Genomic DNA, 54,035 nt, shown 5'->3' with positions numbered 1-54,035 from the left:
GAGGACCTGATGCACACGGTCTTCCCGCACCCGACCCTCTCCGAAACCATGCACGAGGCCGTGCTGGATTCGCAGAACCGCGTGGTGCACGCGTAAGCCGCGCTCCCCTTCTCCCTTCGCGGGAGAAGGTGTCGGGCTGAGCCTGACGGTTGAGGGGAACGAGCGCGGCGCTCTCCGTCCCCGGGGTCATCGTCGAGCGCGGAGCCATACCCCCTCATCCGACCGGCCTTCGGCCGGCCACCTTCTCCCGCGAGGGGAGAAGGGCGCAGCGCAGCGCGACGATCGGAAACCGTCATCGTGGTGGTGGCGGCGCGCGCCATCGCTTAAGTGAGGGGCAGGAGGAAATCCATGCTGGTGCTCGACCTGCTCAACAGCGACCCCCGGTCCAAGGCCGCCCCGCGTCCCGCGGAAGCGCCGCGCCACCCCGAGAAGGCGCATCGACCCGACCAGCCGATGCTGAAGAAGCCGGACTGGATCCGCGTCAAGGCGCCGGGCTCGGCGGGCTATCAGGCCACCCACGGCATCGTGAAGGAGCACGGGCTCGTCACGGTCTGCGAGGAGGCGGGCTGCCCCAACATCGGCGAGTGCTGGACCAAGAAGCACGCCACCTTCATGATCATGGGCGACACCTGCACGCGCGCCTGCGCGTTCTGCAACGTCCGCACCGGCCTGCCCGGCGCCCTCGATCCGCACGAGCCCGAGCACATCGGCGAGGCCGTGGCCAAGCTCGGCCTCGCCCACGTGGTGATCACCTCGGTCGACCGCGACGACCTCGCCGACGGCGGCGCCGAGCACTTCGCCCAGGTGATCCGCGCCATCCGCCGCCTCGCCCCAGGCACCACGATCGAGGTGCTGACGCCCGATTTCCTGCGCAAGCCCGGCGCGCTGGAGGTGGTAGTCGAGGCGCGGCCCGACGTGTTCAACCACAATCTCGAGACCGTGCCGTCGCTGTACCTGTCCGTGCGGCCCGGCGCCCGCTACTTCCACTCGCTGCGGCTGCTCCAGCGCGTGAAGGACCTCGATCCCTCGATCTTCACCAAGTCCGGCATCATGGTCGGGCTCGGCGAGGAGCGCACCGAGGTGCTGCAGGTGATGGACGACATGCGCTCGGCCGACATCGACTTCCTCACCATCGGCCAGTACCTCCAGCCGACGAAGAAGCATCACCCCGTGAAGAGCTTCGTCACGCCGGACGCGTTCAAGGCCTACGAGACGGTGGCGACCGCGAAGGGCTTCCTCGTGGTGTCAGCCTCACCGCTCACCCGCTCGTCGCACCACGCGGGCGAGGACTTCCAGCGGCTGCGCGCGGCGCGGCGGGAGCGGGCGGCGGCCTGAGCGGCCGAGCCCGCCCGCCGGGCATAGGGGCGCAGCGTCCCGCGGCGGCGCGGAGGAGCGAGCCGCCGGTCAACTCCTGGGTCCGGAAGGGCAGACCGCGACCCGCGCGCCGCCGATCCCGGCCGCAAGGACCGTCCGCCGAGTCCAGCGGCCGTGCATTCCCCAGGCGACGAACGCCGCCGACGGGCCGCGTCGAAGGCGGGGCCGCCCGGCGCCCGCTGCGCCTCAGGTCGGCCGGGCCGGCTCCCGCCCCAGCGCGAAGAACTCGTCGTTCGGCCGGAGGTCGCCCGCCCCCGCCAGCCGGTTCGACATGGCGAAGAAGCCCGCGATGGCCGCGATGTCCCAGCCGTCCTCGCGGCTGAGGCCGTGCCGCTCCAGCGCCGCATAGTCGCCCTCGCCGATCGCCTGGGCCTCGCCCGCGACCTTGAGCGCGAAATCCAGCATGGCGACCTGGCGCGCGGTCAGCCCCGCCTTGCGGTGGTCCACCGCGACCCGGTCCGCGATCCTCGGGTCCTTCGCCCGGACGCGCAGGATCGCGCCGTGGGCCACCACGCAGTAGAGGCAGCGGTTGGCGGCGCTGGTCGCCACCACGATCATCTCGCGCTCGGCCTTGGTCAGGACGCCGGGCCGGTCCATCAGCAGGTCGTGGTAGAGCAGGAAGGCGCGGAACTCGTCCGGCCGGCGCGCCAGCAGCAGGAACACATTGGGCACGAAGCCCGACTTCTCCTGCACGGCGAGGAGGCGCTCGCGGAGGTCCTCGGGCAGGTCGGCGAGGGCGGGCACGGGGAAACGCATCGGGGCTTCCGGCATCACGGCTGCTCGCCCGCATCGGGCCCGCGCGGCGGGCGATGCCGGATGGCGCCCGCGGAAGGGCGGGCCAGGGCGGCAGCGATGGCGCGCTTCGTCGGCTCGACATCGGCGAGCCGCCAGCGGCGTTCTGCTTCGTCGAGGCGACTCAAGAGCGGCCCTCCGATGGGCGCCGCGACGCGGCGACCCATTCAACGCAGCTTCGCGGCGGAAGTCGAGGGTCGCCGAACTCGGGGCCCTGCCGAGCCGGAGGTCCCGCTGCGGCCGATCCGATCGGCCGCGGCGTGCGCTACTCCGCCGCCGCGGCGGCCCGCATGTCTGCGGAGGGCAGGCGCGCCACGCGGTCGATCAGCTCGCGGTCGTTGAGCACCGCGGTGCGCTCCTTGCGGTTCAGCCAGGATTCCGCCTCCTCCACCGTCTCGGCTTCGGCGAGCTTGGCGCGGGCCATCACGGCGTCGTGGTCGATGGCGCCGCGCTTCTTCGGCTCGGGGGTGGGCAGGTAGGCCTCGTGCAGCACGCGCAGTTCGCGGCTCGCGTGCAGCGCCGAGATGCCGTCCGTCACGTCGTAGCCGGCCTGCGCGAGCTCGCCCGCCAGCACGTTGGCCCGGCGCGCGATCTCGGGCGGGCTCGTCTCCTCGGGCGTGCGCAGGAGGCCCATCCGCTTCAGGAACAGCCCGATCGAGCGCTGGCCGCTGGCCCAGGACAGCGGGATCGCCAGGATCAGGCCCGCGATGGTGGGCGACATCCAGGCCACCAGCGAGGGCGAGATCAGGAAGCCCGCCACCAGCGTGATGAAGCCCAGGATCACGTGCGAGCGGTGGCGGCGCACGATGTCGCCGAGCGGGATCGAGCCGTCGTCGCGCCGCTGCGGGTTCCAGCCCGTGTCGCGGCCGAGCAGGATCTGCATCACCGAGCCCGACTGGATCAGCATCATCACCGGCGCGAGCAGCGACGACATCACGATCTCGACCACCGTCGACAGCACGAGCCCGACCGCGCCGCCGCTGCCCCGCCGCGCGTCGCGCTGCCCGAGCGCGATCAGCAGCCCGAAGCCCTTCGGCGCCAGCAGCACCGCCATGGTGATGCCGAACAGGTCGAGCGCGCGCTGCGCGTCGAACCGCGGCCAGGCCGGGAACAGCGAGAAGTCCTGCGTGAAGTATTCGGGGCGGATGTAGGCCGATTGCAGCACCAGCACGATGCCGACGAGGAGCTGCGCCATCCACAGCGGGGACGCGAGGTAGCCCATGATGCCGGTGGCGAAGTGCTGACGCGACGCGAGGTGGAAGCCGTGCGCCCACATCACCCGCATGTGCTGCAGGTTGCCCTGGCACCAGCGCCGGTCGCGCGCCGCGAGGTCGATGAGCGAGGGCGGGCTTTCCTCGTAGGAGCCGCCGAGCACCGGCAGCATGTAGACGGCCCAGCCGGCGCGCCGGATCAGCGCCGCCTCGACGAAGTCGTGGCTGAGGATGTGGCCGCCGAGCGGTGGGCGGCCGCCTAGGTGCGGCAGGCCGCAATGGTCCGCGAAGGCCCGCGTCCGGATGATGGCGTTGTGGCCCCAATAGTTGCCGTCGCGCCCCGACCACACGGCGAGGCCGGCCGCGATCACCGGCCCGTGGATGCGCGCCGCGAACTGCTGCAGCCGCGCGAACAGCGTGTTGCGGTTGATGATGAGGGGCAGCGTCTGCACGATGCCGGCGTCGGGGTCGGCCTCCATGGCGGCGGCGAGGTTCACGATGGAATGCGCCGTCATCAGGCTGTCGGCGTCGAGCACCAGCATGTGCGGGTAGCTGCCGCCCCAGCGGGTGACGAAGTCGGCGATGTTGCCGGCCTTGCGGTTCGTGTTCTTGGGCCGGTGCCGGTAGAACACGCGCGCCTTGCCGCGCAGGCGGTCCCGCAGGGCGACCAGCGCGCGCTCCTCCGCCACCCACACGTCGGGGTCGGTCGTGTCGGACAGGAAGAACCAGTCGAAGTGGTCGCCGAGCCCCGTCGCGGCGACGTCCTCCGCCATGGCCTGCAGGGCGCCGAAGATGCGGCTCGGCGCCTCGTTGTAGATCGGCATCACCACGGCGGTCCTGGCCGACAGCGCGGCCGGCAGGGCCGGGCGCTTCGGGGCGAAGAACAGAAGCCAGGCGAAGCCCACGACGCTGCTCGCGAAGGACAGCGCGATCCAGGAGAAGTTGGCGACGAAGAGCGCCAGCAGGATCCACTTCAGCAGCGTCACCTCGCCGACGTCGATGACGCGCCACATCTCCTCGATGCCGAAGCCGAGCAGCGCCGCGCCGCCGCCGAACACGACGATCCGGGCCAGCCACGGCACCGAGCGGTGCAGGGGGTTGGCCCAGCCGCGCAGGCCCGCGCGGTCGTGGCGGCGCAGCGACTGCGTGGGCATGAGGATCGGGCTCTCGTCCGGCATGGCCGGCATGGCCAGGATGGAGTCTAGGTCGATCACCGCGCGGGATTCGCCCGCGGCCGGCTCATCGAAGGTCACGCGGTCCATCGGTACAGCCATGTCTCGCTCACCGGCTTGCCGCCGTTCTCCAGCACGAGCCGGAGCTCGGACAGGGCGTCGCCGCCGAAATCCACATCGAAGAGCACGCGGAACGTCTTGCGCTCGCGCGACACGAAGGTCTTCACGGTCCCCACCGTGCCGGCCGACACGGTCAGCATGGGCTTCACGTCGTGGCTCGCGACGGGGTCGACGAAGACGTCGCTGGTGAACTCCACGACGAAGCGCCGCTTCTTGGTGTTGCCGATCCGGCCGACGCGCGTGTCGCTCACGGTGGCGAGCGGCGGCCGGTCGGGCGGGGTCCAGCACCAGAACTGGCGGTAGGAGAAGGAGGCCTCGCCGGCGGGGTCGAGCACCGCCTTCGGCCGCCAGAAGCAGATGATGTTGTCGTTGTTCTCCGACTCGGTCGGGATCTCGACGAGCTCGACGCTGCCCTCGCCCCAGTCGGTGATGGGCTCGATCCAGAGCGAAGGGCGCAGCTCCCAGTGCTGCTCGTCGTCCTGGAGCTGCGAGAAGTCGCGCTGGCGCTGCAGCAGGCCGAAGCCCTTGGGGTTGGCGTCGACGAAGACCGACACCTGCAGGGTCGAGGGGTTCGACACCGGCCGCCACAGCCATTCGCCGTTGCCGTTGAGCACCTGCAGGCCGGACACGTCGTAGGCGCCGAGGCGCACGTCGTCGGCCGCATGGCGGCTCGTCGGGCCGAACAGGAACATGCCGGTCATGCCGCCGAGGCCGTAGAAGTCGGCCGGGCTGCGCGAGAACAGCGTGCATTCCGTGTCGATGATGGTGATCTCGCCGGGCCGCAGCGTGAAGCGGAAGGCGCCCGTCATGCTCTCCGAATCGACGAGCGCGCTGATCACCAGCGCGTCGGTGGCGAGGCTCGGCTTCTCGATCCACACCTCGCGGATGGCGGGGAACTCCTCGCCCTTGGGGTCCGCGGTGCGGATCATCAGGGCGCGGGCGGTCACGCCGAAGTTCTGCCCGTTGGCCAGCGCCCGGAAGAAGGACGCGCCCTGGAAGATCGCCGAATCGACGAGGCCCCTGCCGCTGCGCGCGTGCAGCACGCGGAAGCCCGAGAAGCCGATGTCGCCGAGGTCGGCCGGGGGCTGCACCTTGCCGAAGTCGAAGCCGCTCGCGGCGTAGGCGAGGCGCCGCACGGCGCCGTTCTCGACCACGTTGATCGCCATCGGGGCCGTGAACAGGAAGCCGCGGTGCAGCGGCTCGATGGCGAAGCCGACGTTGTCGCCGGCCCACAGCGCCGTGCCGGCCTTGGGGCGGATCGACACATATTGGTCGTAGGTCAGGTTCGAGAAGGCGCCCGGCAGCGGCACCGCGGGCGCCTCATAGCTCTTCTTGGCGAGGGCGCGGGCCTTGTCGACGACGGCCGACAGGTCGAAGGTGGCGGCCGGCGGCGCCGAGCCCTGCGGCGCCGGGGCCGGCGCCCCGGCGGGGGCCGGGGGCGCGTCGGCGGCCGCCGGGGTCAGGCCGGCGCCGAGCCCGGTGGCGGCCCATTTCAAGAGATCCCGGCGAAGCAGCATCGGCCATCTGGAACGAGAACACGGAAGGGCGGGCGCCGCCCGGTGCAGGTCTCCGCGGGGATGAGCGCTCCGCCGCGCCGGGCATCGTCGCTCGAAGCGAAGCACTCATCCCCGCGGGAGCCCGGTCCGGGCGCCGCCGGCCGCATCGCCTCGTATAGCCCATATCCGACGTGCGGCGAGGCGATTTTTGCACGCGCTGCACCGCCGCCGCGGGCCGGATGGGCCTTCGCCGCAATCTCCTGTTAAGGCGGCGCGTCGATGGGAAGGCGGACGCGCGGGAGTTCGGACGGGATGAGCGGATCGAGACGGTGCCTCGCCGTGGTGCTGGCGGCGGGCGAGGGGACGCGCATGCGCTCCGACACGCCCAAGGTCCTGCACCGCCTGGCCGGGCGCAGCATGCTGGGCCACGTGCTCGGCATCGTGGCGGAGGCCGGGGCCGAGGCCGTCGTCGTGGTGGTCGGCCCGGGGCGGGACGACGTCGCGGCCGAAGCGCGGCGCGCCTTCCCGGGGGCCGAGATCGCCGTGCAGGCGGAGCGGCTCGGCACCGCCCACGCGGTCCTGGCGGCGCGCGACGCCATCGCGCGCGGCTACGACGACCTTCTGGTGCTGTTCGCCGACGTGCCGCTGGTGGCGCCCGCGGCGCTCGCCGACATGCGGGCCGCGCTGGCCGCGGGGGCCGGCCTCGTGGCGCTCGGCTTCGAGGCCGCCGACCCGACCGGCTACGGCCGGCTGCTGACGGAGGACGGCGCGCTCGTCGCCATCCGCGAGCACAAGGACGCGACGGAAGCCGAGCGCGCCGTGAGGCTCTGCTTCGCCGGGCCGATGGCGCTCGACGGCCGCACCGCGCTCGACCTGCTCGGGCGCGTCGGCTGCGACAACGCCCAGAAGGAATATTACCTCACCGCGGCCGTGGAGCTGGCGCTGGCCGACGGGCGGCGCTGTGCCGCGATCTCCTGCCCGGAGGCCGACGCCATGGGGGTCAACGACCGCGCGCAGCTCGCGAGCGCCGAGGCCGCCGTGCAGGCGCGGCTGCGGCTCGCCGCGATGCGCGGCGGCACGACGCTGCAGGCGCCGGGCACGGTGTTCCTCAGCCACGACACGCGCTTCGGGCGCGACGTCGTGGTCGAGCCGCACGTGGTCTTCGGGCCCGGCGTGCGGGTCGAGGACGGCGCGGTCATCCACAGCTTCTCGCACCTCGAAGGCGCGCGGGTGGGCCCGAACGCCGACGTCGGGCCCTACGCGCGGCTGCGGCCGGGGGCGGCGCTCGGGCGCGCCGCCAAGGTCGGCAACTTCGTCGAGGTGAAGAGCGCCGACATCGGCGACGGCGCCAAGGTGAGCCACCTCACCTACATCGGCGACGCCAGCGTGGGCGCGGAGGCCAACATCGGCGCCGGCACGGTGACCTGCAACTACGACGGCTACGGCAAGTTCCGCACCGTGATCGGCGAGGGGGCCTTCATCGGCTCGAACTCGTCGCTGGTGGCGCCCGTCACGGTCGGGCGCGGCGCCTACGTGGCGTCGGGCTCCGCCGTCACCGAGGACGTGCCGGAGGACGCGCTGGCGATCGGCCGCGCCCGGCAGACCACGAAGGACGGCCGGGCGAAGCTGCTGCGCGCCGAGCGGGCCGCCGCCAAGGCGGCCCGCAAGGGATGAGCGGCCCTCGAGCCCGCGCCCCTACCGGTTCTTCCCCGGCACCCACAGCACGTCGCCGTCCTTGAGGTGGTTGCAGTGGCGCGAGGCCACGAACAGGAAGTCCGACAGGCGGTTGGCGTAGCCGACCGCCGCGGCGCTGACGGCCTCGCCGTGGCCGACCTTGAGGTCCACCATCAGCCGCTCGGCGCGCCGGCACACCGTGCGGGCGAGGTGGAGGTGGGCGGCGGCCGGCGTGCCGCCGGGCAGCACGAAGGAGCGCAGCGGCGACAGGTCGGCGTTGAGCTCGTCGATCTCGCGCTCCAGCCGGTCCACCTGGGCCTGCACCATGCGCAGGCGGGAGCCCTCCGCCTCGCCCTCGGCCGGCGGGGTCGCGAGGTCGGCGCCGAGGTCGAACAGGTCGTTCTGGATGCGCCCCAGCATGGCGTCGAGCTTCGGCGACTCGGCCGCCGCGTGGAGGCGCGCCATGCCGATGGCGGCGTTGCACTCGTCCACCGTGCCGTAGGCCGCGATCCGCACGTCCGACTTGCGGCGGCGCTCGCCCGAGCCCAGCGCCGTCGTCCCGTCGTCGCCGGTGCGCGTGTAGATGCGATTGAGGACCACCACGGCGTTCTACCCCCTGAGATACAGCACGGCCATGACCACCAGGATGGCCACGAACTGGAGCCCCACGCGCCAGCGCATCAGCCGCTGCGACGTGTTGGAACTGCCGCCGCGCACCATGTTGACCAGCCCGGCCATCAGCACGGCGAAGACGAGCCCGATCGCGACCAGGATCAGGCTGTTGGCGGCGGCGGCGGACATCGGCGGACCCGGTGCGGAAGCGGTCCGCCATCCTAAGTCATCGCGCGGCGGACCGGTAGGCGGAGCGGGGTCGCGGCTCTCATACGACATCCGTTGAATCCCTTCGGGATGCGGATGTCGGCTTCGCTCATGCGCCGCGCGGGCTGGCGATACGGCACATCGGCCGGATGCCGTATCAGCCGCGCGCCGTCCCCGCGTCGAGCGCGTGGGCGACGCGGTCGATGCGGGCCGCGGCCTCGCCGATCGCGCCGGCGGCCGCCTCGGCGAGGGCGTCGATGCGCGCGTCGGCACCGGCCTGCTCGGCCCGCAGGCGGTCGTTCTCGCCCTCCAGCGCGGCGATGTGGCGCTCGGCTTCCCCGAGCTGGTCCGCGATCGTCAGGGCCGCCATCACGGTGATGCGCGTGTCGCCGATCTCGCCGAAGCTGCCGCGCAGCTCGCCGATCTTGCCGTCGAGCCGGGCCGCGAGCCCCGCCAGGTGCTCCTCCTCGCCGTCCGCGCAGGCCATGCGGTAGACGCGGCCGCCGATCCTGACGTTGACCTGGGCCACGGCGGCCTCAGATCGGGCCGAGCGGGCGCGAGCCCGTCGGGTCGAGCTCGGCCAGGATGCCCCGCACGGTGGCGCCGGCGCGGTCGACCCGCGCCGCCACCTCGCCGGCCACGCGGTCGAGCGCGCGGGCCCTCGCCAGCGCGGCGTCGAGCTCGACGGCGAGGCGCGAGCGGTCGTCCTGCATCACGGCATACTCGACCTCGGCGTCGGCGCGGGCGGCGTCCGCCTCGGCGCGGCGCTCCGCGGCGGCGTCGAGCGCGTCGATGGCGCCGTTGAGGCGCTGGAGCGCGCGCTGCAGGGAGACGGGCAGGTCCATGGGGTTCCGCGGGATCGGGCGACGCCACGAGGGGGTGGACGGCCGCGCGGCGCAACCCTGGCGGCGAAAGCCGTCGAGGTCAAACCCGGCGCGGGCGTCGGATCAGAACAGGTCGCCCTGGCTCACGGGCGCCTTCGCGCTCCGGGCCGTCCTGGCGGGCGGGCGCGGGGCGCGGGGCGCCGCGGGTTTCCGCTTCGGCGCGTCCGGTACGGTCGGCGGGGTGCCCCCCGCGGGGCCGCCCAGCGCCTCGACGGCGAGGACGCCGTCCGCGAACTCCAGCCCGAGCCGGGCGCCGGGCGCGACCCCGGCGGCGGAGCGCAGCGGCTGGCCGGCGGCGTCGCGCACGAGGGCGTAGCCGCGGCCCAGCACCGACCTGTAGCCCAACGTGCCGAGGAGCTGCGCCAGGCGCTCGACGCGCTCGCGCCGCCGGTCGTTGGCCCGCGCGGCGGCGGGCTTCAGCCGGGCCGCCAGGGCGTCGAGCCGCTGGCGCGCCGCCGCGTTCTGCTGGCGGGCCAGGGCGGCGCGGCTCACCAGCGCCGCGCCGAGCCGCGCCGCGGCGGCGTCGAGCCGCCCGCGGCGGCGGTCGGCCAGCACGGCGGCCGAGCGGCCGAGCCGCGCGTCGAGGCCGCTCAGGCGCTCGGCCGCCCGCGCGAGGCGCGCGCCGGGCGACTGGGCGGCGAGGCGGGTGCCGACCCGCGCCACGGCGAGGCGGCGCGCGTCGGCGCCGCGGCGCAGCGCGGAGGGCAGGGCGGTCGCGGCGCGGTCGAGCCGCTGGCGCGGCAGCGCCAGGAGCTCCGCGCCGTCCGGCAGGGCGCGGGCGGCCGAGCGCAGCGCGTCGCGCGCGCCCTCCACCCGCCGCAGCATCGCGGCGCCGTGGCGGGCGCCGAGCCGGTCGAGCCCCACGGCGAGCTCGGCCCGCACCGGCACGCAGAGCTCGGCGGCGCCGGTGGGGGTTGGCGCACGGAGGTCGGCCACGTGGTCGAGCAGCGTCCAGTCGGTCTCGTGGCCGACGGCGGACACCAGCGGGATGCGGCATTCCGCGGCGGCGCGGATCACCACCTCGTCGTTGAAGCCCCACAGGTCCTCGAGCGAGCCGCCGCCGCGCGCCACGATCAGCACGTCCGGCCGCGGCAGCCGTCCGCCGGGCGGGAGCGCGTCGAAGCCCCGGATGGCGCGGGCCACCTCCTCGGCGCTGCCCTCGCCCTGCACCCGCACGGGCCACAGGATCACGCGGCGCGGGAAGCGGTCGGTGATGCGGTGGAGGATGTCGCGGATCACGGCGCCGGTCGGCGAGGTGACGACGCCCACCACGGCGGGCAGGAACGGCAGGGCGCGCTTGCGCGCCGGCTCGAACAGCCCTTCCGCCGCGAAGCGCCGGCGGCGCTCCTCCACCATGGCCATGAGGGCGCCGACGCCGGCCGGCTCCAGCGACTCGATGACGATCTGGTAGGCGGACTTGCCCGGGAAGGTGGTGATCTTGCCGGTGGCGACGACCTCCATGCCCTCTTCCGGCTTCACCCGCATGCGCGCGAAGCTGTGGCGCCACACGACGGCGTCGATGCGGGCGCCCTCGTCCTTCAGCGAGAAATAGGCGTGGCCGGAGGAGTGGGGGCCGCGGTAGTTCGACACCTCGCCCCGCACCCGCACGTGGCCGAAGCGCTCCTCGACGGTGCGCTTCAGCGCGCCCGACAGCTCGGTCACGCTGACCTCGGGCGTGTTGGACAGGCGCGAGCCCTCCGCCTCGTCGTTCGGTGCCGAGGCGGGCGCGTCGAAGATCGAGGCGGTCGCGGCCCTGCCGCGCGGGCTCGTGCGAGCCGAAGGTCTCATGGCCATGGCGCCGAGCCTACCACGGCCCGCGGGCGCCTGTCGCCCGGCCGGCCCGCGGGCCCGGATGCCGCATCGCCGGGCAGGCTGCCCGGATCGCGCGCCGTCCGGGATGGTGCGCCGCGGCGCGATCCCGGGCGGCGCCATGGCATGGCGGTTGCTTCCGTGAGCCGCGAGGGCCTCCGCGCCCACCCGTTCTCAGGAGGGCCGCCGCCATGGCCAGGACCGCCGCCCCGCTCTCCTGCCGCGCCGCCGGCCGCCGCGGCGCCGCGCGCGCCCGGCCCTGAGCCGCCGCGGCGCCCGCGAGCCGAGTCCCAGAGCTTCGATGACCGTTCAATCTTTCGCGCCGGCCGACACGCGGGAGGCCGATCCCCTGCCGGCCTCCGGCCTCGCCCCGGTCGACACCCACTGCCCCTATTGCGCGCTGCAATGCGGGATGACGCTGGTGCCCGACGCCGAGGGGCGCTTCTCCGTCGCGGCGCGGGACTTTCCCACCAACCGCGGCGGCCTGTGCCGCAAGGGCTGGACCGCCGCCTCGCTGCTCGCCTCGCCCGAGCGGCTGACCGCGCCGCTGGTCCGCGACCGCAAGGGCGGCGCGTTCAGGGAGGCCGGCTGGGACGAGGCGCTCGACCGCGTGGCCTCGCGCCTCTCGGAGGTTCGGGCCCGGCACGGCGCCGACGCCGTGGGCGTGTTCGGCGGCGGCGGCCTCACGAACGAGAAGGCCTACCTGCTCGGCAAGTTCGCGCGGCTGGCGCTCGGCACGGCCAACATCGACTACAACGGGCGCTACTGCATGTCCTCGGCCGCCGCCGCGGGCGGCCGCGCCTACGGGCTCGACCGCGGCCTGCCGTTCCCCATCGCCGACATCGCCGGGGCCGAGGCCGTGCTGATCGCCGGCAGCAACCCGGCGGAGACGATGCCGCCGCTGATGCAGTATTTCGACGAGCAGCGCGCCCGCGGGGGCCGGCTCGTCGTGGTCGACCCGCGCCGCAGCGCCACCGCCAAGCTCGCCACGCTGCACCTGCAGACGACGCCCGGCTCGGACGGCGCGCTGGCGACGGGCCTGCTCCACGTCGCCATCCGCGACCGGCTGATCGACGCGGATTTCATCGCCGAGCGCACCAGCGGCTTCGAGGCCGTGCGCCGCATCGCGGCCCAGCACTGGCCCGACCGCGTCGAGCGCGTCACCGGCGTGCCGGAGCGGCAGATCGTGGAGGCCGCCCACATCCTCGGCGAGGCCGCCACCGCCATGGTGCTGACGGGGCGGGGCCCCGAGCAGCAGAGCCAGGGCGTCGACAACGTGTCGGCATTCATCAACCTCGCGCTGGCGCTCGGCAAGGCCGGCCGGCCGTTCTGCGGCTGGGGCACGCTGACCGGCCAGGGCAACGGCCAGGGCGGGCGCGAGCACGGCCAGAAGGCCGACCAGCTCCCCGGCTACCGCAGGATCGCCGATCCGGCCCACCGCGCCGCCGTCGCCGCGGTGTGGGGCGTCGACCCCGACGCGCTGCCGGGCCCCGGCCTTTCCGCCGACGAGCTGCTCGACGCCACCGCGCCGGGCGGAAGCGTCAAGGCGCTGATGGTGCTGGCCTCCAACGTCGTCGTGTCGGCGCCGTCGGCGGGGCGCGTCAAGGCGAACCTCGCCGGGCTCGACTTCCTGGTCGTGTCCGACATCTTCCTGTCCGAGACGGCGGCGCTGGCCGACGTGGTGCTCCCCACCGCCCAATGGGCCGAGGAGGAGGGCACCATGACCAACCTCGAAGGCCGGGTGATCCGCCGCCGCCGCGCCGTGGCGCCGCCCGCTGGCGTGATGACGGACGCCGAGGTGATCGAGGCCCTGGCGGCGCGTCTCGGCTCCTCGGCCGCCTTCCCGGCCCGAGCCGAGCCCGGCTTCGAGGAGCTCGGGCGCGCGAGCCGGGGCGGCGTCGCCGACTATTCCGGCATCTCCTACGCCCGCATCGTGGCCGAGGACGGCGTGTTCTGGCCGTGCCCCGAGCCCGACCACCCCGGCACGCCGCGGCTGTTCCTCGACCGCTTCGCGACGCCGGACGGCCGCGCGCGCTTCCACGCGGTGGAGCACCGCCCCTCCGCCGAGGAGCCGGACGCGGACTACCCCTACTGGCTGACGACGGGCCGCGTGCTGGCGCAGTACCAGTCCGGCTCGCAGACGCGCCGCGTGCCGGAGCTCGCGAGCGCCGAGCCCGGCGCCTACGTCGAGATCCACCCGCAGACGGCGCGCGGCCTCGGCCTCGCCGAGGGCGACCTCGCCCGGCTGACGACGCGCCGCGGCACCATCGCGGTCAAGGCGCGGCTCGTGCCGACGATCCGCCTCGACACGCTGTTCGTGCCCTTCCACTGGGGCGACGGCCAGTCCGCCAACGTCCTCACCAACGCCGCCCTCGATCCCACCTCGCGCATGCCCGAGTTCAAGGTCTGCGCGGTGCGGGTCGAGCGGGCGGCGGCCTGACCGGAACCAGCGCCATGCAGTCGCGACCCAGGACCATCACGGGCGTGTTCCCCTTCGTGGGGGCGGGGCTGGAGCATCCGGCGCCGCTCGCCGCGGGCGTGAGCTACCGCGTGCCGCCCGACCGGCGCGCCCAGGTGATCTACCTGCGCGCCGGCAACTCCGCCGCGGCGCTCGCCTGCCTGACGGTGACGCGCGACGGCCGGGTGATGCGGCTCTTCCCCGTCGGCGCCGGGGCGGCGGTCCACGTGCCGCTCGCCGTGCTGGAGGACCTGGAGCCCGACACGCTCGTGGAGGTGCTGGTGTCGGCGCCCGAAGGCGCGGAGGGCCACATCGTGCTCGACCTCGGGCTGATGGAGGTGTGACTTCGGCTTCCAAAGGCCGTCGGCCTTCGGCGAGGTCCCGGCACGACACCTTCGGATCAGTTCGACGCCGCCCGCGTTCTCCGCCGTCATCGCGAGCGTAGCGACGCGATCCAGGACTGTCGGGCGCCGCGCCGCGAGGCAGTTCGACCCGGGAGCGGCCCTTTTGGAACGCGGGGGCTGGATCGCGTCGCTCCGCTCGCGATGACGATCGCAGCCGTCCGATGACGGGTGGGGCGGTCCGGAAACCCAGCCATGCGCGGACACGTCCCCGCGTGGCACGGATCTCGCGAGCTTGTCCGCCAAACCCGCAGGCAGGATCGCGACCTCGACATGAGCAAACGCAAGCTGGTGGTGATCGGCAACGGCATGGCCGGGGCCCGCGCGGTCGAGGAGATCCTCAAGCGCGGCGGCGCGGACCAGTTCGACGTCGTGATGTTCGGCGACGAGCCGCACGGCAACTACAACCGCATCATGCTGTCCGGCATCCTCGGTGGCACGAAGACGCTCGATGACATCCTGATCAACACGCCCGATTGGTATGCAGAGAACGGCATCGTCCTGCACAAGGGCGACCGCGTGGTGGAGATCGACCGCGCCGCCAAGGCGGTCCGCTCCGCGGGCGGGCGCGTCGAATCCTACGACGTCCTGCTGATCGCCACCGGCTCGAAGGCCTTCGTGCCGCCCTTCAAGGGCGCGTTCGCGTCCGACGGCACGCTCAAGCCGGGCGTCTTCGCCTACCGCACCTTCGCGGACTGCGTGGGCATCGCCGAGGCCGCCAAGGCGGCCCGCAAGGCGGTGACGATCGGCGGCGGGCTGCTCGGCCTCGAAGCCGCGCGGGCGCTCGGCGACCTCGGATGCGAGTCGCACGTCGTGCACCTCGCCGGGCACCTCCTGGAGCTGCAGCTCGACGCCACGGGCGGCGGCATGCTGCGCCGGGCCATGGAGGGCTTCGGCCTGCACGTCCACACCGGCAAGGCCACCACCGAGGTGCTGGGCGAGGACCGCGTCACCGGCCTCGCCTTCAAGGACGGCACGACGCTCGACTGCGACATGGTGGTGGTGGCGGCCGGCGTGCGCCCCAACTCGGAGATCGGTCTGCGCGCCGGGCTGACGGTGGAGCGCGCGATCGTGGTCAACGACCACATGCAGTCGATCGACGACCGCTCGGTCTACGCGGTGGGCGAATGCGCCCAGCACCGCGGCAAGGTCTACGGCCTCGTGGCGCCGCTGTGGGACCAGGCCAAGGTCTTCGCCGAGCACGTCACCGGCCGCGACGAGCGGGCCGCCTACCACGGCTCCAAGCTCGCGACGAAACTCAAGGTGATGGGCGTCGAGCTCGCGTCCATGGGCATCACCGAGCCGCACGACGACGGCGACGAGGTGGTGCAGTTCGCCGAGCCGAAGCGCGGCACCTACAAGAAGCTGATCGTGCGGAACGGCCGGCTCGTCGGCGGCATCCTGATGGGCGACATCTCCAAGGCCGCCTACCTGATGCAGGCCTTCGACCGCGACGCACCGCTGCCCGAGGAGCGGCTGGCGCTGCTGTTCGACATCGGCGCCCCGCCCCAGGCAGTGTCGCTGGAGGAGATGCCGGCCGAGATGCAGGTGTGCAACTGCAACGGCGTCACCAAGGGCGCGATCGGGGCCTGCGTGGCGGCCGGCAACCGCGACCTCAGGGCCGTGATGACGGCGACCCGCGCCGGCATGGGCTGCGGCTCCTGCAAGGGGCAGGTCGACGCGCTGACGACCTATTTCCTCGAGCAGGCGCCGGCGCCCGCCGCCGCGCTCGCGGCCGAGGAGCCGTCGCGGCTCGACGGCCACGTGCAGGCGCGCATCCTCGAGGACGGCACCTTCTCGATGATGCCGGACACGGAGGACGGCCACTGCACGCCCGCGCAGCTGCTGCGCATCGCCGAGGTGGCGGTGCGCTACAACGTCCCCGCGGTGAAGCTCGTGGGGCACGACCGCATCGACCTCGTCGGCCTGCCGAGGGACGAGGCTGCCAAAGTGTGGAACGAGCTCTACATGACGGCTGCCGAGTAGGGCGGAGCGCGCGCGGCCGCGGCTCCGGCGCGGGGCACGCCATGGCTTTCACGGGTGGGTGCCAGTGCGGCAGGATGCGCTACAGCGCCGAGGGCCCGCGCGACCGCTCAAGCGTGTGCTACTGCCGCATGTGCCAGAAGGCGGGCGGCGCGCCCTTCATGGCTTTCGTGCGCTTCCCCGCCGCGCGGGTGAGCTGGTCCGCCCCGCCGGCCACCTTCGCGAGTTCGGAGGCGGTCGAGCGCGGGTTCTGTTCCGCCTGCGGCACGCCGCTGAGCTACCGCGACACGCGGGGGACGGACGTCAGCCTGACGATCTACAGCCTCGACGATCCGGGCGCGGTGGACCTCGAATTCTGCTTCAGCCCCGAGCGGAAGCCGCCCTGGCTCGACGCGTTGGAGGACCTCCGGCCCGTCGACCTCCAGGACGGCCCGGCCCTCGCCAGCCTGCAGCATCCCGACCGCCCGGACTGAGGACGGAGCCCCAATCTCCTCGACCGCCTTCATCCTTCGACACGGGCGCTCCGCGCCCGGCTCAGGATGAGGGGAGGTGGCACGAGGTCAGGGCTTTTCGCTGTCGGTCCGAGGCGGGCGCTGGCGAGGGGGCGGACGCCGAACCGAAGGCCGCCCGCCGACGAAAAAAGAGCCGCTGCGCCTCGCGGCGAGCGGCCCAAGTCTAGGGAGGAAACGCCCAAGAAGGGCGGTGCCCGAAGGCGCAGCCCCGATATGGACCAGAGGGCCACCGGCCGGTAGCCGCGCCGGCGCATGGCTCTGTCCCACGTCGGAAGGGGAGGGGCGACGCCCGCGCCGGGCCGGGGTCACGCGAGCGCGGCGTCGGAGCTGATCGAGCCTTCCGGGGCGTCCCGCGCCGCGTCGCGCCGCCCGACATGCTGGGTGAAGAGCGGCGCGCCGCCGTCGAGCTCGCCGCGGCCGGCGGCCTCCAGCACGTCGCGATAGACGAGGTGGCTGGGGTAGAGGTCGGCCGGCGGCGCTTCGAACCAGCGCAGGTCGCCGGCTTCGGGTGCCCGATCGCCGGTGACGAGCCGCCGGCCGGGCACGCCCCGCAGCGTCGCGCGATGGCAGAGCGAGACGGAATGGCCCCGGTCGTCGAAGATCTGGACGATCGCCATCGCCCGGTCCGCCACGGCGACGTCGCAGCCGAACTCGTCGCGCGCGCAGGCTTCGAGTCGGTGGCCGACCTCCTCCCTGTGGCGGATGATGCTGCCGGGCACGTGCCAGCCGCGGCCGAACGGGTCGTCGCGCCAGGCGAGCAGCACGCGTCCCGCCGCGTCCTGGACCAGGAGGTCCACGTTGACGGTCGCCACGACCTCGTTGACGAAGCGGAACAGCGGCCAGGGAAGCTCCGCGCCGCGGCCGTCGAGCCTGGCCAGCAGGCCTTCCAGCGTTTTCAGCTCCTCGGCCGACAGCGCCTCATCGTGACCTGTCATGCTCGCCCCCGCCCACGGCGCCGCTCGACGGAGAAAAGTCGACTGCGGGACACGTGTTCCGCGATCGAAGGGCGCGATCCCGCGATCTCCGGCATGACAGGCCGGCGCTCTGATCGACGGACCTGATCCCCTGCGGACTGCTTCGCCCCCCGAACGGAAGCCGGCCTGGCCCGGCGCGCTGGATGCCGTGGAGCCCGTCGATCTCGACGACCGACCGGCGCTGGCGAGCCGCAGCGGGCCGAGTCGGCGACGCGGCGTCGTCCCCTCACCGCAACAAGCGCCCGTCGCGAATGTTGCCCCCCGTCCGACGGGCACAGGGAAGACATGGCGATGGCGGCAGACCGGCAACTCTTCGAGGACGGACTGCGCCTCCTCTACGGCGCACACCGGCAGGGGGCCGCGCAGGCGGCGCGCAATTGCGAAACATCCGCCCTGCCCAAGCTGAGGCGGATGTTGCGGGCAGGCTCGAAGCAGAACCTCGTCCAGGCGGAGCGGCTGGAGCGCGTCTTCGCGCTGGTCGGCGCCACGCCCTACGCCCGGCACGACGCCGGCATGCAGGGCATCTGCGACACCAACGAGGCGGAGGTGGCGAGGCACCCGGGCGCGGCCGAGCGCGACCTCGTCAACATCGCCTACGGACAGGTGGCGGCGCATTTCTACATCGCGCGATACGGCACGCTGCGCAGCGAAGCACGGGCGCTCGGGCACGCCGAGGCGGCCAAGCTTCTCGACCGCACGATCGTCGAGACCCGCGCGATCGACCGCGCCTTCACGCGGCTCTACGAGCACCTGCTGGCGCGCCGCGCCTCGGCGCCTTACCCGGGCGAGAGCGCGCTCGCCACCACGGCAGCCCTGCATCCGGCCCTGACCTCGATCGCCGCGCTGGGCGGCCTCGTGGCCGCGATCGCACTGATCGGCATCGGACGATCGCGAACCCGCTGAAGGGCGAGGCGGCGCAGGTCAGGGATATCCGCGACCCACGGGCAAAACTGAACATCAGATAGGAAATATGAGGGGCCAGGACGGCGTGGCGAGAGAGACGGGACTCGAACCCGCGACCTCCGGCGTGACAGGCCGGCGCTCTAACCAACTGAGCTACTCCCCCGCGGACCGGCGAGGCCGGAACGCAAGTCATATCATCTGACCGAACTGGCGAGAGAGACGGGGCTCGAACCCGCGACCTCCGGCGTGACAGGCCGGCGCTCTAACCAACTGAGCTACTCCCCCGCGAACCGCGCTGCGTGTCGTCGCAGCGGTCTCGCTCGGTGAGGCGTGTCTACGGGGGGCCCCCGAGGGTGTCAAGCGCGCCGGTGGCGAGGGGCGGATTTTGTGAGGCGCGGCGCGGCGCCCGCCGGGACGGGAGCGGACGAGCCGCCCCTCCCGCGAGGGATCGGCGGTCCGCGCCGGCTCAGTGCAGGCGCGGCGTGCCCACGCGCCAGCGGGCGATCTCCTTCGGGGTGAGGATGTGGATGGAGGTCGGGTCGACCTGCTCGGCTTCCGCGATGGCCTCGGGGTTGACGCCCATCATCTTGGTGTATGCGCTGAGCGCACTCACGAGTTCGGGCGTGCCCTTGGATCGCACCGTGTCGTCGCCCAGGCCGAAGAAGCTGTGGCTGTAGATCGCCATCTGGTGGATGCCGAGGTGGCTCGACGGCGGGATGATGCGCCGCTTGCCGCCGAAGAAGGCGTAGACGCAGGCCGACATGCAGGAACTCGACATGACGTGGAGGTCGTCCGACCCGTCCACGGCGCGGGCCCGGGCGACCAGCACGGTGGCGCCGACCTGGCGCAGCACGAGGCCGAGCTTCATCGCCCCCACCACCGTGCCGCCGGGCGAGCTGAGCAGCACCAGCGGCCGGAAGTCCGGATCGCCGCCGTGCGCCTGCACGAAGGACAGGAAGCTCGCCGCCGTGTCGTTGGTGATCTCGCCCTGGGCGCTGATCACGTCCGCCTTGATCTCGGCGTTCGAGCAGCGGCGTTTGGCGCAGGGCGCCGGCCCGGCGATGGTGAGGAGTTCGAAGGACATCGGCTCGGCCGCCAGGGCGACGCCGCCCGGCAGGACGGCCGCGGTGGCGGACAGCGCCACCGAGACGGCGAGGCCGATCCTGGCGATGAGGGCGGACATCCGGCGCGCGCGGGGCGCGGTGGGCGGTGACGGGCTCGAACCGCCGACATTCTCGGTGTAAACGAGACGCTCTACCGACTGAGCTAACCGCCCGACGCTCTGGGATGCCACGCTTCTCAGACCTTCCGCTCTTGATCGGGGCCGGTCTCGGCTCCTGATCGGCGGTGGCGGCCCCCGGAATAGCCGGCTCCCGCACCGCTGACAAGGTGAGATGAGCATGGACCCTACAACCCCGCAAGGTGCGGAGCGTCGCGCCGGCCCGCTGCTCAGATGGCCGCCCGGCCGCAAAAACACAAATCTGTCATGTCCTATTTCATAATTCTCGTATTTTCAGTGGGGAATTCTATATCCGCTTCGGAACCGGCGGCATCGGCCGTTGCAGCCACCGGGGCGGCGTGCGACACGGCTCGCCCGGAACGACACCGCGAGCGAGTTCGCCCATGATGGCCCAGATCGTCACCGCCAGTCGCCTCGCCGACGGGGCGGTCGTGTTCCTCGACGCCGGCGGCGGCTGGAGCGAGCGGCTGGACCGGGCCGCCCTCTATTCCGGCAAGGCCGAGAGCGCGGCGGGGCTGGAGCTCGGCCGCGCCGCCGAGGCGGCGAGCCTGGTCGTCGACGTCTACGCGGTCGACGTGTCGACGGCCGGCGGCTCGGTCGTGCCCACCAAGCTCCGCGAGGCGATCCGTGCCCGCGGCCCCACCATTCTTCCCGCGTTCACCAAGCCCGGATCGACCCCGGCCGCGGTGCAGGAGGACGACGATGTATCGGTATGACGAGTTCGACGCCCAGTTCGTGGCGGAGCGGGTCGCGCAGTTCCGCGACCAGACCGGGCGCCGCCTCGCGGGCGAGCTGACCGAGGACCAGTTCAAGCTGCACCGCCTGATGAACGGCGTGTACCTGCAGCTCCACGCCTACATGCTGCGCGTCGCGATCCCCTACGGCTCGCTGCGCTCGAAGCAGATGCGGATGCTGGCCCACATCGCGCGCCGCTATGACCGCGGCTACGGGCATTTCACCACGCGCCAGAACATCCAGTACAACTGGCCGGCGCTGCAGGACTGCCCGGACATCCTGGCCGAGCTCGCGACCGTCGAGATGCACGCCATCCAGACCTCGGGCAACTGCATCCGCAACGTCACGGCCGACCACTTCGCCGGCGCCGCCGCCGACGAGGTCGCGGACCCGCGCCCCTATGCCGAGATCCTTCGGCAGTGGTCCTCGCTCCACCCCGAGTATTCGTTCCTGCCGCGCAAGTTCAAGATCGCGGTGACGGGCTCGACGCGCGACCGCGCCGTGATCCAGGCCCACGACATCGGGCTCCAGGTCGTGAAGGACGCCGCGGGCGCGCTGGGCTTCAAGGTCTACGTGGGCGGCGGGCTCGGCCGCACGCCGATGATCGGTCATCCCATCCGCGACTTCCTGCCAGAGGCGGACCTACTCGCCTACGTGGACGCGATCGTGCGCGTCTACAACCTCGAAGGGCGCCGCGACAACAAGTACAAGGCGCGCATCAAGATCCTGGTGCACGAGAAGGGCGCCGAGCCGATGCGCGAGGCCGTGGAGGCCGAGTTCGCCAAGGGCCCGAAGGGCCTGACGCTGCCGGCCGACGACGTGGAGCGCATCCGCGCCTATTTCGCGCCCCCGGCCCACGCGCAGCGCCCGGCCGCTTCGGACGCGGTGGCGGCGCGCCGCGCCGCGGACCCGCGCTTCGCCGCCTTCGTGGACGTCAACGTGGCGGAGCACCGCGAGCCCGGCTACGGCATCGTGACGATCTCGCTGAAGCCCATCGGCGGCATCCCCGGCGACGCCTCGGCGGAGCAGATGGACGCGGTGGCCGACCTCGCCGACCGCTACTCCTTCGGCGAGGTGCGCGTGAGCCACGAGCAGAACCTCGTGCTGACCGACGTCGCGCTCGACGACCTGCCGGCGCTCTACGACGCGCTCGACGCCGCCAAGCTCGCGACCCCCAACGCCGGCCTCGTGACAGACATCATCGCGTGCCCGGGCCTGGATTACTGCGCGCTGGCGACCGCGCGCTCGATCCCCGTGGCGCAGCGCATCTCGGAGCGCTTCGGCGACGGGGCGCGGGCCAAGGACATCGGCGAGCTCAAGATCAAGATCTCGGGCTGCATCAACGCCTGCGGCCACCACCACGTCGGCCACATCGGCATCCTCGGCCTCGACCGGAAGGGCGAGGAAACCTACCAGATCACGCTCGGCGGCTCGGGCGACGAGACCGCCTCGCTGGGCGACCTCACCGGGCCGGGCTTCTCGACCGACGACGTCGTCGACGCCATCGAGACCGTGGTCGACACCTACCTCGGTCTGCGCGAGGGGGCCGACGAGGGCTTCCTCGCCGCCTACCGCCGCGTCGGCATGGCCCCGTTCAAGAAGGCGCTTTACGAGCGCGACGCCGGCCGGGAGATCTGAACCCGATGAGCGCTCATGACGTGACGTTGTTCGGCGACCAGGTCGCGGCATCGCGGCTGGGCGCTCGTTTCGCGGCCATGGGGTCCGGCGCGCTGCTGCGCCTGGCCATCCAGGACCTGTTTCCGGGCCGCATCGCGCTGGTGTCGAGCTTCGGCGCCGACTCGGCCGTGCTGCTCCACATGGTGGCGCAGGTCGAGAAGGCGACGCCGGTGGTCTTCGTGGACACGGGCTTCCTGTTCCCCGAGACGCTGGACTACCGCGACGAGTTGGTGAACCTGCTCGGCCTCACCGACGTGCGGGCCGTGCAGCCCTCCGAGGAGGACCTCGCCGCGCTCGACCCCGAGGGCTTCCTGTGGTCGAGCGACCCCGACCGCTGCTGCGACATCCGCAAGGTGAAGCCGCTGGCCCACGCCATCGAGGGCTACGACGCCTGGATCACCGGCCGGAAGCGGTTCCAAAGCTCCACCCGCGCCGCCCTGCCGCTGTTCGAGGCCGAGGGCGAGCGGGTGAAGATCAACCCGCTGGCGGGTTGGGACGCGTCCGACCTCCTGCGCTACCTCGACCGGCACGCGTTGCCCCGCCACCGCATGGTGGCGAAGGGCTATCCCTCGATCGGCTGCATCCCCTGCACGTCGCCGGTGAAGCCCGGCGAGGACGCCCGCGCCGGCCGCTGGCGCGGCAAGGGCAAGACGGAATGCGGCATCCACCTCGGCATCCTTTCGGCCGGACAGGACATCTGATGCGACTCTACAAGGACGGGGCCTTCGTCGACGACCCGTGGCACAGCCTGCCCGAGGGCGAGCAGCCGGGCCAAGGACCGAACACAGGGCCGACCGTGATGTCGCTCAAGCAGTGGTCGGCCCTCGGGGCCGAAGGCCGGCGCGGCAGCAACGCGCCGGTCGGCGTGAAGCTCGACGCGGGCGAGATGGTGGACGCGATCCTGCCCGACCTCGACCGGCTGAGCCTCGTGGCCCTGTCCTTCCCGAAGTTCGGCGACGGCCGCGCCTTCTCCAAGGCGTCGATCCTGCGCGGCCAGCACGGCTTCAAGGGCGAGATCCGCGCCGTCGGCGACGTGCTGTGGGACCAACTCCAACTCATGCGGCGCTGCGGCTTCGACGCCTTCCTGATCGAGGACGGGCCGACGCTGCGCGCGCTGGAGGGCGGCAAGGCGCCCGTGATGACGGACTTCTACCAGCCCGGCCACGGTGGCTCGGAGCAGCCGGCCGACCCGAGGCGGCCGTGGGCGTGGCGGAGCGCGGGCTGAACGGTATCGATTTCGATCTGAACAGTTCCATCGCCGCGTCGCTTCAGAGGATCTTGCCCCGATTCACGGAGCTGTTAGCCTGAAGCTATGGGAATACAGCTCGATCTCGACAGGCTCGTCGGCAAGGTTGCCACCACATCCTTGCCGGGGCACGATATCGCGAGCATTGCGACCGCACCGGATGTTGACGCGGACGGTCTGGAAGGCCTTCGGGTGACGGTCGTGCTGGTGGGCGACGACGCGAGCCTGAGCGGCGATGAGATGGCGAACGTCATCGTGGACCTGCGCCAAGCGCTGCAGGCGGTCGGAGACGACAGGTTTCCGTTTGTCGATTTCACAAACGAGAGCGAACTCGCAGCGGATGCCGATTCTCAACCCGGACCACCTGCTTGAGCAGGCGGAAAGGCTGGTCGCAGCACCGCTCGCCGGCCCGCCTCGGCAAGTCGACCTCCGCCGTGCGGTATCGAGCGCCTACTATGCTCTGTTCCACGCGACGTTGACAGCCCTCGCCGACGAGGTGGTCGGAGCATTTCATCAGAACACGCTTCGCTACGCTCTGGTCCATCGCAGCGTCGACCATCGCGCCATCAAGGAGCTCTGCCTCACACTGTCAAAGAGGGCGCCGCCAGCGAAATATGCTCCGTTCGCGCCGACGGGTTTCTTCGGGCGAGATTTCCTCATCTTCGCGGGCACGTTCGCCGCTTTGCAGGAGGAGCGTCACCGCGCCGACTACGATGTGGGCGCGCGTTACAGGATGTCGAATGCTCGGGCTGCGATCGCGCAGAGTCGAAGCGGGCTCGCGGCGTTCAGAAACCTACCCGCGCCGCAGAAAAAGATGTTTCTGACTCTGCTTCTCTGCCCACCACGCTGAGGCTTGGCTCTTCGAGCGGATGGGAAGTCGTTCGACCCAAGGTGCCTCTGAGGACCACGCCCATGATGTTCCGCAACACCCAACCCCAGCACCCCGACCAGCTTCCGCGGCCCGGCGAGGTCCCGACCGCCGACCGCCGCACCTTCCTGGTCGCCGCGCTCGGCACCGGCTTCGCGCTGGCGGCCGACCCCGTGATGGCGCAGGTCATCACCACGCCGGCGGACGGGCTCGTGGCCGGCGAGGTCAAGATCCCCACCGCCGACGGGCAGATCCCCGCCTATCGCGCCATGCCGGAGGGGGCGGGGCCGTTCCCGGTCATGGTGGTGATCGAGGAGATCTTCGGCGTCCACGAATACATCAAGGACATCTGCCGCCGTTACGCGAAGCTCGGCTACCTCGCGGTGGCGCCGGAGCTGTTCGCCCGCCAGGGCGACCCCGCCCACGCCGACGTGAGAACCATCGTCACCGACATCGTGCCCAAGGTGCCGGACGCACAGGCGATGGGCGACCTCGACGCCACGGTGGCCTATGCCACGACGAACGGCGGCAGGGGCGATCCCACGCGGGTCGGCGCCACCGGCTTCTGCTGGGGCGGCCGCATGATCTGGCTCTACGCCCGCCACGACCCGAAGCTGAAGGCGGCCGTGGCCTTCTACGGCATCCTCGGCGGCAAGGCCTCGCCGCCGACCGCGATAAAGCCGCAGAACCCGCTCGACTTCGGCCACGACGTGACCGTGCCGGTGCTGGGCCTCTACGGCGGCCACGACGACAACATCCCGCCGGACCTGATCACGGCCATGCAGGCCGAGTTGAAGGGCACGAGATCCGAGATCGTCGTCTACCCCGACGCGCCGCACGGCTTCTTCGCCGACTACCGCCCGAGCTACCGACCCGACGCCGCGCGCGACGCCTGGGGCAAGGCGCAGAGCTGGTTCAGGGACCACGGGCTGGCCTGATCCGGTCTCGCCCGGCTCGGCGGCGGCGAGCATGGCGTGATGCGGCATCCGCTCGATCGCTCCGCGACGCGGATGCCGGCCTCGCTCGAGCGCCGCCTGGGCTGCCGTCAAGGCATCCGGCCGGATCCCGGATCAGTCGTCGCGGTCGATGCGCCGCGTCCCGTGGTGATGGTTGCTCCGATGCGACACGCGCGGCTGCGTGGTGCCGGCCGTCGGCGCAGGGTCGACGGCCGGCGGCTCAGCCGTCTGGACCTCCGTTTTCCGAAGCTCCTCGATCGCCGAATCCGCCGAGGCCGGCATCGGCGCGATCACGATCGCCGACAGGGACGCAGCAACGAACGCTGCGCTCAAGAGTACACGCATGAGGACCTCCCGAATATGTTCTGGTCCTCAAACAAACCGCTCTCCGATGCGGTTCAGCAATCCCCGCTCAATAATCGGATGATTGCTGAAATTTTAGGATGTCCTCATCTCGGGTCAGATGCGGCGGAGATCTCTACAGGCGAAAGCCTGGCTTTGGATTTCGCCTCAAGCGCCCGTCTCGGCCTTGAGCCCGGCGGCTTCGATGCCGGCGACCGCGCAGATCTCGTCGTTGTCGCTGAGGTCGCCGGACACGCCGACGGCGCCCACCACCTCGCCCCCGTCGAGGATCAGCACGCCGCCCGGCGCCGGGACGAGCGAGCCGCCGACCGCGTGGGTCGCCGCCGCTACGAAGGTCGGGCGCTCGGCCGCCATCTTGGCGACCGCGCGCGAGCCGATGCCCATGGCGAGCGCGCCGTCGGCCTTGCCGCGGGCGATCTCGCCGCGCTTGAGGCTGGTGCCGTCCTGCGCCGCGAAGGCCTTGAGCGCCCCCCGCGCGTCGAGCACCACCACGGCGAGCGGCTTGAAGCCGTGCTCCGTGCCGGCCTTCAGCGCGGCGTCGAGGATGGTGCGGGCGTGGTCGAGGCTGAGGAGCGGCATGGCGGTCCGGTATCCGTGGAGTGTGGGGCGACCCTGCCGCGCGGCGGCGCGGGGTGCAAGGGGGCCGGCGGCGCGGCGGGTGGGCGCTAAGCGCTGTCGAGCGGCACGAGGTCGTCGGGCGAGAAATGCAGCGTCACGCGCTCGCCCGGGCTCGGCGGCGGCAGGCCGGGGCTGTTGAAGCGGTCGAGCACGATGCGGTCCTGGCCCAGCCCCACCTTGATCCGCACCACAGCGCCGAGGAAGGCCACGTCCTCCACTGTGCCGCCGAGGCGGTTGCAGCCGTGGCCCGGGTCCTGCAGCGACACGGCCTCGGGCCGCAGCGCCAGCGTGCAGTCGGCGCCCTCCGCGGCCGCGATCTGACGGCCGACGCGGGCCTCCTGCCCGTCGATGCGGATCGCGCCGGCCCCCGCGTCGACGACGCGCGCCTTCAGCACGTTCAGCGTGCCGATGAAGGAGGCCACGAAGCGCGTGCGCGGCCGGTTGTAGATCTCGAACGGCGTGCCGAGCTGCTCGACGCGGCCCTCGCTCATGACCACGATCCTGTCCGACATGGACAGGGCCTCCTCCTGGTCGTGGGTGACGAACACCGTGGTGATGCCGAGGTCCCGCTGAAGGGCCTTGAGCTCGTCGCGCAGCGCGACGCGCACCTTGGCGTCGAGCGCGCTCAAAGGCTCGTCGAGCAGCAGCAGCTTCGGCCGGGTGGCGAGCGCGCGGGCCAGCGCCACGCGCTGCTGCTGGCCGCCGGAGATCTGGTAGGGGTAGCGGTCGGCGAGGGCGCCGAGCTTCACGACGTCCAGCATGGCGGCGACGCGCTCGCGCGTCTCCGCGGCGGACGCCTTGGCGACCTTGAGCCCGAAGGCGACGTTGCCCGCCACCGTCATGTTGGGGAACAGCGCGTAGTTCTGGAACACCATGCCGACGCCCCGCGCGCTCGGCGGCAGGTGCGTGACGTCGCGCCCCGCGATGCGGATCGTGCCCGAACTCGCGCTCTCGAAGCCGGCGATCATGCGCAGCGTCGTGGTCTTGCCGCAGCCCGAGGGGCCGAGGAAGGTGATGAACTCGCCGGGCGCCACGTCGAGGTCGAAGCGCTGCACCACCTGATGGTCGCCGTAGCTCTTGGTCAGGCGGTCGATCGACAGGAAGCTCATGGTCACACCCTCACGGACCGGGCGGCGGGATCGCGGGCGAAGAGCTGGATCAGCCCCATGCAGGCCCAGGTGACCGCGAAGGCGATGAAGGCCAGGGCCGAGGGCTCGTAGGCCTTGTTGGCGCCGACGTTCTGCAGATACGGCCCGAAGGCCGGCCGGTCGAGCAGGCTCGCCAGCGTGAACTCGCCGATCACGATGGCGAAGGTCAGGAAGGCGCCGCTCAGCACGGCGGCGCGGACGTTGGGCAGGATCACGCGGAACAGGATCGTCGCGCGCCGCGCGCCCAGGCTCTCGGCCGCCTCGGTCAGGCTGCGCAGATCGATGGAGCGCAGGCCCGTGTCGACCGCGCGGTAGAGGTAGGGCAGCGCCAGCACGACGTAGCCGAAGACGAGCAGCACGTCCGTGCTCCAGGTCTGCCCCGTCAGCGGCAGCCAGGACGACGAGTTGTAGAGGCGCAGGTAGCCGAACACGAGCACGATGGCGGGCACGACGAGCGGCATGAGGGTGATGAACTCGACGACCGGCCGCAGGCGCGGCAGCTTCAGCCTGATCCAATAGGCGGTGGGCACCACCAGCAGCGTGCCGACCAGGATCGTCGCCACGGCGGCCGCGGCCGAGAAGCCGAAGGTCGACCAGAAGGCGGGGTCGCTCAGCACGTTGCTGTAGGCGCCGAGGCTGTAGCCGCCGCGGCGGATGCGCAGCGAGAACTCCACCGTGCCGACCAGCGGCACGAGGAAGTAGAGGACGCCGACCGCGAAGGCGGCCCAGGCCGCGATCCTGTGGCCCATGGTGCGGGAGCCGATCAACGCAGCCACCGCTCGGAGCGCGCGCGGAGGTAGATGTAGAGAGCGTTGGAAGCGCCGGTGATCGCCACCATGCCGAGCGCGAGCGCGTAGCCGAGGTGCGGGTCGTGCAGCACGTCGCCGCGGATCTGGGCGTAGAGCAGGATGGTGACGAGGTTCAGGGTCGAGCCCGTCAGCCCGTAGGCGGTCGCGATGGCGCCGAAGGAGTTGGCGAAGAGCAGGAGCGTCGTGCCGAGCAGGCTCGGCCACAGGATAGGGATGACCACCAGGCGCCAGTACGTGAAGGTGGAGGCGCCGAGGATGCTGGCCGCCTCGCCCCACTCGCGCTTCAGCCCGTCGAGCGCCGGGGTGAGGATCAGCACCATCAGGGGGATCTGGAAGTAGAGGTAGGTCAGCGTCAGCCCCGAGAAGCTCAGGATGTTGAAGCCCGTCCGGTAGAGGCTGAAGCCGAACAGGCTCTGCAGCAGCGTCGTGACGAGGCCGGTGCGGCCCAGCGTGGCGATGAAGGCGAAGGCCAGCGGCAGGCCGGCGAAGTTCGAGGCGACGCCCGAGAAGGTCATCAGCACGGGGCGGATCCAGCGCGGCAGACCGCCCAGCACCACCGCCCAGGCGAGGGCGAAGCCGCCGATGGCGCCGAGCAGGGCCGAGGCGGCGCTGACCTCCAGGCTGATCAGGTAGGCGCTGCGGATGCCGGGCTCCCACAGGCCCGCGAGGTTGGCGAGCGTGAAGTGCCCCTCGGCGTCCTGGAAGGCGCCGACCACGAGGTAGGCGGTGGGCAGAAGCAGGAACAGCGCCGCGAAGGAGAAGAACGGCACGACGCCGAGCCAGGCGGCCGACATCGGCGCCCGCGCCGGGGGAGCCGGCGTCGCCATCGCGACCGCGTCGACCTGGGCCATCGTGCCTCGTCTCGGGTTGGGGGCGGGGACGGGCGGCTCACCCGTCCCCGCGTTTCACAGGTCGGCTCAGATCACTTCACGTTGGCGCCGACGGTCTTGTCCCAACCCGTCGAGATCGTCGCCTTGGCGCTGTTCTGCTGGTCCAGCGTCGGAAACACCGCGTGGGCGTAGGCCTCGGCGGGCGGCAGCTTCTTCATGAGGTCGGCCGGCACCTTGTTGGCCGCCACGAGCGCCTGATAGCGGATCGGGTGGCAGTAGCCCTTGAGGTAGTTGAGCTGGCCCTCGTCGGAATAAACGTAGTCCATCCACAGCTTGGCGGCGTTGGGGTGGGGTGCGTAGGCCGAGATAGCCTGCACGTAGACGCCCGCCACCACGCCGGTCTTCGGCACCACGACGTCCACCTCCGGATTGCCCTTCAGCGTGTCGCGGTCGGCCAGCGCGTTGTAGTCCCAGCGCACGATCACGGGGGTCGCGCCCTGCGCCAGCGACGCCACCTTGCCGATGGTGGGCACGAAGTTGCCGTCCTTGTTCAGGGTGGCGAAGAAGTCGAGCCCGGCCTGGGCCGCCTTGGCGGCGTCGCCGCCCGACTTCGACAGGCCGGCGGCGTAGACCGCCAGGATCGCCTGGTTGGCGACGCGCGGGTCGCCCGCCAGGGCCACGCTGTTCTTGAGGTCGGGCCCGAGCAGGTCCGGCCAGTCGGCCGGCGCCGTCTTGACGATGTCCTTGTTCACCTCGAAGGCGAGCACGCCGTAATAGTCGCCGTACCAGGCGCCGTCCGCGGCCTTGTCGTCGGCCGGGATCGAGTCCCAGGTCGGCACCTTGTAGGGCATCAGCAGCCCCTCGGCCGCGGCCGTCGGGCCGAAGGACAGGCCGACGTCGATCACGTCGGGGGCCTGCGGGCCCTTGTTGCCCTTGTTGGCGCGGATGGCCTCGACCTCGTCGCCCGAGCCGGCGTCCGGGTTCAGCTCGTTCAGGGTCAGGCCGTATTTGGCCTTGAAGCCGTCGATCATGCCGCCGTAGCCGCACCAGTCGTGGGGCAGGGCGATGACGGAGAGCTGGCCCTCGGCCTTGGCGGCCTTGACGAGGTCGTCCGACGACTGGGCGAAGGCCGGCGACGCCGCCGCGACGGCCAGCACCGACAGCGAGGCCAGGAACCTGGAAGCAGTCTTCATCATCTAACCCCATGCGTGCGGGTGCCGCGCGGCGAGGCTGCCACGGGACGACGGCCCGCGCTAGCACGGGTTTCTGACAGTCCCGCGACGGCGCCCGCCCGAGACTGCGGCCCCCGCCCGGGCCCCGATCGTCCCGAAAGGACCCATGATGTTCGACAAACGCCGCGGCGCCACCGCCCTGCTGATCGGCCTGCTCCTGGCCGCCCCGGCCGCGGCCCAGGAGGTTTCCGCCGTGCCCCCGCCCGCCCCGCCCGCGGCCGCCGACAGGGGCATGACGACGCTGACGGTGTTCCTCCGCCACGACGAATCGCAGACGCTCGACGAGATCAACGCGCGCCTGAAGCGGCAGGGCTTCACCGAGAGCTTCCCGCCGCCCGGCGTCGAGGTCCTGTCCTGGCAGGTGCTGATGGGCGTCGGCCAGGTGGTGACGCTGCGCTTCCCGGCGGAGCGGCTGCGCGAGGTCAACCGCGCCCTGGAGCGCACGGCCTGGGGCGCCTACCGCACCGAGTTCTACCCGACCTACGACTACCGCCCGACGGCGCAGAAGGAGCGCGAAGGGCTGCCGAGCGCGTTCAAGTGACCTGCTTCGCCGTCAGGCGGGTCACGGCAGCCGACACCGGGCGAAGAGCGCAGGGTCGTCATGGAGCGCGGCCTCGGCCCTCCCTCGACGCCGGCCGGCCAGATGTGAAACACTCCCCCTCGATGCACGGGGAGACACCGGATGGCCTATTCCCACGCGGTCGGCCGGACCACCTGGGCCTTCGCCGACCTCAAGGACCTGATGGCCAAGGCGACGCCGCTCCGCTCGGGCGACCTGCTGGCCGGCATCGCGGCGGGCTCGGCCGAGGAGGGGCTGGCGGCGCGCCACTGCCTCGCCGACCTGCCGCTCAGGACCTTCCTGGCGCGGCCGGTGATCCCCTACGAGGAGGACGACGTCACCCGGCTCATCGTCGACACACACGACGAGGCCGCCTTCGCGCCGGTCTCCCACCTCACGGTGGGAGACTTCCGCGACTGGCTCCTGTCCGACCTCGCGAGCCCGGCCATGCTGGCGCGGGTCGCGCCGGGGGTGACGCCCGAGATGGCGGCGGCGGTGTCCAAGCTCATGCGCAACCAGGACCTCATCCTGGCGGCGAAGAAGTGCGGGGTCGTCACGCGCTTCCGCAACACGATCGGGCTGCCCGGCACCATGGCGGTGCGGCTGCAGCCGAACCACCCGACCGACGACCCGGACGGGATCGCGGCCGCGGTGGCGGAGGGTCTGCTCTACGGCTGCGGCGACGCCGTGATCGGCATCAACCCGGCCTCCGACGCGCCCGCCGTGCTGGCGCGCCTGTGCCACCTCCTCGACGACGTGATCGCGCGCCACGCCATCCCGACCCAGAGCTGCGTGCTGACCCACGCCACCACCACGATCGGGCTGATCGAGGCCGGCGCGCCGGTCGACCTCGTGTTCCAGTCGATCGCCGGCACCGAGGCCGCCAACGCCTCGTTCGGCGTGACGCTCGGGCTGCTGCGCGAAGCGCACGAGGCCGGGCTGAGCCTCAAGCGCGGCACGGTCGGGCGGAACGTGATGTATTTCGAGACCGGCCAGGGCTCGGCCCTGTCGGCCGGGGCGCATCACGGGGTCGACCAGCAGACCCTCGAGGCCCGCGCCTACGCGGTGGCGCGCGCCTTCGACCCGCTGCTCGTCAACACGGTGGTGGGCTTCATCGGGCCCGAATACCTCTACGACGGCAAGCAGATCACCCGCGCCGGGCTGGAGGACCACTTCTGCGGCAAGCTGATGGGCCTGCCGATGGGCTGCGACGTCTGCTACACCAACCACGCCGAGGCCGACGCGGACGACATGGACGCGCTGATGACGCTGCTGGCCGCCGCTGGCGTCACCTACATCATGGGCGTGCCGGGAGCCGATGACGTGATGCTGAACTACCAGTCGACGTCCTTCCACGACCAGCTCTACCTGCGCGACGCGCTGGGCGTGAAGCGCGCGCCGGAGTTCGAGGCCTGGCTGCTGCGCATGGGCATCACCGGGCCGGACGGGCGGCTCCGGGCGCCCACGGGCTCGCACCCCCTGCTCGCCCGACCGGAGGCCGCGTGAGCGCGCCGGCCGCCCGGCCGCCCGCGCCCGTCACGCCCGATCCTTGGGGCGAGCTCGCCGCCCTCACGCCGGCGCGGCTCGCGCTCGGCCGCTCCGGGGCGTCGCTGCCCACCCGCGAGATGCTCAAGCTCGGCCTCGCCCACGCGCGGGCGCGCGACGCCGTCCACGCGGCGGCGGACCTCGACGCGCTGCGGGCGGGGCTCCGGGCGCTCGGGCGCGAGGCCGTCGAGGTCGAGAGCGCCGCGCCCGACCGCGCCACCTACCTGCGCCGCCCCGACTTCGGCCGCCGCCTGTCGGCCCGCAGCCGGGCGCTGCTCGGGGGCATCGGTGCGTCGGACGCCGAGGTCTGCGTCGTGGTGGCGGACGGGCTGTCGGCCTCCGCGGTCGACGCCAACGCCCTGCCGCTGCTCGGCGCGCTGCTGCCGCGGCTGGCGCCGCGCCGCCTCGCCCCCGTCGTGCTGGCGCGGCAGGGGCGCGTGGCGCTCGGCGACGAGGTCGGCGCGATCCTCGGCGTCCGGCTCGTCGTGGTGCTGATCGGCGAGCGGCCGGGCCTGTCGGCGGCCGACAGCCTCGGCGCCTACCTCACCTTCGGCCCGCGGGTCGGCCTCACCGACGAGGCCCGCAACTGCGTGTCCAACATCCGCCCGTGCGGGCTCGCGCCGGAGGCCGCCGCGCACACGATCGCCTGGCTGGCCGACCAGGCCCTCGCGCTGTCGCTCACCGGCGTGGCGCTGAAGGACGGCAGCGGCGACGCCGCGCTGCCGGGGCCGAGCCGCGCGGAGCCGAGGATCGCGGGATAGCGGACCGCCGGTCCGTCCATCCCACGGATCGCGTCAGACCGAGGCCGGCCTCGCCGGCTCGGCGCTCCCGCTCCGCGGGGCGCCCTCCACCCCGCCGAGGCCGGCAGCGTCGCATGGGCCTGCGAACATGTCGTTGAACGGCAGGGCGGCGCCGAACAGGAATCCCTGGCCGGCGTCGCAGCCCGTGGCTCGGAGGAACGCGCAGGCCTCCTCCGTCTCGATCCCCTCCGCCACGACGCTGAGGCACAGGTTGTGGGCCAGGTCCACGACCGAGCGGACGATGGCGCGGTTTTGCGGCTTCGCGGCGAGGCCGAGCACGAAGGATTTGTCGAGCTTCAGGGTGTCGATGGGCAGGTCGCGCAGGTGCGACAGCGAGGCGAAGCCGGTGCCGAAATCGTCCAGGGCGATCGAGATCCCGGCCCGGTGCAGTTTGGCGAACAGCGGCTCCGTCGTCCTCGAGTCCGTCCCGAGCAGCACCGTTTCCACGATCTCGACCTCGATCGCGGAGGCCGGCAGATCGGCCTCGGCGAGGAGCGCCAGCAGGCGGTCCACATACCCGCCCTGCAGGCTCGCTTCCGAGACGTTGAGGCTGATCGGCCCGGGGCTCAGGCCCGCCGCGCGCCAGCGCGCGAGATCGCGGACCACGCCCTCCAGCACTCGCCCGTCCATGGTCCTCGCGGCCTCGGCGTCGTCGAAGGCCTGGGCGAAGTCGGCGGGGCCGCTGACGGTGCCGTCCGGGTTCGTGATGCGGACCAGCGCCTCGTGGCCGCAGGACGTCCGATCCGCGAGCCTGACCTTGGGCTGGTAGAACGGGACGATCCGGCCGTCGCGGGCGGCGCATCGCACCTTCTCGATCGCGGCGCGGCGCGCGTCGAAGACGGAATGGAGTTCGGAACTGAACCGGCCGAGCGCCCCGCGCCCGGAGCGCTTGACCTTGTAGAGCGCCATGTCGGCGCATTTGAACAGGTCGGTCGGCTGCTCCGCGTCGGCCGGGAAGCTCGCGGCGCCGATCGACACCGTCACGCTGGCGCGGTGCATCTCGTGAGGGATCGGCGCCCGCACCCGGTCCTGGATCTCCCCGGCGAGGCGCTCGACGCCGGCTCCGTCGCCCGTGGAGGACGGCAGCAGGATCGCGAACTCATCCCCGCCGAGCCGCGCGAAGAAGGCCTCGGCCGGCAGGAGATCGCGGATGCGCTGCGCGACCGTCCGGATGACCTGATCCCCGGCCTGATGGCCGAGCGTGTCGTTCACCTCCTTGAACCCGTCGAGGTCGAGCAGGAGCAGCGTCAACGCGGCCCTGTCGCGCTTGGCCCGGACGAGCGCCTCGACCTGCTCCCGCTGGAACCAGCTCCGGTTGGCGGCGCCGGACAGGTCGTCGATGTGGGCGCCGCGCCACAGGCGCTTCTGGTCTTCGTGCCGTTCCGTGACGTCCTGCAGGACGCCGACGAGGCGGCAGGGCTTCCCGCCTTCCTTCTCCAGCTCGGCCACGGCGTGGACCACGCGCCGACGCCCGCGGGCCGTCACCATCTCGACCTCGACGTCCAGCGGGCTCGCCGTCTCGACCGTGTGCCGGATGTCCGACGCGAGCCTGTCGCGCCAGGGACCGTCGAGCAGGGCCAGCAGCCCGTCGAGGTCGGGAGCGTCGCCGACCGGCCAGTCGTGCAGCGCGAACATCTGATCCGACCAGGTGAGGCGGCGCGTGGACAGGTCCAGCGTCCACGCGCCGATCCCGGCCATGGTCTCCACCTGGCGCAGCCAGCAAATGCGGGTCTGGGCGGCGGCCCGCATGGCGGCCAGCTCGCGCTCGTAGAGGCGCCGATGCTCGGCGCCGTAGACCACGAAGGCCGCCGCGTCCGATCCGTCGCTCCCGCCCCGGCCGGCGGCCGTGACGAGGACGGAGCGCTCGATGCCGCTCGGGCTGCGCAGCGTCATCGCGATCTCCTGGAAGCCGCGCCGCTTCCGCAGCATCGGCAGCAGGTGCGTCTCCGCGTAGATCCGGCCGGCGGCCGTCAACGTGTCCTGGAAGCGGAGCCGGCCGACGACCTCGTCCCGCGTCCGCTCCATCCAGGCCAGCATGGTGTCGCTGACGGCGCGGATGACGCCCGCCTCGTCGGTGAGGAAGAGGCCGCAGGGCGCGTCCTGGAAGAACAGGCGCTCGATGCAGGCCGGGTCCGGGATCGGAAGCACGGCCATGGTCATGGGTGGGCCGCCACGTCCCGGAGATGGCCCTTCATGACGGCGATCACCTCGTCGGGGTCGCTCACGTGGGGGCAGTGGCCGCTGGCCTTGAGGCGGAGGAGCCGGCTGTTGGGCAGGTGTTCGTGCATGTAGGCGCCGACGGAATCGGGCGCGATGACGTCGTCGGCGCACTGCAGGATGAGGGCGGGCGTCCGCGATCCGGGCAGGTCGGCCCGGTTGTCCGAGAAGAAGGTGACGCGGGCGAACTGCCTGACGATGACCGGGTCGGCGCGGCAGAAGCTCTCGGCCAGGCGGGTCCCGAGCTCCGGCCGGTCGGCGTTGCCCATGATGGTTGGGGCGATCGCGCTGGACCAGCCCAGGAAGTTGCTGTCCATGACGTCGAGCAGCTCGTCGAGCGTCGACCGGTCGAAGCCGCCGCGGTAGTCGCCGTCGTTGAGGTAGCACGGGGACGGCCCGATCAGCACCAGATCGGAGAAGCGCCCGGGCCGCCGGATCGCGGCCAGGACGCCGATCGTCGCGCTCACCGAATGCCCGACGAAGGTGACGTTTCGGAGATCGAGCGCGTCGCAGATGGCGTTGACGTCCGCGGCATAGCCGGCGAGGTCGGAATGCCGGACCCGGTCATAGGCGCTCGGATCGGACGCGCCCGCGCCGACGTGGTCGAACAGGACGACCCTGTACTCGTCTTCGAACGCCGGAGCGACCGCATCCCACATGCTTTGATCGCAGCCGAAACCATGGGCGAACATCAAAGGCCTGCGATCACCACCCCGATCACGCACGTTGAAGATGCGAAAGACTTCGTCTCGACTGAGTTGCATTGCGGCTCCCGCGGCCCATGGACGCGGGTCAACTGATCTCAAACGGGTTGCGACGGCGTAAAGGAGACACGCAAATGACAGAATCGCGCTGCCGGTCGCGGGCGCTCCGGCCGGCGACGGAGAGGGGGCGCCGGTTCAAATGTCCCGTGCGACGTTGCGCCGGCCCCGGCGCCGGGCCATGAGCGTCGACCATGGCCGCTCCCCGCCGTTCGCCCCTCCGCTACCTCGGCCCGTTCCGCTCGCGCCCGCGCCTCCTCGCCTGCTTCGCGTCGAGCCTCGCGGTCTGGGGCGTCCTCGCGCTGGTCCCCTCCGGCCTCGACGGGCCGACGCGGGGCATCCTGGGCTGGGACGTCGGCTGCATCGCCTATGTTGCGACGACGCTGCGGCACGTGGCGCGGCGCGGCGCGCCCTTCATCCGGGACGCCGCGGCGCGGCAGGACGAGGGCCAGGGCATCATCCTCGGCCTGGTGCTGGCCCTGTCGGCGGCATCGCTCGCCGCGGTGGCGGTGGAGCTGTCCTTCGCCAAGGGCGCGCGGGGACTCGACGAGGTCCTGCGCGTGGCCCTGGCCTTCGTCAGCGTGTCGGCCTCGTGGTTCGTCACGCAGCTCATCTTCGCGCTGCACTACGCCCACGAATATTACGCGCCGGACGACGACGGCGATCCGGCCACGCTGCAGCAGGGCGGGCTGCGCTTCCCGGACGACGACGCGCCCGACTACTGGGACTTCATCCACTTCGCCGTGGTGATCGGCGTCGCGTCGCAGACCGCCGATGTGGAGTTCACCTCGAAGCGCATGCGCCGCATCGGCACCGTGCACGGGCTCGTGGCCTTCACCTTCAACACGGTGATCCTGGCGCTCACGATCAACGTCCTGGCCGGGCTGCTGTCCTGACGGATCAGCCCCCGGCGCCGCGCTCCACGGCGACGCGGAAGCCCACGACCTCGACGTCGCGCCATACGCCGCCGGCCGTGTAGGGGTCGGCGGCGATCCAGGCGTCCACGGCGGCGCGGTCCGGGAACTCGACCACCATGGTGGAGCCCCGCGGCGTGCCCGCATCGTCCAGCATCGCGCCGCCGACGATCATGCTGCCGCCGAACGCCGCGAGCCCGGCGAGGCCGGCGAGGTGCGCCGGACGGGCGGCCGCGCGCCGGGCGGGCGCGTCGGGGTCGCTGCCGTCGCGGGCCGTGACGAGGAACTGCGGCATGGCCGGCGCCTCCCGATCAGCCGTCGATGCCGGAATCGTAGATCTTGGCGCAGGCCGGGGAGAGCTGGGCGTGGTGGACCTGCATGCAGGCCTTGATCTTGTCCTCGTCCGGGATGGCGTCGTTGCACAGCTTCTCCACGTCGCCGTAGCAGACGTGCTCGGCCTCCTGGCGCAGCCGCATGGCGTCGGAGGGGAGCTTCGCCGCGAGGGCGGGGAGCGCGCTCGACGCGAGCAGGGCTGCGGCGATGAGGGTGCGGGCGTTCATGGCTTTGTCCTCGGAGCTGGCGGGGCGGCGATCGGGCCGCGGGCCGGATGCCGGTGCGTCAATGGGGCCGGGCGGGCGCCGTTCCCCGCCCGCCGGGATTCTGCCGCGCCGTGGCGACGGTGCAACAGCCGGTCACTTCAGGCCGGCGTCGAACACCTTGCGGCAGCCGGGGCTGAGCCGGGCGCGGTGCACCTTCATGCAGGCCGCGATCTTGGTCTCGTCCGGGATGTCAGCGTTGCACAGCGTCTGGACGTCGTTGTAGCAGAGGTGCTCGGCCTGGGCCCGCATGCGCTCCTTCTCCGACATCATCTTGGCGGAGGCCGCGTCGGCCCCGGCCAGCACCATCAGCGCGGCAGCGATCAGTCTCGCTCTCATCATCGTCCTCCCTGTCTCGGCGCCGAGCTTCTCAGGTCCGCCTGATCCCGAAATGAGGGATGGGCCGCCGGCTGCCGGGAAATGGCCCGTGCTCCGAGACGGCAACGTCGCACGCGCGCCGCGGATGCAGCCCGGCGCAAGACATTTCATGTAACGTCGCCGGGCGTGGTTCGGCGGCGGGCGGGGAGGCGGGGGCGATGAGGGTTTTGTGGATCCTGGTCCTCGCCGGCGCCCTCGCCTCCGCGGGCAGCGCCGCGGCCCTGCCCGTGCCCGCCGCGATGCGGGCCGGCGCCGCGGTCGAACCCGTGCAGGCCTTCTGCGGCCCGTACCGCTGCTTCGCGCGGCCGTTCTGGCGCTACCGCTCGGGCGCGGGCTTCCGGCCCTTCCGCCGGTTCGGCTTCGCCCCGCCGCCGCCCCGCTTCGCCCCGTTCGGCTTCCGGCGCTTCGGCGGCCGGCCCGGCGGGTTCCGCCGGTTCTGAGCGGCCGTCACCCCGCGAGGTCGCGCATCACCCTGATCAGGTCGGCCTTGCCCTCGAAGCCGATGCCGGGCAGGTCCGGCAGGGTCACGTGGCCGTCCTCCACCCGCACGCCGTCCGGGAAGCCGCCGAAGGGCTGGAACAGGTCGGGGTAGCTTTCGTTGCCGCCGAGCCCGAGGCCGGCCGCGATGGCGAGCGACATCTGGTGGCCGCCGTGCGGGATGCAGCGCGACGGCGACCAGCCCGCCGCGGCGACGCAGTCGAGCGTGCGCCGGTATTCGCACAGCCCGTAGGACAGGGCGCAGTCGAACTGCAGCCAGTCGCGGTCCGGGCGCATCCCGCCGTGGCGCAGCAGGTTGCGGGCGTCCTGGTGCGAGAACAGGTTCTCGCCCGTCGCCATCGGGCCGGGATAGTGCTCGGCCAGCGCCGCCTGCAGCGCGTAGTCGAGCGGGTCGCCCGCCTCCTCGTACCAGAACAGCGGGTAGTCGCGCAGCATCCGGGCGTAGGCGACGGCCTCCTCCAGCCCGAGGCGGCCGTTGGCGTCGACGGCGAGCCGGGCCTGCCCCCCGATCTCCTTCAGCGCGCCCTCGATGCGGGGCCGGTCCTCGGCGATGCCGTTGCCGATCTTCATCTTCACGACCGTGTAGCCGCGGTCGAGGTAGGAGCGCATCTCGGCGCGGAGCCCATCGACGCCCTTGCCGGGATAGTAGTAGCCGCCGGCCGCGTAGACGAAGACGCGCGGGTCCGCCTCGCGCCCGGCTCGGCTCGCGAGCAGGCGGAACAGCGGCACGCCCTCCGCCTTCGCCACCGCGTCCCAGATCGCCATGTCGAGCGTGCCCACCGCGACCGAGCGCTCGCCGTGGCCGCCCGGCTTCTCGTTCCTCATCATCGCCGCCCAGGCGCGGTCGGGGTCGAGGCGGCCCGCCGCGTCGAGCAGGCTCGCCGGGTCGGCCGCGAGGAGGCGCGGGGCGAAGCGCTCGCGGATGAGGCCGCCCTGGCCGTAGCGGCCGTTGGAGTTGAAGCCGTAGCCGACCACGCGGCGGCCGTCGCGCACCGCGTCCGTGACCACGGCGACCAGCGACAGCGTCATCTTGGAGAAGTCGATGTAGGCGTTGCTGATCGCGGAGGCGATCGGCAGCGTCCGCTCGCGGACGTCGATGATGCGCATGCGTTCCCTCCGTCGTCCCGCCCCCGGCCGCCATCCCAGCGCCGAGGCGCCGGGGCGCGTCAAGGGCCGCCCGCCTTGATCGGGCCTTCCCGGCGGCGCAGGGTCGCGCCGCGATCGACGGGGAGGAGCACATGGGCGAGGCGGGCGCATCCGGGGCCGGCGCGCAGGCGCCGGGCTTCTACCGCTTCGATGTCGGCGATCTCACCGCCGTCGCGCTGCACGACGGCGTGATCGTGCGGGACCGCCCGCCGGGCTTCGTCCGCAACGCTTCGCCGGGCGAGGTCGGCGAAGCCTTCGCGGCCTGCGGCATGGCGCGGGACAAGCTGACGCTGACCTTCAACGCGCTGGCGATCGAGACCGGGCGCGGCACCGTGCTGATCGACACCGGGCTCGGCGAGGGCGCGCGGCCCGGCGCGGGTCGACTCGGCGCCAACCTCCTCGCCGCCGGCCTCGGGCCCGCGGACGTGACGGCGGTGATCGTCAGCCACTTCCACCCGGACCACATCGGCGGCCTGCTCGCGGGCGACGGCACGCCGGCCTTCCCGGACGCCGAGGTGCTGGTGCCCGAGGCCGAGTGGGACTTCTGGCTCGGCGACGGCGACGGCGCCCGGCTGCCCGACGCCCTGAAGGCCAACGCCGACGCGACCCGCCGCGTCTTCGCGCCCCTCGGCGACCGCCTGCGCCGCTTCGCCTCCGGCGCCGAGATCCTGCCCGGCTTCACCGCGGTCGACGCCGGCGGCCACACGCCCGGCATGGCGGCGATCGAGGTCGCGTCGGGCGACGCCGCGACGCTGTTCGTCGCCGACATCACCAACAACCCGCTGGTCTTCGCCCGCCATCCCGAATGGCAGGCCATGTTCGACGTCGAGCCCGACCGGGCCGTGGCGACCCGCCGCCGCCTGCTCGACCGCGCGGCCGCCGATCACCTGCGGCTGTCCTTCTTCCACGCGCCGTTCCCGGCCACGGGCTACGTCATCAAGGGCGGGACCGGCTACGACTACGTGCCGGCGCTGTGGACGGCGGGGTAGGGGAGCGAGGCCTCACGGCGCGAGGCTGGCCCCGAGCAGCGCCTCGCGCGCCGCGGCGTCCTCCGGGAAGCCGGCGTCGCGATAGGCGGCTCGGAACCGCGCCAGCGCTTCACCGACTGCCGGGCCCTTGAGGCCGCGCGCCACGACGTCCTTGCCCGAGAAGGGCGTCGCCGGGATTTCGCCCTCGGCGGCGGCCAGCGCCGCGGCCCAGTCGCCGCGAGCGTCAGGCCCCGCGGCCGCGAGGCGCAGCGCGTCGCGCGTCGCTTCCCGGCCGTGGTCGAACAGCAGCGCGCGCACGGCGCCGACGGAGGGCGCGTCGCTTCCCGGCGGCGCGCCCGACGCGAGGACCGTCAGCGCCGCCTGCATGCGGTCGCGCTCGGCGTTGCTGAGCTTCAGCCCGTCGCGCAGCCGCTCGACGTCCGCGCCGCCGCGCACCGCCAGCGCGTGGAGGCGCAGCACGGGGTCGGGGTCGGCGAGCCGCGCCATCCGCGCCACGTCGGCGTCGCCGCCGAGGATGCGGGCGAGCAGGCCCTCGGCGTCGAGCGTCGCCAGCACGCCCGCGGCGCCGGGCGAGGCCAGGAGCTTCATCACCTCGCCCCGCACGCGCTCGCGGCTCAGCCGGTCGAGCCCGTCCCGCCCCGCCACCGCGGCGGCGAGGCCCTGGGCGTCGAGCGGCCCCACCCCGTAGGTCGCGTGGAAGCGGAAGAAGCGCAGGATGCGCAGGTAGTCCTCGCGGATGCGCGTCGCGGCGTCGCCGATGAAGCGCAGCCGCCCGGCCGCGAGGTCGGCGACGCCGCCCGTCGTGTCGTGGATGCGGCCGTCGCGCCCGAGCGACAGGGCGTTGACGGTGAAGTCGCGCCGCTCGGCGTCGCGCTCGAAGTCGCGCCCGAAGCGCACCACGGCGTGGCGGCCGTCGGTCTCGACGTCCTCGCGCAGCGTCGTCACCTCCACCGGGAGCCCGCCCGACACCAGCGTCACGGTGCCGTGCTCGATGCCGGTCGGGATCGCGCGGACCCTGGCCGCCTTGGCGCGGGCCATCACGGCGGCGGGCAGGGCCGTCGTGGCCACGTCGATGTCGCCGGGCGGCAGGCCGAGCAGGGCGTTGCGCACGGCGCCGCCCACCACGCGCGCTTCCTCGCCGTCGCGGTCGAGCAGGTCGAGCACGCGGGCGAGGCGCGGGTCGTCGAGGAGCGGGGCGCCGTCGAGCCGGCCGTCGGCGGTGAGGCGGAGGGAGCGCGCCGTCACGCGGGCGGCCGTTCGGGGCGGGGGAGCAGCATCACGAGCTTGTGGTCCGGGTGGGCGGCGGGGAGCAGGGTCACCTGCTCATAGCGGAGGATCCCGTCCTCCGGGTGACGGAAGCGCCGCTCGCCGCCGTCGCGGGCCGCCACCGCGTGGCCGTCCCACAGGCGCGCGAAGTCGGCGCTCCCCTCGCGCAGGCCCGCCACCAGAGCCACGAGCGCCGGGTCGTCGGGCGCCCGCGCCGTGTCGGCGCGGAACTCCGCGATGACGCGGCGCGCCCGCTCCTCCCAGTCGACGATGAAGGCGCGCGCCGCCGGATCGCGGAACACGAAGGCGAGCAGGGAGGGGTCGTCCCCGCCGAGCCAGGGCGAGAACAGCCGCGCCGCCGCCTCGTTCCAGGCGCGGGCGCGCCACAGCCGGTCGAGCAGGTAGGCGGGCGGACCCACCGCCGCGACGGCCGCTTCGAGCGCCGGGGGCACGGCGTCGGGCCCCGGCGCCTCGGGAAAAGGGTCGCGCTGCAGCGCGAGCTCGAACAGGTAGGCGCGCTCGGCGGCCGTGAGGCCGAGCGCGCCCGCGAGCCGGCCGAGCGCGCCCGGCGACAGGGCGATGTCGCGGCCCTGCTCGACCCACGCGTACCAGGCCGTGGAGATGCCGCAGCGCTCCGCCACCTCCTCGCGGCGCAGGCCGGGGGTGCGACGCCGCCCGCCCGCCGTCGGGGGCAGGGCCTCGCGGCGCGAGCGCACGAAGCGGCCGAGGAGGAGGCGGCGCTCGGCCGGAAGCAGCATAGGGTGGGACCGCGGATCACAGGATAAGCTCGGGCCTTATAGCGGCCGGCCGGGGCCGGCAGAAGGGCGGCATCCGCTCACGAGGAGACCGACGCAATGTCCGACGCCCAGAACAGCTTCACCGCCGACCATTACGCGCCCCGCGCCCAGGCCTACGTCGACAGCCGCGACCACAGCCAGGGCGCGGACCTCGACGAGATGGAGGACTGCATCCGCGGCGCGGGCCTGGGCCGCGCGCTCGACCTCGGCTGCGGCGGCGGCCACGTCAGCTACCGCGCCGCGCCGCATGTCGGCGCCGTCGTGGCCTGCGACGTCACCCCCGCCATGCTGGACGCGGTGGCCCGCACCGCGGCCGGGCGCGGCCTCGCCAACGTCGAGACCCGGCGGGCGGGCGCCGAAGCGCTGCCCTTCGCGGATGCGGAGTTCGACGCCGTGCTGTGCCGCTTCACCGCGCACCACTGGGCCGACGTCGAGGCGGGCCTGCGAGAGGCGCGCCGCGTCCTGAAGCCGGGCGGGCTCGCGGTGTTCATGGACGCCGTGGCGCCGCCCGACCGCGCCGCCGACACGCACCTCCAGGCCGTGGAACTGCTGCGCGACGCGTCCCACGTGCGCGACTACGCCGTTTCGGAATGGCTCGCCATGCTGGGCCGCGCCGGCTTCGCGGTCGAGCGCGTGACGCGGCGCAAGCTGCGCATGGTGTTCCCGGTCTGGATCGCCCGTACGGCTGTGCCGCCCGCCACCGCGGGCGCGATCCGCGCCCTGCAGGACGGCGCTTCGCCGGCCGTGCGGGCGCATTTCGCGATCTCGGAGGACGGCAGCTTCGACCTCGACACGGCGACGATGGTCGGCCGCGCGGCGTGACGGCGCCGCGAGGCGGTGGAGGCTGCTGAGCGAAAAGGGATCAACGGCCCGAGATGATGGGTCGAAAGCAATGAAACGGTAGCGAGTCCGTGCGAGCCTCCGGGCGAACAACGGGGTCCGATCCGCATGCCGCTCAACGCCACGCCGCATCCCGAGCGCCGGCCCGTCCGCTGCCGCCGGGCCGAAGCGAGATGACGGCCGCGACGCGACGCCGGTCGGACCTCGCGCCCGGCGCCGGCCGCGGCGCCCTGCCGGCCCTCACCGCGCTGGTGCTGCTGGCGATCTGCCTCGTCTTCACCTTCGTGATGGCGGCGTGGCACCGCGACGTCGGGCGCGTGCTGAGCGCTTCGGGCGACAGCATCGCGGCGGCGGTGGCCGGCGAGGTCGACCGCAACATCGAGCTGCTCGACTTCTCGCTGCAGGGCGTGGCCGAACAATGGGACGTGCCCGACGTGCAGGCCCTGCCGCCGCGCCTGCGCGACACGGTGCTGTTCGACGGCGCCATGCGGGCGCCGGGCTTCGGCATGATGATGGTGCTCGACCGCGACGGCCGCCTCGTCGCCCGGTCGGTCGACGTCGGCGAGCTCGGCGCGTCCTTCGCGGACCGCGACTATTTCCGGGTCCACGTCGGCAACGACGACGTGGGCCTGTACGTGTCGAAGCCCTTCCGGTCCCGCGTGAGCGATGCCTGGGTGGTGGCCCTGAGCCGCCGCATCGACGACGACGACGCCTTCGCCGGCGTCGCCGTGGGCACGCTCGACGTCGCCTACCTCACGAAGCTCTACGCCGGCCTCCACGTCGGGGACGGCAGCGCCGTGACGCTGTTCCGCACGGACGGCACGGTGATCACCCGCGCGCCCCTGGACGAGGGGGACGTGGGGATGTTCGCGGGGGGCGGGGACAGCTTCAACCGCATGCGGGCGGCGCGCGACGGCACCTTCGAGGGCGCGTCGCCGGTCGACGGCCTGCCCCGCGTCATCTCCTTCCACCGGGTCGGCGACCTGCCGCTGATCCAGGCCGTCGAGGTCGCCGGGGAGGGGCCCTACAGCGCCTGGTGGCGGCGCGCCGCCGCGATCGCCGGCCTCCTGACGCTGCTGTGCTTCGGCGTCCTCGGCCTGTCGCTGGCGCTCGCGCGCGAGCTCGGCCGCCGCGCCGCCGCCGAGGCGGAGCTCCGGCGCCTCGCCTCGACCGACGCCCTGACCGGCCTCGCCAACCGCCGCCGCTTCGACGCCGCGCTGCCCGAGGAGTGGGCCCGCGCCGCCGCATCGCGGGAGCCCCTCGCCGTGCTGATGGTCGATGCCGACTCGTTCAAGGCCTACAACGACCTGTTCGGCCATCCGGCGGGCGACCTCGTGCTCCAGGCCATAGCGGCGCGCCTCGACGAGGGCGCGCGGCGGCGGGGCGGGCTGGCGGGCCGCTGGGGCGGGGAAGAGTTCGCCGTGACGATCCCCGGCTGCGACGAAGCGCGCGCCCTCCGGGTCGCCGAGGACCTGCGCGCCGCCGTGGAAGGCCTGGCGCTGCCGCACCCGTCGGGCGTCGGCGGGGTGGTGACGATCAGCGTCGGCGTGGCGGCGGCCCGGCCCGCCGCGGGCGGGGCGGCGCGCGACGTGCTGGCCGACGCCGATGTCGCGCTCTATCGGGCCAAGGCGGAGGGGCGCAACCGCTGCCGGGCCCGCGCCTCGGCCGAGGTGCGGGCGGCTTGAGAGCCCGGCCGGGCCGATGAGCCGCCGGCCCCGCGAAACGTCGCGGCCGCTCTGCCCCGTCGCCTTGGGAATGTCGCCGCATTTGCGCTAGAACACGTGCCGGGCTGGCGCGACGTCCGGCGCCGCGATGCCAAGGGACGGATCCATGTACGCCCTCGCCAATCCAGCGACCTTCATGCGGCTGTCGGGCCGCGCGCTGCCCTGGCTGGCGGGCCTGTCCGCGCTCACGCTGGCGGTCGGGCTGGTCCTCGCCTTCGCGTCGCCCGCCGACTACCAGCAGGGCGAGACGGTGAAGATCATGTTCGTGCACGTGCCGGCGGCCTGGATCGCCAGCATGGCCTACGTCCTGATGACCGCTTCCGCGCTCGGCACGCTGGTCTGGCGCCACCCGCTCGCCGAGGCGGCGCAGAAGGCGGCCGTGCCGCTCGGCGCGGCCTTCACCTTCGTGTGCCTCGTCACCGGCTCGCTGTGGGGCAAGCCCATGTGGGGCACGTACTGGGTGTGGGACGCGCGGCTCACCTCCATGCTGGTGCTGTTCATCACCTACCTCGGCCTGCTCGCGCTGTGGCACACGATCGAGGAGCCGGGCCGCGCCGCCCGCGCCGCGTCGGTGCTGACGCTGGTCGGCGCGGTCAACCTGCCCATCGTGAAGTTCTCCGTGGACTGGTGGAACACGCTGCACCAGGGCTCGATCTTCCGCATGACGGGCTCCACCGTCGACCGGTCGATCCTGGTGCCGCTGCTCGTGATGGCGCTCGGCTTCACGCTGCTCTTCGCGACGCTGCACGTGGCGGCGATCCGCAACGAGGTCCTGCGCCGCCGCCTCCGCCGCATGATGCTGCTCGCCGCAGCCGATCGCGATCCGGCGTCCCGCCACGCCGTCGCCGTCGCCGCGGCCGAGGCGGTGCCGTCGTGACCGCGGTGCCGCATCTCGGCTTCATCGTGGCGGCCTATGCCGTGACGGTTCTGGTCGTCGGGGGCGCGGTCGCGGCCGTGCTGCTCGACGGGCGGGCGCTCCGTCGCGCGCTGGAGCGGCTCGAAGCCCGCGCCGGCCGCGCGCGGGCGGGGGGTGGGCGGTGAGCGCCGGAGCGGCGCCCGAAGCCGCGCCGGGCGGGGCGCCGAGGGCCCGCCGCGCCCTCGTGGCGCTGCCGCTCGTGGTCTTCCTCGGGCTGGCCCTGCTGTTCTTCCTGCGCCTCGGGGCCGGCGACCCGTCCCGCATCCCGTCGCCGCTGATCGGCCGCCCGGTGCCGAACTTCGCGCTCCCGCCGCTCGCCGGGCGCCCAATCCCGGCCGGCGCTCCCGTCGGGCTCGACGCGGCGGCCCTGAAGGCCGGCCACGTCACGCTGGTCAACGTCTTCGCGTCCTGGTGCGCCGAATGCCACGACGAGCACGGCGTGCTGATGGCGCTGGCGCAGAGTCCGCGCATGAAGGAGCTCGGCATCCCCATCGACGGCATCGCCTACAAGGACAAGGCCGAGGACGCCCGCCGCTACCTCGGGCAGAAGGGCGACCCCTACGCGGCGGTGGGCGACGACCGCACGGGCCGTACCGCCATCGACTTCGGCGTCTATGGCGTGCCCGAAACCTTCGTGGTGAGGGGCGATGGCACCCTGGCCTACAAGCTCATCGGCCCCGTGACCCCCGACAACATCGGCGCGCTGGAGGCCGAGATCGACAAGGCCGCGGCGCCGTGAGCCAGGGCGCCGGGGTCGGCCAGAAGTCCTCGTCCTCCGCCCGACCGACCGTGAACGGCGGGTCGGCCGGGAAGAGGGAGAGCGGCAGCCCGGTCTCGGCCGCCGCCCCGCGCCGCGCTCCGGCATGGGCCCGCGGCCCGCGCGAGCCTGCCTCCCCGCCGCGGTCCGCCGCGCTATCTCGTCCGGCAGCGCCGGGCCAGAGCCGCGGCGCCGAGGAGCCAGCCCCCATGCCCGACAGCCCCCACCACATCGCCGTCACGCCGCACCCCGGCCGGGTCAGGATCGTCTTCGCCGGGCGCACCGTGGTGGACACCGCCCGCGCGCTCGACCTCGCCGAGGGCGCGCTGCGCCCCGTGATCTACGTGCCCCGCGAGGACGCCGACATGTCGGCCTTCGAGCCCACGCCCCGCCACACCCACTGCCCGTTCAAGGGCGAGGCGAGCTACTTCACCCTGAAGGCCGACGGGCGCGAGGCCCAGAACGCCGTGTGGAGCTACGAGGCGCCGATCCCGGCCGCCGCCGCCATCGCGGGCCACCTCGCCTTCTACCCCGACCAGGTCGAGATCCGGCAGGACTGACGCCTTTCGCCGGATCGCCGGCCGCGTCTCGCGCGTTGGCGCTCGCCGCGCGGGGAGGCCCCGCGCCCAACAGCGAGGATCCCACCATGTCCACCGATCTCGAAGGTCTGCAGGTCGCGATCCTGGCGACGGACGGCGTCGAGCAGGTCGAGATCCTCGAGCCCATGAAGGCCCTCAGGGCCGCGGGCGCCGACGTGAAGGTCGTGTCGCTCAAGACCGGCACCATCCAGTCCATGACCGAGGACGTGAACCCCGGCGAGAAGGTCCCGGTCGACTGCGACCTGTCGGTCGACTTCGACCTGTTCGACGCCCTCGTGCTGCCGGGCGGCACCACCAACCCCGACAAGCTGCGCGTGAGCGACGACGCGGTGGAGTTCGTCCAGCACTTCGTCGACAACGACAAGCCGATCGCCGCCATCTGCCACGGCCCCTGGATGCTGATCGAGGCCGACGCCGTCGAGGGCGTGCAGCTCACATCCTGGCCGTCCCTGCGCACCGACATCGAGAACGCCGGCGGCGAGTGGGTCGACGAGGCCTGCGTTCGCGACGGCCTGCTGGTCACCTCGCGCAAGCCCGACGACCTCCCCGAGTTCTGCCGGCAGATGATCGCCATGTTCGGTGAGGATGCCGACGAGGAGGAAGGCTGAGCCGCCCACGCGGGAACGCGCACCGATGCTCCGGCCGGAGAACACTCCCGGCCGGACGCCGTGCTGTGCCCGAAGGTAGAATATTCCGACCCCATTCGGCGATGAATGATTGAAGTCGTCCGACTCTGAGCTGACCCGGCTTTGCAGTCGAGGAGCTGAGTTGGTGCTGTGTCACAAAGTGGTCATGGAGGCAGAACCATGTCTGAAGTGTTTCCGTTCGGAACTTTCTGTTGCCCCTGAGCAACATAGGCTGCCGTAGTCGAGGGTGGGACCGCTCCGGACGGGATCGCATACATAAAACTCATTTTCAGCTAAGTGACGCTGACTAGGTCTCGATCCAAGGCAGTTTTGCGGCGCTTCCCTGGCGCGCCGCGGCCGACCAGAGTTCAGACTGACGGATCTCGACCCATGATGTTCGCCAAGAGCCTGTTGCTGGGGGGCGCCACCCTCGTCGGTGCCGCCAGCCTCGCCCAAGCCGCCGACCTCCCCGTCGCCAAGGCGGCCCCGGTCGACTACGTCCGCGTCTGCGACTGGACCGGCTCGGGCTTCTTCTACATCCCCGGCACGGACACCTGCCTGGCGATCGGCGCCCAGGTCCGCATCGAGGCGGACTTCATCAGCAATCAGCGCGCGTTCCTGCCGGTTCCGGGCGCCGCCGGCCGCGCGGTTCCCGCCATCGGCACCGTGTTCGCCGCGCGCGACCGTGACGAGACCGGCTTCCTGGCCCGCGTCCGCCTCGGCGTCGACACCCGCACGCAGACCGCCTACGGCACGCTGCGCACCTACATTCAGTATCAGATCGACCGCGTTCAGGGCCTCTACGCCAACGGCGGCCTGTCCGGCGGCGCCAACACCTTCGCCAACCAGGGCGGCAACAACGCCGCCGTGCGCCGCGGCTTCATCCAGTTCGCCGGCATCACCGCCGGCCGCGTCCAGTCGTTCTTCGACTTCTACGCCGACAACTATAACTACGAAGGTATCGCCAACTCCGACCTTGCGCAGAACGTCTTCGCCTACACCTACCAGGTCGGCGGCGGCCTGGCGGCGACCTTCTCGATCGAGGATCGCAACGCCCGCAACCTTCCGCAGAACGTCGGCAACATCCTCGGCGGCCCGAACGCCGTGAGCTCGGCGGCTCGCTACGCCGGCGAAACCATCCCGGACCTCGTGGGCGTGCTGCGCTACGACCAGGGCTGGGGCTCGGCCCAGCTGTCGGCCGCCTATCACGACATCCAGACGACCTCGGGCCCCTTCGGCACCACCGGCTCGGGCTTCACCAATGCCGACGGCGACGGCTTCGCGGTACAGGCCGGCATCCATCTGAAGCTGCCGATGCTCGCCGCCGGCGACGACCTGTGGGTCGAGGGCGCCTACCAGAACGGCGCCTACCTGTATCAGGACTCGGCCACCTACATGAACCAGGGCTTCAGCTCGCCGGCGCTCGGCGGCTTCCTGCACATCGACCGCGACGCCATCGCGATCCACAACGTCGGCGCGGCGGCGGGCACCTACACGCTGCAGAAGGGCGAGGGCTTCTCAGCCATGTTCGCCATCAACCACTACTTCTCGCCCAACTTCCACGACGTGCTGTTCGGCTCCTACGAGCAGACCTCCTACGGCCGCGCCAAGAACATCGACTGGACGCTCGGCGGCCTCGGCGACGCCAGCGAGTACCGCATCGGCAACCAGTTCCTGTGGGATCCCGTGAAGAACTTCGAGATCGGCCTCGAGTTCGACTACCTCCACCTCGACCAGACGCTGGCCCACAACGTCGGCCAGGCCGCGACGGCGCTGCCGGCCGGCGTGTCCAAGAACCCGGACGCCTTCGAGGTGCGCCTGCGCACCGAGCGCGACTTCTGATCGACGAGAACCGTCACTTGGAAGGAAGCCCGGCGCGAGCCGGGCTTCCTGCGTTTCGGGCGGGAGGTCAGCGCGGCGTCGGGCGCCCGAAGCTCTGGGCCAGGAACTGGCCGCCGTGGGTCAGCCCCGAGCCGTCGATGCCGTGGGCGACGCCGAAGGACAGGTGCCACTGCGCCGGGATCTCGGCCTTGCCGAGGCTCTCGGCTGCGTCGAACAGGGCGTCGACCGGGATGACGTTGTCGCGGTCGCCGTGGACCAGCAGCACGGGCGGCGGCCGCCCGGCGGCGCTGCGCGCCGTCACCTCGCCGAGGTGCTCGGGGCCGACCAGCATGCCGGAATAGCCCAGGATCGCGGCCGGCGCCCGCCGCCGCCGGAGCCCCGTGTGCAGCGCCATCATGGTGCCCTGGCTGAAGCCCACCAGCGCCAGCCGCGCGTCGTCGAGCCCCGTGCGGGCGAGCTCGGCGTCGAGGAAGTCGTCGAGCGCCGGGCGCGCCTTGACGACCCCGGTCCAGCGCTCGGATGGGTCGCGCATCGTCAGCGGGAACCATTGGCGCCCGGTGGGGGACTGGGTGCAGCGCTCCGGCGCGTGCGGGGCCACGAACTCGGCGTCGGGCAGCCAGGCCTGCCACTGCCGCCCGATCTCGATGAGGTCGTTGCCGTCGGCCCCGTAGCCGTGGAGGAACACGACGAGCTGGCGGGCGTGGCGGGAGCGCGCGGGCAGGCGCGGGCCGTCGATGGGGGCCAAGGCGGGATCCTCGTGTCGTTGCGGGTCCCGCCGCAGATCGGGCTTCGCGCCCCCCGGGTCAAGCGCGGCGCGGGCCGCGCCGCCGACCCCTCAGCCTTCGAACTCGTCCGTGATGAAGCGCTGTCGGACCGCGTTGTAGAACTGGTCCGTCTCGTCGAGCTTCTCGTCGGACCGGTCGCGGATGAACCGGTCGACGCGCCGGCTGTGGGCGCTGATGGCGTCGACGATCTCCATCAGGCGCCGGTTCACCCGCGCCCGGTAGTCGAAGATCGACTCGCCGTCCTGCGGGCCGGGGATGCTGGCCGTGATGTCCTGCGTGATCTCGTCGATGGCCGAATAGGACACGATCGCCATGGCGGCACTCCCCCGTCAGGCCGCCGCCCCGATCAGCCGCCGCTCGTAGGCGGCGATGTCGCGGCGCGCCTGGCCGATCATCGCGTCCGCGCGGAAGCTGTCGCGGCTGAGCTCGACGCAGACGAGGCCCCCGAAGCCGACCGCCCGGAGCGCGCCGAGCGCCGCGCCCACGTCCATGTCGCCAGTGCCGAAGGCGAGGTGCTCGTGGCGGCCGCGCTTCATGTCCTCGAGATGCACGGTGGCGAGCCGGTCCCCGAACTCCACCACGGCCGCGTCCGGCTCGCGCTCGCCGGTTACCAGCAGGTGGCCGAGGTCCATCGCCAGCTTCAACTCCGGCACCGCGCGCGCCAGCGCGGCATAGTCGTCCACCGTGGACACCATCATCTCGGGCTCGGGCTCGAAGGCCGGCACCACGCCCCGGCTCCGCATGTAGTCGACGGCGATCCGCGTGCCCTCGTGCAGCCACGCCGTCGCGTCGCCGCGCCCGACGCCGGGCTTGAGGACGCCGCTCCAGAAGGTGAGCGACTCCGAGCCGACGATCGCCGCGATGTCGGTCGCCCGGCGGAGGTAGTCGAGCCGGCGGGCGCGGCCCTCCGCGGCGGACGAGATCAGCGTCGGCTCGTGCTTCTGCCGGAAGTCGAGCAGGAAATGCGCGCCCGTCTCGACCACGGACGCCAGGCCGAGCTCGTCGAGGCGCCGCCGCAGCGCCTCGGCGCGCCGCTCCCAATCCTCGGCGAAGGGGTCGAAGTGGTGGTGGTCGAGCGTCAGCGCGACGCCGTCGTAACCCGCCTCCGCGATCAGCACGAGCGCGTCGTCGAGGCGATGCCGTCCCGTGCCGTTAGTGTTGTAGGCGTAGCGCAGGTTCATGGGGCGTCCGTCCCGGATGGTTCAGTCTGGAGAACGTCAATGTCCGGGCATCGGTGGCGGGTTCCGCCCCGCTCAGTTTTCCGCGTGTTTCTCGGGCGACGTCGCGACGGCGTTAGGCGCGCCCGCCATCAGCCCGTCGATCCGGTCGCGCTCGCGCTTGAAGTCGGCCAGCACCTTGCCGTCCATCTCGCGGGTGCGGGCCAGCTTGACCCGCATGGGATCGACGAAGTGCCCGTTGACGATGACCTCGTAGTGGAGGTGCGGGCCCGTGGCGAGGCCGGTCTGGCCGAGGTAGCCCACGACCTGTCCCTGGCGCACCCGCACGCCGTCCGCGATGCCGCGCGCGAAGCCCGTCATGTGGGAATAGGTCGTGATGTAGCCGTTGGCGTGCTGGATCTCGACGTGGTTGCCGTAGGAGGACGAGTGCTCCGCCTTGAGCACCGTGCCCGAGCCCGCGGCGAGGATCGGCGTGCCGATCGGCGCGGCCCAGTCGACGCCCGTGTGGGGGCGCGAGTAGCCGAGGATCGGGTGGAAGCGCAGCCCGAAGCCGGACGTCATCTGCGCGTTCGGCACGGGCGAGCGCATCAGGAACTTGCGCACCGAGCGGCCGTTCTCGTCGTAGAAGTCCACCGCATTGTCGTCCGGCGTGACGAAGCGGTAGTAGCGGAACGTCTCGTTGTGGACGGTGATCGAGGCGTAGAGCAGGTCCGAGCGCCCGCCGTCGTCGTCGCCGTCCGTGTAGAAGGCGTCGAAGCTGTCGCCGCCCGCCACCGAGCGCTGGAAATCGACGTCGTTGCCGAAGACCCGCACCAGCGTGTCGATGAGCGGCTTCGGCATGTCCTGCTTGAGCGCCGTCTCGTAGAGGCTGTCGTAGAGGCGGAAGCCGCCCTCGTCGCCCGACGCCGGCGCGGCCGGCTTCTTCGGCGCCTCGGCGTTGGCGACCTTGACGTAGTCGCCCGTGTCGGCGAGCGCGATCGTGGTCTCCAGCGCCTCGTCGGCGTAGACCGACAGGCGGGCGATCTGGCGCGGGCGGCTGTCGTCGAGGCGCGAGAACAGGAGGCGGATGCGCCGGCCGTCGGCCACCGGCGCTTCGCCGCGCTTCGGCGCGAAGGCGGCCTCGATCGAGCGGATCTGGTCGCGCGTGGCGCCGTTGCTGCGCAGCACGTCGTCGAGGTTGTCGCCGTGCCGGAACACCACGAGCCGCTCGCTGGGCTCGCGGCTCGCGTCCGAGCGCGGCACCTGCGTGACGTTCTCGGCCACCATGTGGACCTCGATCGACGAGAAGGGCGCGGCCGGGAGGCCCGGTTCGGCGAAGTCGAGGCTGTTCGCCGGCAGCGTGCCCGCGCGGCTGGTGCGCATCAGCAGCATCTGCGGGAGCAGCGGCACCCGGTTCGGGCTCGCGAGGCTCCGCGCCGATTCCGCCACCTGGGCCTGGATCTCCTCGGGCGACAGCCCGCCGCCGAACCGGGCCACCTCGGCGCTGCCGAGGTCCTTCGTGGTGAAGGACACGTCGGAGTCGGCGAGCGCGGGGCCGGGGTCCGGGGGAGGGGCCTCGGCCGGGTTGGCGTCCTGCGCCATGAGCTTCAGCGGGTTGAACTCCGGCACGTCGTCCTCGTTGCCGGTCGACGCCAGCGCGAGGGTGGTGGCGACGTGGGTGAACCCCCGCATGCGGATGATCTGCTTGTCGCCGACCTTCACCGGCACCGGCACCTTGAAGCTCTGCTTCTCGGCCACGATGTCGGCCGAGCGGATCAGCCGGTCGCCCTTGACCAGCTTGGTCTCGGCCGTCCTGGCGCTGCGCGCCGGGGTCACGAGTTCGGGCGCCTGGGCCACGGTGGACTGCCCGTTCATGGCGATGAACACGTTGGTGCCGATCAGGGCCGAGCCCGCGATCCCGGTCAGCACCACGCCGGAAAGCCAGCGGACCGACACGTTGCGGCGGTCGTGGGCCATGAGCGGACGGCCGATCACCTGGATCGGGGGCTCCACGCCGAG

The 54,035-nt window shown here is 72.6% G+C and carries 58 protein-coding genes and 3 tRNA genes (2 of these 61 cut by a window edge); 29 read left to right on the top strand and 32 right to left on the bottom strand.

Annotated features, from left to right (window positions below; genetic code table 11):
- Positions 1-96 carry the 3' portion of a dihydrolipoyl dehydrogenase gene (gene lpdA, locus L7N97_RS06490; RefSeq protein WP_237477516.1) on the top strand. 1,347 nt of this gene lie to the left of the window's left edge, so only the last 96 of its 1,443 coding nucleotides appear in the window; its start codon lies off the left edge, out of view; the stop codon is at positions 94-96.
- Between the two features lie 252 nt (positions 97-348).
- The gene (gene lipA / locus L7N97_RS06485) at positions 349-1,335 is read left to right on the top strand and encodes a lipoyl synthase (RefSeq protein WP_237477515.1); all 987 of its coding nucleotides are present in this window, start codon (positions 349-351) and stop codon (positions 1,333-1,335) included.
- A 225-nt stretch (positions 1,336-1,560) separates the two neighbouring features.
- Here lipA and L7N97_RS06480 read toward each other — a convergent pair whose 3' ends face one another.
- The 4 genes from L7N97_RS06480 to L7N97_RS06465 form a co-directional block, all read right to left on the bottom strand.
- Positions 1,561-2,130: a peroxidase-related enzyme gene (locus tag L7N97_RS06480; RefSeq protein WP_428980963.1), complete on the bottom strand. Its 570-nt coding sequence runs from the start codon at positions 2,128-2,130 to the stop codon at positions 1,561-1,563.
- A 14-nt stretch (positions 2,131-2,144) separates the two neighbouring features.
- Positions 2,145-2,294 (bottom strand): hypothetical protein, encoded by a 150-nt coding sequence (locus L7N97_RS06475; protein ID WP_237477513.1) that lies wholly within the window; start codon positions 2,292-2,294, stop codon positions 2,145-2,147.
- A gap of 137 nt (positions 2,295-2,431) precedes the next feature.
- Complete coding sequence (gene mdoH / locus L7N97_RS06470; RefSeq protein ID WP_237482068.1) at positions 2,432-4,564, bottom strand: glucans biosynthesis glucosyltransferase MdoH; 2,133 nt, start codon at positions 4,562-4,564, stop codon at positions 2,432-2,434.
- A gap of 62 nt (positions 4,565-4,626) precedes the next feature.
- A complete protein-coding gene (locus L7N97_RS06465; protein WP_237477512.1) occupies positions 4,627-6,186 on the bottom strand; it encodes an OpgD/OpgG family glucan biosynthesis protein in 1,560 nt (519 codons plus the stop codon).
- Positions 6,187-6,477: 291 nt separating this feature from the next.
- On the opposite strand from L7N97_RS06465, the gene glmU reads away from it, so the two are divergent.
- The gene (gene glmU / locus L7N97_RS06460) at positions 6,478-7,839 is read left to right on the top strand and encodes a bifunctional UDP-N-acetylglucosamine diphosphorylase/glucosamine-1-phosphate N-acetyltransferase GlmU (RefSeq protein WP_237477511.1); all 1,362 of its coding nucleotides are present in this window, start codon (positions 6,478-6,480) and stop codon (positions 7,837-7,839) included.
- A 21-nt stretch (positions 7,840-7,860) separates the two neighbouring features.
- On the opposite strand, the gene L7N97_RS06455 is transcribed toward glmU, so the two are convergent.
- From L7N97_RS06455 to xseA, 5 genes are all read right to left on the bottom strand, one after another.
- Entirely contained in the window at positions 7,861-8,442 is a 582-nt protein-coding gene (locus L7N97_RS06455; protein ID WP_237477510.1) for a cob(I)yrinic acid a,c-diamide adenosyltransferase, read from the bottom strand.
- A 6-nt stretch (positions 8,443-8,448) separates the two neighbouring features.
- Positions 8,449-8,640: a twin transmembrane helix small protein gene (locus L7N97_RS06450; RefSeq protein WP_237477509.1), complete on the bottom strand. Its 192-nt coding sequence runs from the start codon at positions 8,638-8,640 to the stop codon at positions 8,449-8,451.
- Positions 8,641-8,815: 175 nt separating this feature from the next.
- Complete coding sequence (locus L7N97_RS06445) at positions 8,816-9,187, bottom strand: cell division protein ZapA (RefSeq protein ID WP_237477508.1); 372 nt, start codon at positions 9,185-9,187, stop codon at positions 8,816-8,818.
- Between the two features lie 7 nt (positions 9,188-9,194).
- Positions 9,195-9,503, bottom strand: coding sequence for a DUF4164 family protein (locus L7N97_RS06440; RefSeq protein WP_237477507.1), 309 nt, complete (start codon positions 9,501-9,503; stop codon positions 9,195-9,197).
- Between the two features lie 102 nt (positions 9,504-9,605).
- A complete protein-coding gene (xseA, locus tag L7N97_RS06435; RefSeq protein ID WP_428980962.1) occupies positions 9,606-11,336 on the bottom strand; it encodes an exodeoxyribonuclease VII large subunit in 1,731 nt (576 codons plus the stop codon).
- A gap of 316 nt (positions 11,337-11,652) precedes the next feature.
- Here xseA and L7N97_RS06430 point away from each other — a divergent pair, with 316 nt between their 5' ends.
- From L7N97_RS06430 to L7N97_RS06415, 4 genes are all read left to right on the top strand, one after another.
- Positions 11,653-13,791: a molybdopterin oxidoreductase family protein gene (locus L7N97_RS06430; RefSeq protein ID WP_237477505.1), complete on the top strand. Its 2,139-nt coding sequence runs from the start codon at positions 11,653-11,655 to the stop codon at positions 13,789-13,791.
- 14 nt (positions 13,792-13,805) lie between these two features.
- Complete coding sequence (locus tag L7N97_RS06425; RefSeq protein ID WP_237477504.1) at positions 13,806-14,153, top strand: molybdopterin oxidoreductase; 348 nt, start codon at positions 13,806-13,808, stop codon at positions 14,151-14,153.
- 330 nt (positions 14,154-14,483) lie between these two features.
- Complete coding sequence (locus L7N97_RS06420) at positions 14,484-16,196, top strand: FAD-dependent oxidoreductase (protein ID WP_237477503.1); 1,713 nt, start codon at positions 14,484-14,486, stop codon at positions 16,194-16,196.
- A gap of 41 nt (positions 16,197-16,237) precedes the next feature.
- Positions 16,238-16,666: a GFA family protein gene (locus L7N97_RS06415; protein ID WP_237477502.1), complete on the top strand. Its 429-nt coding sequence runs from the start codon at positions 16,238-16,240 to the stop codon at positions 16,664-16,666.
- A gap of 344 nt (positions 16,667-17,010) precedes the next feature.
- Here the strand turns inward: L7N97_RS06415 and L7N97_RS06410 are convergent, their stop codons facing one another.
- The gene (locus L7N97_RS06410; protein ID WP_237477501.1) at positions 17,011-17,640 is read right to left on the bottom strand and encodes an NUDIX hydrolase; all 630 of its coding nucleotides are present in this window, start codon (positions 17,638-17,640) and stop codon (positions 17,011-17,013) included.
- 330 nt (positions 17,641-17,970) lie between these two features.
- Between L7N97_RS06410 and L7N97_RS06405 the strand changes: the two genes are divergently transcribed.
- A complete protein-coding gene (locus tag L7N97_RS06405) occupies positions 17,971-18,582 on the top strand; it encodes a DUF892 family protein (protein WP_237477500.1) in 612 nt (203 codons plus the stop codon).
- Between the two features lie 86 nt (positions 18,583-18,668).
- Here L7N97_RS06405 and L7N97_RS06400 read toward each other — a convergent pair.
- The 4 genes from L7N97_RS06400 to L7N97_RS06385 form a co-directional block, all read right to left on the bottom strand.
- Positions 18,669-18,745, bottom strand: a tRNA-Asp gene (locus tag L7N97_RS06400).
- A 45-nt stretch (positions 18,746-18,790) separates the two neighbouring features.
- A tRNA-Asp gene (locus tag L7N97_RS06395) sits at positions 18,791-18,867 on the bottom strand.
- A 181-nt stretch (positions 18,868-19,048) separates the two neighbouring features.
- Positions 19,049-19,765, bottom strand: a complete 717-nt coding sequence (locus tag L7N97_RS06390; protein WP_237477499.1) for a COG3904 family protein — start codon at positions 19,763-19,765, stop codon at positions 19,049-19,051.
- A 20-nt stretch (positions 19,766-19,785) separates the two neighbouring features.
- Positions 19,786-19,858 (bottom strand) — tRNA-Val (locus tag L7N97_RS06385).
- Between the two features lie 347 nt (positions 19,859-20,205).
- On the opposite strand from L7N97_RS06385, the gene L7N97_RS06380 reads away from it, so the two are divergent.
- The 7 genes from L7N97_RS06380 (at position 20,206) to L7N97_RS06350 (ending at position 25,286) form a co-directional block, all read left to right on the top strand.
- Positions 20,206-20,538: a DUF2849 domain-containing protein gene (locus L7N97_RS06380; protein ID WP_237477498.1), complete on the top strand. Its 333-nt coding sequence runs from the start codon at positions 20,206-20,208 to the stop codon at positions 20,536-20,538.
- The gene (locus L7N97_RS06375) at positions 20,525-22,195 is read left to right on the top strand and encodes a nitrite/sulfite reductase (protein WP_237477497.1); all 1,671 of its coding nucleotides are present in this window, start codon (positions 20,525-20,527) and stop codon (positions 22,193-22,195) included. The genes L7N97_RS06380 and L7N97_RS06375 overlap by 14 nt, the downstream gene beginning before the upstream one ends.
- Positions 22,196-22,200: 5 nt before the next feature.
- Positions 22,201-22,935, top strand: a complete 735-nt coding sequence (locus L7N97_RS06370) for a phosphoadenylyl-sulfate reductase (protein WP_237477496.1) — start codon at positions 22,201-22,203, stop codon at positions 22,933-22,935.
- Positions 22,935-23,459, top strand: a complete 525-nt coding sequence (locus L7N97_RS06365; protein WP_237477495.1) for a DUF934 domain-containing protein — start codon at positions 22,935-22,937, stop codon at positions 23,457-23,459. Before L7N97_RS06370 ends, L7N97_RS06365 begins: the two co-directional genes overlap by 1 nt.
- A gap of 87 nt (positions 23,460-23,546) precedes the next feature.
- Entirely contained in the window at positions 23,547-23,852 is a 306-nt protein-coding gene (locus tag L7N97_RS06360) for a hypothetical protein (RefSeq protein WP_237477494.1), read from the top strand.
- The gene (locus tag L7N97_RS06355) at positions 23,821-24,330 is read left to right on the top strand and encodes a hypothetical protein (RefSeq protein ID WP_237477493.1); all 510 of its coding nucleotides are present in this window, start codon (positions 23,821-23,823) and stop codon (positions 24,328-24,330) included. The genes L7N97_RS06360 and L7N97_RS06355 overlap by 32 nt, the downstream gene beginning before the upstream one ends.
- 65 nt (positions 24,331-24,395) lie before the next feature.
- Positions 24,396-25,286 (top strand): dienelactone hydrolase family protein, encoded by an 891-nt coding sequence (locus L7N97_RS06350; RefSeq protein WP_428981049.1) that lies wholly within the window; start codon positions 24,396-24,398, stop codon positions 25,284-25,286.
- Between the two features lie 132 nt (positions 25,287-25,418).
- Here L7N97_RS06350 and L7N97_RS06345 read toward each other — a convergent pair whose 3' ends face one another.
- The 6 genes from L7N97_RS06345 to L7N97_RS06320 all read right to left on the bottom strand — a co-directional run bounded on the left by L7N97_RS06345 (position 25,419) and on the right by L7N97_RS06320 (position 30,268).
- Positions 25,419-25,649, bottom strand: coding sequence for a hypothetical protein (locus L7N97_RS06345; protein WP_237477491.1), 231 nt, complete (start codon positions 25,647-25,649; stop codon positions 25,419-25,421).
- 165 nt (positions 25,650-25,814) lie between these two features.
- Positions 25,815-26,246 carry a GlcG/HbpS family heme-binding protein gene (locus L7N97_RS06340; RefSeq protein ID WP_237477490.1) on the bottom strand — a complete coding sequence of 144 codons (432 nt, stop codon included), beginning with the start codon at positions 26,244-26,246 and terminating at the stop codon, positions 25,815-25,817.
- An 86-nt stretch (positions 26,247-26,332) separates the two neighbouring features.
- Positions 26,333-27,394 carry an ABC transporter ATP-binding protein gene (locus L7N97_RS06335; protein WP_237477489.1) on the bottom strand — a complete coding sequence of 354 codons (1,062 nt, stop codon included), beginning with the start codon at positions 27,392-27,394 and terminating at the stop codon, positions 26,333-26,335.
- Positions 27,395-27,396: 2 nt separating this feature from the next.
- On the bottom strand, positions 27,397-28,182 hold the full coding sequence (locus L7N97_RS06330; RefSeq protein WP_237482067.1) for an ABC transporter permease: 786 nt from the start codon (positions 28,180-28,182) through the stop codon (positions 27,397-27,399).
- A gap of 14 nt (positions 28,183-28,196) precedes the next feature.
- Positions 28,197-29,069, bottom strand: a complete 873-nt coding sequence (locus L7N97_RS06325; protein ID WP_237482065.1) for an ABC transporter permease — start codon at positions 29,067-29,069, stop codon at positions 28,197-28,199.
- Between the two features lie 95 nt (positions 29,070-29,164).
- The gene (locus L7N97_RS06320) at positions 29,165-30,268 is read right to left on the bottom strand and encodes an ABC transporter substrate-binding protein (RefSeq protein ID WP_237477488.1); all 1,104 of its coding nucleotides are present in this window, start codon (positions 30,266-30,268) and stop codon (positions 29,165-29,167) included.
- Between the two features lie 142 nt (positions 30,269-30,410).
- On the opposite strand from L7N97_RS06320, the gene L7N97_RS06315 reads away from it, so the two are divergent.
- The 3 genes from L7N97_RS06315 (at position 30,411) to eutC (ending at position 33,169) form a co-directional block, all read left to right on the top strand.
- Complete coding sequence (locus L7N97_RS06315; RefSeq protein WP_237477487.1) at positions 30,411-30,845, top strand: hypothetical protein; 435 nt, start codon at positions 30,411-30,413, stop codon at positions 30,843-30,845.
- A 141-nt stretch (positions 30,846-30,986) separates the two neighbouring features.
- On the top strand, positions 30,987-32,369 hold the full coding sequence (locus L7N97_RS06310; protein WP_237477486.1) for an ethanolamine ammonia-lyase subunit EutB: 1,383 nt from the start codon (positions 30,987-30,989) through the stop codon (positions 32,367-32,369).
- Positions 32,366-33,169, top strand: coding sequence for an ethanolamine ammonia-lyase subunit EutC (gene eutC, locus L7N97_RS06305; protein WP_237477485.1), 804 nt, complete (start codon positions 32,366-32,368; stop codon positions 33,167-33,169). The genes L7N97_RS06310 and eutC overlap by 4 nt, the downstream gene beginning before the upstream one ends.
- Before the next feature lie 33 nt (positions 33,170-33,202).
- Here the strand turns inward: eutC and L7N97_RS06300 are convergent, their stop codons facing one another.
- Entirely contained in the window at positions 33,203-35,368 is a 2,166-nt protein-coding gene (locus L7N97_RS06300; protein ID WP_237477484.1) for a putative bifunctional diguanylate cyclase/phosphodiesterase, read from the bottom strand.
- Positions 35,365-36,189 carry an alpha/beta fold hydrolase gene (locus L7N97_RS06295; protein WP_237477483.1) on the bottom strand — a complete coding sequence of 275 codons (825 nt, stop codon included), beginning with the start codon at positions 36,187-36,189 and terminating at the stop codon, positions 35,365-35,367. The genes L7N97_RS06300 and L7N97_RS06295 overlap by 4 nt, the downstream gene beginning before the upstream one ends.
- A 191-nt stretch (positions 36,190-36,380) precedes the next feature.
- Between L7N97_RS06295 and L7N97_RS06290 the strand changes: the two genes are divergently transcribed.
- Entirely contained in the window at positions 36,381-37,082 is a 702-nt protein-coding gene (locus L7N97_RS06290; RefSeq protein WP_237477482.1) for a DUF1345 domain-containing protein, read from the top strand.
- Between the two features lie 4 nt (positions 37,083-37,086).
- Here the strand turns inward: L7N97_RS06290 and L7N97_RS06285 are convergent, their stop codons facing one another.
- The 3 genes from L7N97_RS06285 to L7N97_RS06275 all read right to left on the bottom strand — a co-directional run bounded on the left by L7N97_RS06285 (position 37,087) and on the right by L7N97_RS06275 (position 38,035).
- The gene (locus L7N97_RS06285) at positions 37,087-37,395 is read right to left on the bottom strand and encodes a YciI family protein (RefSeq protein ID WP_237477481.1); all 309 of its coding nucleotides are present in this window, start codon (positions 37,393-37,395) and stop codon (positions 37,087-37,089) included.
- A 16-nt stretch (positions 37,396-37,411) separates the two neighbouring features.
- Positions 37,412-37,660: a hypothetical protein gene (locus tag L7N97_RS06280; RefSeq protein ID WP_237477480.1), complete on the bottom strand. Its 249-nt coding sequence runs from the start codon at positions 37,658-37,660 to the stop codon at positions 37,412-37,414.
- Positions 37,661-37,792: 132 nt separating this feature from the next.
- Positions 37,793-38,035, bottom strand: coding sequence for a hypothetical protein (locus L7N97_RS06275; RefSeq protein WP_237477479.1), 243 nt, complete (start codon positions 38,033-38,035; stop codon positions 37,793-37,795).
- A gap of 197 nt (positions 38,036-38,232) precedes the next feature.
- Between L7N97_RS06275 and L7N97_RS06270 the strand changes: the two genes are divergently transcribed.
- Positions 38,233-38,514 carry a hypothetical protein gene (locus tag L7N97_RS06270; protein ID WP_237477478.1) on the top strand — a complete coding sequence of 94 codons (282 nt, stop codon included), beginning with the start codon at positions 38,233-38,235 and terminating at the stop codon, positions 38,512-38,514.
- A gap of 7 nt (positions 38,515-38,521) precedes the next feature.
- On the opposite strand, the gene L7N97_RS06265 is transcribed toward L7N97_RS06270, so the two are convergent.
- Complete coding sequence (locus tag L7N97_RS06265; RefSeq protein WP_237477477.1) at positions 38,522-39,679, bottom strand: mandelate racemase/muconate lactonizing enzyme family protein; 1,158 nt, start codon at positions 39,677-39,679, stop codon at positions 38,522-38,524.
- Between the two features lie 131 nt (positions 39,680-39,810).
- On the opposite strand from L7N97_RS06265, the gene L7N97_RS06260 reads away from it, so the two are divergent.
- Positions 39,811-40,707 (top strand): MBL fold metallo-hydrolase, encoded by an 897-nt coding sequence (locus L7N97_RS06260; RefSeq protein ID WP_237477476.1) that lies wholly within the window; start codon positions 39,811-39,813, stop codon positions 40,705-40,707.
- A gap of 12 nt (positions 40,708-40,719) precedes the next feature.
- Here L7N97_RS06260 and L7N97_RS06255 read toward each other — a convergent pair whose 3' ends face one another.
- Together L7N97_RS06255 and L7N97_RS06250 are read right to left on the bottom strand one after the other, a co-directional pair.
- Positions 40,720-41,952 carry a CCA tRNA nucleotidyltransferase gene (locus L7N97_RS06255; RefSeq protein WP_237477475.1) on the bottom strand — a complete coding sequence of 411 codons (1,233 nt, stop codon included), beginning with the start codon at positions 41,950-41,952 and terminating at the stop codon, positions 40,720-40,722.
- Positions 41,949-42,731 (bottom strand): helix-turn-helix transcriptional regulator, encoded by a 783-nt coding sequence (locus L7N97_RS06250; protein ID WP_237477474.1) that lies wholly within the window; start codon positions 42,729-42,731, stop codon positions 41,949-41,951. The genes L7N97_RS06255 and L7N97_RS06250 overlap by 4 nt, the downstream gene beginning before the upstream one ends.
- Before the next feature lie 96 nt (positions 42,732-42,827).
- Here L7N97_RS06250 and L7N97_RS06245 point away from each other — a divergent pair, with 96 nt between their 5' ends.
- The 8 genes from L7N97_RS06245 to L7N97_RS06210 all read left to right on the top strand — a co-directional run bounded on the left by L7N97_RS06245 (position 42,828) and on the right by L7N97_RS06210 (position 50,074).
- On the top strand, positions 42,828-43,592 hold the full coding sequence (locus L7N97_RS06245) for a class I SAM-dependent methyltransferase (RefSeq protein WP_237477473.1): 765 nt from the start codon (positions 42,828-42,830) through the stop codon (positions 43,590-43,592).
- A gap of 191 nt (positions 43,593-43,783) precedes the next feature.
- Entirely contained in the window at positions 43,784-45,295 is a 1,512-nt protein-coding gene (locus L7N97_RS06240; RefSeq protein WP_237477472.1) for a sensor domain-containing diguanylate cyclase, read from the top strand.
- Between the two features lie 145 nt (positions 45,296-45,440).
- Positions 45,441-46,211 carry a heme ABC transporter permease gene (locus tag L7N97_RS06235; protein ID WP_237477471.1) on the top strand — a complete coding sequence of 257 codons (771 nt, stop codon included), beginning with the start codon at positions 45,441-45,443 and terminating at the stop codon, positions 46,209-46,211.
- Positions 46,208-46,375, top strand: a complete 168-nt coding sequence (ccmD, locus tag L7N97_RS06230; RefSeq protein ID WP_237477470.1) for a heme exporter protein CcmD — start codon at positions 46,208-46,210, stop codon at positions 46,373-46,375. Before L7N97_RS06235 ends, ccmD begins: the two co-directional genes overlap by 4 nt.
- Positions 46,372-46,989 (top strand): DsbE family thiol:disulfide interchange protein, encoded by a 618-nt coding sequence (locus L7N97_RS06225; protein WP_237477469.1) that lies wholly within the window; start codon positions 46,372-46,374, stop codon positions 46,987-46,989. The genes ccmD and L7N97_RS06225 overlap by 4 nt, the downstream gene beginning before the upstream one ends.
- A gap of 227 nt (positions 46,990-47,216) precedes the next feature.
- A complete protein-coding gene (locus tag L7N97_RS06220) occupies positions 47,217-47,567 on the top strand; it encodes a DUF427 domain-containing protein (RefSeq protein WP_237477468.1) in 351 nt (116 codons plus the stop codon).
- 86 nt (positions 47,568-47,653) lie between these two features.
- On the top strand, positions 47,654-48,214 hold the full coding sequence (locus L7N97_RS06215; RefSeq protein WP_237477467.1) for a type 1 glutamine amidotransferase domain-containing protein: 561 nt from the start codon (positions 47,654-47,656) through the stop codon (positions 48,212-48,214).
- Positions 48,215-48,622: 408 nt separating this feature from the next.
- Positions 48,623-50,074, top strand: a complete 1,452-nt coding sequence (locus L7N97_RS06210; RefSeq protein ID WP_237477466.1) for a porin — start codon at positions 48,623-48,625, stop codon at positions 50,072-50,074.
- A 67-nt stretch (positions 50,075-50,141) separates the two neighbouring features.
- Here the strand turns inward: L7N97_RS06210 and L7N97_RS06205 are convergent, their stop codons facing one another.
- From L7N97_RS06205 to L7N97_RS06190, 4 genes are all read right to left on the bottom strand, one after another.
- Positions 50,142-50,819, bottom strand: coding sequence for an alpha/beta hydrolase (locus tag L7N97_RS06205; RefSeq protein WP_237477465.1), 678 nt, complete (start codon positions 50,817-50,819; stop codon positions 50,142-50,144).
- A 90-nt stretch (positions 50,820-50,909) separates the two neighbouring features.
- On the bottom strand, positions 50,910-51,173 hold the full coding sequence (locus L7N97_RS06200; protein WP_237477464.1) for a hypothetical protein: 264 nt from the start codon (positions 51,171-51,173) through the stop codon (positions 50,910-50,912).
- A gap of 15 nt (positions 51,174-51,188) precedes the next feature.
- Positions 51,189-52,040 carry a sugar phosphate isomerase/epimerase family protein gene (locus L7N97_RS06195; protein WP_237477463.1) on the bottom strand — a complete coding sequence of 284 codons (852 nt, stop codon included), beginning with the start codon at positions 52,038-52,040 and terminating at the stop codon, positions 51,189-51,191.
- Between the two features lie 72 nt (positions 52,041-52,112).
- Positions 52,113-54,035: the 3' portion of a M23 family metallopeptidase gene (locus tag L7N97_RS06190; protein ID WP_237477462.1), read on the bottom strand. 42 nt of this gene lie beyond the right edge of the window; the window shows 1,923 of its 1,965 coding nt (coding positions 43-1,965); its start codon lies beyond the right edge, outside the window — the gene reads right to left on this strand; the stop codon is at positions 52,113-52,115.

It is taken from the genome of Lichenibacterium dinghuense (assembly GCF_021730615.1).
GTDB lineage: Bacteria > Pseudomonadota > Alphaproteobacteria > Rhizobiales > Beijerinckiaceae > Lichenihabitans > Lichenihabitans dinghuensis.
This window is presented reverse-complemented; position numbering and strand designations above follow the sequence as displayed.

Bases quoted from the DNA above. Each gene is read 5' to 3' on its own strand.
- L7N97_RS06425 (WP_237477504.1), top strand. From the start codon at position 13,806: ATGCAGTCGCGACCCAGGACCATCACGGGCGTGTTCCCCTTCGTGGGG.
- L7N97_RS06390 (WP_237477499.1), bottom strand. From the start codon at position 19,765: ATGTCCGCCCTCATCGCCAGGATCGGCCTCGCCGTCTCGGTGGCGCTG.
- L7N97_RS06200 (WP_237477464.1), bottom strand. From the start codon at position 51,173: ATGGCGATCGTGTCCTATTCGGCCATCGACGAGATCACGCAGGACATC.
- L7N97_RS06350 (WP_428981049.1), top strand. From the start codon at position 24,396: ATGTTCCGCAACACCCAACCCCAGCACCCCGACCAGCTTCCGCGGCCC.
- L7N97_RS06265 (WP_237477477.1), bottom strand. From the start codon at position 39,679: ATGCGCATCATCGACGTCCGCGAGCGGACGCTGCCGATCGCCTCCGCG.
- L7N97_RS06440 (WP_237477507.1), bottom strand. From the start codon at position 9,503: ATGGACCTGCCCGTCTCCCTGCAGCGCGCGCTCCAGCGCCTCAACGGC.
- L7N97_RS06420 (WP_237477503.1), top strand. From the start codon at position 14,484: ATGAGCAAACGCAAGCTGGTGGTGATCGGCAACGGCATGGCCGGGGCC.
- L7N97_RS06245 (WP_237477473.1), top strand. From the start codon at position 42,828: ATGTCCGACGCCCAGAACAGCTTCACCGCCGACCATTACGCGCCCCGC.
- L7N97_RS06270 (WP_237477478.1), top strand. From the start codon at position 38,233: ATGAGGGTTTTGTGGATCCTGGTCCTCGCCGGCGCCCTCGCCTCCGCG.
- L7N97_RS06280 (WP_237477480.1), bottom strand. From the start codon at position 37,660: ATGAACGCCCGCACCCTCATCGCCGCAGCCCTGCTCGCGTCGAGCGCG.
- L7N97_RS06465 (WP_237477512.1), bottom strand. From the start codon at position 6,186: ATGCTGCTTCGCCGGGATCTCTTGAAATGGGCCGCCACCGGGCTCGGC.
- L7N97_RS06290 (WP_237477482.1), top strand. From the start codon at position 36,381: ATGGCCGCTCCCCGCCGTTCGCCCCTCCGCTACCTCGGCCCGTTCCGC.
- L7N97_RS06320 (WP_237477488.1), bottom strand. From the start codon at position 30,268: ATGATGAAGACTGCTTCCAGGTTCCTGGCCTCGCTGTCGGTGCTGGCC.
- L7N97_RS06405 (WP_237477500.1), top strand. From the start codon at position 17,971: ATGGCGGCAGACCGGCAACTCTTCGAGGACGGACTGCGCCTCCTCTAC.
- L7N97_RS06360 (WP_237477494.1), top strand. From the start codon at position 23,547: ATGGGAATACAGCTCGATCTCGACAGGCTCGTCGGCAAGGTTGCCACC.
- L7N97_RS06240 (WP_237477472.1), top strand. From the start codon at position 43,784: ATGACGGCCGCGACGCGACGCCGGTCGGACCTCGCGCCCGGCGCCGGC.
- L7N97_RS06275 (WP_237477479.1), bottom strand. From the start codon at position 38,035: ATGAGAGCGAGACTGATCGCTGCCGCGCTGATGGTGCTGGCCGGGGCC.
- L7N97_RS06300 (WP_237477484.1), bottom strand. From the start codon at position 35,368: ATGACCATGGCCGTGCTTCCGATCCCGGACCCGGCCTGCATCGAGCGC.
- L7N97_RS06220 (WP_237477468.1), top strand. From the start codon at position 47,217: ATGCCCGACAGCCCCCACCACATCGCCGTCACGCCGCACCCCGGCCGG.
- lipA (WP_237477515.1), top strand. From the start codon at position 349: ATGCTGGTGCTCGACCTGCTCAACAGCGACCCCCGGTCCAAGGCCGCC.
- L7N97_RS06260 (WP_237477476.1), top strand. From the start codon at position 39,811: ATGGGCGAGGCGGGCGCATCCGGGGCCGGCGCGCAGGCGCCGGGCTTC.
- L7N97_RS06430 (WP_237477505.1), top strand. From the start codon at position 11,653: ATGACCGTTCAATCTTTCGCGCCGGCCGACACGCGGGAGGCCGATCCC.
- L7N97_RS06380 (WP_237477498.1), top strand. From the start codon at position 20,206: ATGATGGCCCAGATCGTCACCGCCAGTCGCCTCGCCGACGGGGCGGTC.
- L7N97_RS06335 (WP_237477489.1), bottom strand. From the start codon at position 27,394: ATGAGCTTCCTGTCGATCGACCGCCTGACCAAGAGCTACGGCGACCAT.
- L7N97_RS06325 (WP_237482065.1), bottom strand. From the start codon at position 29,069: ATGGCGACGCCGGCTCCCCCGGCGCGGGCGCCGATGTCGGCCGCCTGG.
- L7N97_RS06415 (WP_237477502.1), top strand. From the start codon at position 16,238: ATGGCTTTCACGGGTGGGTGCCAGTGCGGCAGGATGCGCTACAGCGCC.
- L7N97_RS06345 (WP_237477491.1), bottom strand. From the start codon at position 25,649: ATGCGTGTACTCTTGAGCGCAGCGTTCGTTGCTGCGTCCCTGTCGGCG.
- L7N97_RS06295 (WP_237477483.1), bottom strand. From the start codon at position 36,189: ATGCAACTCAGTCGAGACGAAGTCTTTCGCATCTTCAACGTGCGTGAT.
- L7N97_RS06285 (WP_237477481.1), bottom strand. From the start codon at position 37,395: ATGCCGCAGTTCCTCGTCACGGCCCGCGACGGCAGCGACCCCGACGCG.
- L7N97_RS06370 (WP_237477496.1), top strand. From the start codon at position 22,201: ATGAGCGCTCATGACGTGACGTTGTTCGGCGACCAGGTCGCGGCATCG.
- L7N97_RS06210 (WP_237477466.1), top strand. From the start codon at position 48,623: ATGATGTTCGCCAAGAGCCTGTTGCTGGGGGGCGCCACCCTCGTCGGT.
- L7N97_RS06215 (WP_237477467.1), top strand. From the start codon at position 47,654: ATGTCCACCGATCTCGAAGGTCTGCAGGTCGCGATCCTGGCGACGGAC.
- L7N97_RS06375 (WP_237477497.1), top strand. From the start codon at position 20,525: ATGTATCGGTATGACGAGTTCGACGCCCAGTTCGTGGCGGAGCGGGTC.
- L7N97_RS06330 (WP_237482067.1), bottom strand. From the start codon at position 28,182: ATGGGCCACAGGATCGCGGCCTGGGCCGCCTTCGCGGTCGGCGTCCTC.
- glmU (WP_237477511.1), top strand. From the start codon at position 6,478: ATGAGCGGATCGAGACGGTGCCTCGCCGTGGTGCTGGCGGCGGGCGAG.
- L7N97_RS06310 (WP_237477486.1), top strand. From the start codon at position 30,987: ATGGCCTATTCCCACGCGGTCGGCCGGACCACCTGGGCCTTCGCCGAC.
- L7N97_RS06315 (WP_237477487.1), top strand. From the start codon at position 30,411: ATGATGTTCGACAAACGCCGCGGCGCCACCGCCCTGCTGATCGGCCTG.
- L7N97_RS06365 (WP_237477495.1), top strand. From the start codon at position 22,935: ATGCGACTCTACAAGGACGGGGCCTTCGTCGACGACCCGTGGCACAGC.
- L7N97_RS06340 (WP_237477490.1), bottom strand. From the start codon at position 26,246: ATGCCGCTCCTCAGCCTCGACCACGCCCGCACCATCCTCGACGCCGCG.
- L7N97_RS06235 (WP_237477471.1), top strand. From the start codon at position 45,441: ATGTACGCCCTCGCCAATCCAGCGACCTTCATGCGGCTGTCGGGCCGC.
- L7N97_RS06195 (WP_237477463.1), bottom strand. From the start codon at position 52,040: ATGAACCTGCGCTACGCCTACAACACTAACGGCACGGGACGGCATCGC.
- mdoH (WP_237482068.1), bottom strand. From the start codon at position 4,564: ATGCCGGCCATGCCGGACGAGAGCCCGATCCTCATGCCCACGCAGTCG.
- L7N97_RS06450 (WP_237477509.1), bottom strand. From the start codon at position 8,640: ATGTCCGCCGCCGCCGCCAACAGCCTGATCCTGGTCGCGATCGGGCTC.
- L7N97_RS06410 (WP_237477501.1), bottom strand. From the start codon at position 17,640: ATGACAGGTCACGATGAGGCGCTGTCGGCCGAGGAGCTGAAAACGCTG.
- L7N97_RS06250 (WP_237477474.1), bottom strand. From the start codon at position 42,731: ATGCTGCTTCCGGCCGAGCGCCGCCTCCTCCTCGGCCGCTTCGTGCGC.
- L7N97_RS06355 (WP_237477493.1), top strand. From the start codon at position 23,821: ATGCCGATTCTCAACCCGGACCACCTGCTTGAGCAGGCGGAAAGGCTG.
- L7N97_RS06480 (WP_428980963.1), bottom strand. From the start codon at position 2,130: ATGCGTTTCCCCGTGCCCGCCCTCGCCGACCTGCCCGAGGACCTCCGC.
- xseA (WP_428980962.1), bottom strand. From the start codon at position 11,336: ATGGCCATGAGACCTTCGGCTCGCACGAGCCCGCGCGGCAGGGCCGCG.